Annotated in this window: 35 protein-coding genes and 1 tRNA gene; 12 read left to right on the top strand and 24 right to left on the bottom strand. The window is 66.0% G+C overall.

Annotated features, from left to right (window positions below; all coding sequences use genetic code 11):
• Positions 1-443 precede the first annotated feature (443 nt).
• On the bottom strand, positions 444-1364 hold the full coding sequence (locus FHR21_RS19410) for a nucleotidyltransferase and HEPN domain-containing protein (protein ID WP_184101365.1): 921 nt from the start codon (positions 1362-1364) through the stop codon (positions 444-446).
• A 160-nt stretch (positions 1365-1524) separates the two neighbouring features.
• Here FHR21_RS19410 and FHR21_RS19405 point away from each other — a divergent pair, with 160 nt between their 5' ends.
• Positions 1525-1752 carry a hypothetical protein gene (locus tag FHR21_RS19405; RefSeq protein ID WP_184101363.1) on the top strand — a complete coding sequence of 76 codons (228 nt, stop codon included), beginning with the start codon at positions 1525-1527 and terminating at the stop codon, positions 1750-1752.
• Positions 1718-2284 carry a hypothetical protein gene (locus FHR21_RS19400; protein ID WP_184101361.1) on the top strand — a complete coding sequence of 189 codons (567 nt, stop codon included), beginning with the start codon at positions 1718-1720 and terminating at the stop codon, positions 2282-2284. Before FHR21_RS19405 ends, FHR21_RS19400 begins: the two co-directional genes overlap by 35 nt.
• 52 nt (positions 2285-2336) lie before the next feature.
• On the opposite strand, the gene mobF is transcribed toward FHR21_RS19400, so the two are convergent.
• From mobF to FHR21_RS19365, 7 genes are all read right to left on the bottom strand, one after another.
• Positions 2337-5108, bottom strand: coding sequence for a MobF family relaxase (mobF, locus tag FHR21_RS19395; RefSeq protein WP_184101359.1), 2772 nt, complete (start codon positions 5106-5108; stop codon positions 2337-2339).
• Entirely contained in the window at positions 5108-7006 is a 1899-nt protein-coding gene (locus FHR21_RS19390; protein ID WP_184101357.1) for a type IV secretion system DNA-binding domain-containing protein, read from the bottom strand. Before FHR21_RS19390 ends, mobF begins: the two co-directional genes overlap by 1 nt.
• A complete protein-coding gene (locus FHR21_RS19385) occupies positions 7003-7371 on the bottom strand; it encodes a hypothetical protein (protein WP_184101355.1) in 369 nt (122 codons plus the stop codon). Before FHR21_RS19385 ends, FHR21_RS19390 begins: the two co-directional genes overlap by 4 nt.
• 207 nt (positions 7372-7578) lie before the next feature.
• Positions 7579-8106: a hypothetical protein gene (locus tag FHR21_RS19380; RefSeq protein WP_184101353.1), complete on the bottom strand. Its 528-nt coding sequence runs from the start codon at positions 8104-8106 to the stop codon at positions 7579-7581.
• 61 nt (positions 8107-8167) lie between these two features.
• Positions 8168-8341: a helix-turn-helix domain-containing protein gene (locus FHR21_RS19375; protein WP_184101351.1), complete on the bottom strand. Its 174-nt coding sequence runs from the start codon at positions 8339-8341 to the stop codon at positions 8168-8170.
• 178 nt (positions 8342-8519) lie between these two features.
• The gene (locus tag FHR21_RS19370) at positions 8520-9371 is read right to left on the bottom strand and encodes a hypothetical protein (RefSeq protein ID WP_184101348.1); all 852 of its coding nucleotides are present in this window, start codon (positions 9369-9371) and stop codon (positions 8520-8522) included.
• A 210-nt stretch (positions 9372-9581) separates the two neighbouring features.
• Positions 9582-9656, bottom strand: a tRNA-Gly gene (locus FHR21_RS19365).
• A 173-nt stretch (positions 9657-9829) separates the two neighbouring features.
• Here FHR21_RS19365 and FHR21_RS19360 point away from each other — a divergent pair.
• Both FHR21_RS19360 and FHR21_RS19355 read left to right on the top strand, forming a co-directional pair.
• A complete protein-coding gene (locus tag FHR21_RS19360; RefSeq protein WP_184101347.1) occupies positions 9830-10741 on the top strand; it encodes a tetratricopeptide repeat protein in 912 nt (303 codons plus the stop codon).
• The gene (locus FHR21_RS19355) at positions 10741-11391 is read left to right on the top strand and encodes an LON peptidase substrate-binding domain-containing protein (protein ID WP_184101345.1); all 651 of its coding nucleotides are present in this window, start codon (positions 10741-10743) and stop codon (positions 11389-11391) included. The genes FHR21_RS19360 and FHR21_RS19355 overlap by 1 nt, the downstream gene beginning before the upstream one ends.
• An 81-nt stretch (positions 11392-11472) precedes the next feature.
• Here FHR21_RS19355 and FHR21_RS19350 read toward each other — a convergent pair whose 3' ends face one another.
• Together FHR21_RS19350 and FHR21_RS19345 are read right to left on the bottom strand one after the other, a co-directional pair.
• Complete coding sequence (locus tag FHR21_RS19350) at positions 11473-12153, bottom strand: sigma factor (RefSeq protein ID WP_184101343.1); 681 nt, start codon at positions 12151-12153, stop codon at positions 11473-11475.
• Positions 12154-12332: 179 nt separating this feature from the next.
• Positions 12333-13577, bottom strand: coding sequence for an FAD-dependent monooxygenase (locus FHR21_RS19345; protein WP_184101341.1), 1245 nt, complete (start codon positions 13575-13577; stop codon positions 12333-12335).
• Between the two features lie 126 nt (positions 13578-13703).
• Between FHR21_RS19345 and FHR21_RS19340 the strand changes: the two genes are divergently transcribed.
• The 4 genes from FHR21_RS19340 (at position 13704) to ribA (ending at position 19058) form a co-directional block, all read left to right on the top strand.
• Complete coding sequence (locus tag FHR21_RS19340) at positions 13704-16016, top strand: FtsK/SpoIIIE family DNA translocase (protein WP_184101339.1); 2313 nt, start codon at positions 13704-13706, stop codon at positions 16014-16016.
• Between the two features lie 172 nt (positions 16017-16188).
• A complete protein-coding gene (locus tag FHR21_RS19335; RefSeq protein WP_184101337.1) occupies positions 16189-16842 on the top strand; it encodes a LolA family protein in 654 nt (217 codons plus the stop codon).
• Between the two features lie 360 nt (positions 16843-17202).
• A complete protein-coding gene (locus FHR21_RS19330; RefSeq protein ID WP_184101335.1) occupies positions 17203-17988 on the top strand; it encodes an exodeoxyribonuclease III in 786 nt (261 codons plus the stop codon).
• Positions 17985-19058, top strand: a complete 1074-nt coding sequence (gene ribA, locus FHR21_RS19325; RefSeq protein ID WP_184101333.1) for a GTP cyclohydrolase II — start codon at positions 17985-17987, stop codon at positions 19056-19058. Before FHR21_RS19330 ends, ribA begins: the two co-directional genes overlap by 4 nt.
• 174 nt (positions 19059-19232) lie before the next feature.
• On the opposite strand, the gene FHR21_RS19320 is transcribed toward ribA, so the two are convergent.
• From FHR21_RS19320 to FHR21_RS19305, 4 genes are all read right to left on the bottom strand, one after another.
• Positions 19233-20039: a LytR/AlgR family response regulator transcription factor gene (locus tag FHR21_RS19320; RefSeq protein ID WP_184101332.1), complete on the bottom strand. Its 807-nt coding sequence runs from the start codon at positions 20037-20039 to the stop codon at positions 19233-19235.
• Positions 20036-21160: a sensor histidine kinase gene (locus FHR21_RS19315; protein ID WP_184101330.1), complete on the bottom strand. Its 1125-nt coding sequence runs from the start codon at positions 21158-21160 to the stop codon at positions 20036-20038. The genes FHR21_RS19320 and FHR21_RS19315 overlap by 4 nt, the downstream gene beginning before the upstream one ends.
• A 61-nt stretch (positions 21161-21221) precedes the next feature.
• On the bottom strand, positions 21222-21734 hold the full coding sequence (locus FHR21_RS19310) for a winged helix-turn-helix transcriptional regulator (RefSeq protein WP_184101328.1): 513 nt from the start codon (positions 21732-21734) through the stop codon (positions 21222-21224).
• Between the two features lie 61 nt (positions 21735-21795).
• Positions 21796-23067: a glycosyltransferase gene (locus FHR21_RS19305; RefSeq protein WP_184101326.1), complete on the bottom strand. Its 1272-nt coding sequence runs from the start codon at positions 23065-23067 to the stop codon at positions 21796-21798.
• Between the two features lie 122 nt (positions 23068-23189).
• On the opposite strand from FHR21_RS19305, the gene FHR21_RS19300 reads away from it, so the two are divergent.
• On the top strand, positions 23190-25283 hold the full coding sequence (locus FHR21_RS19300; protein ID WP_184101324.1) for a RelA/SpoT family protein: 2094 nt from the start codon (positions 23190-23192) through the stop codon (positions 25281-25283).
• Positions 25284-25318: 35 nt separating this feature from the next.
• On the opposite strand, the gene FHR21_RS19295 is transcribed toward FHR21_RS19300, so the two are convergent.
• The 5 genes from FHR21_RS19295 to gdhA form a co-directional block, all read right to left on the bottom strand.
• Positions 25319-29539: a hypothetical protein gene (locus tag FHR21_RS19295; RefSeq protein WP_184101322.1), complete on the bottom strand. Its 4221-nt coding sequence runs from the start codon at positions 29537-29539 to the stop codon at positions 25319-25321.
• Between the two features lie 2 nt (positions 29540-29541).
• Positions 29542-31353: a hypothetical protein gene (locus FHR21_RS19290; protein WP_420825299.1), complete on the bottom strand. Its 1812-nt coding sequence runs from the start codon at positions 31351-31353 to the stop codon at positions 29542-29544.
• A gap of 111 nt (positions 31354-31464) precedes the next feature.
• On the bottom strand, positions 31465-33444 hold the full coding sequence (locus FHR21_RS19285; protein WP_184101367.1) for a heme-binding protein: 1980 nt from the start codon (positions 33442-33444) through the stop codon (positions 31465-31467).
• Between the two features lie 5 nt (positions 33445-33449).
• Positions 33450-34889 (bottom strand): multiheme c-type cytochrome, encoded by a 1440-nt coding sequence (locus tag FHR21_RS19280; protein WP_184101318.1) that lies wholly within the window; start codon positions 34887-34889, stop codon positions 33450-33452.
• 37 nt (positions 34890-34926) lie between these two features.
• Positions 34927-36282 (bottom strand): NADP-specific glutamate dehydrogenase, encoded by a 1356-nt coding sequence (gene gdhA, locus FHR21_RS19275; protein ID WP_184101316.1) that lies wholly within the window; start codon positions 36280-36282, stop codon positions 34927-34929.
• Positions 36283-36458: 176 nt separating this feature from the next.
• Here gdhA and FHR21_RS19270 point away from each other — a divergent pair, with 176 nt between their 5' ends.
• Positions 36459-37376, top strand: a complete 918-nt coding sequence (locus FHR21_RS19270) for a tetratricopeptide repeat protein (protein WP_184101314.1) — start codon at positions 36459-36461, stop codon at positions 37374-37376.
• Positions 37377-37397: 21 nt separating this feature from the next.
• Here FHR21_RS19270 and putA read toward each other — a convergent pair whose 3' ends face one another.
• Positions 37398-40538: a bifunctional proline dehydrogenase/L-glutamate gamma-semialdehyde dehydrogenase PutA gene (gene putA, locus FHR21_RS19265; RefSeq protein WP_184101312.1), complete on the bottom strand. Its 3141-nt coding sequence runs from the start codon at positions 40536-40538 to the stop codon at positions 37398-37400.
• A 97-nt stretch (positions 40539-40635) separates the two neighbouring features.
• On the opposite strand from putA, the gene FHR21_RS19260 reads away from it, so the two are divergent.
• The gene (locus FHR21_RS19260; RefSeq protein WP_184101310.1) at positions 40636-41106 is read left to right on the top strand and encodes an Lrp/AsnC family transcriptional regulator; all 471 of its coding nucleotides are present in this window, start codon (positions 40636-40638) and stop codon (positions 41104-41106) included.
• Here FHR21_RS19260 and FHR21_RS19255 read toward each other — a convergent pair.
• Both FHR21_RS19255 and FHR21_RS19250 read right to left on the bottom strand, forming a co-directional pair.
• Positions 41103-41531 (bottom strand): DUF2147 domain-containing protein, encoded by a 429-nt coding sequence (locus tag FHR21_RS19255; RefSeq protein WP_184101308.1) that lies wholly within the window; start codon positions 41529-41531, stop codon positions 41103-41105. The genes FHR21_RS19260 and FHR21_RS19255 overlap by 4 nt on opposite strands.
• Positions 41528-42385, bottom strand: coding sequence for a metal-dependent hydrolase (locus FHR21_RS19250; RefSeq protein ID WP_184101306.1), 858 nt, complete (start codon positions 42383-42385; stop codon positions 41528-41530). Before FHR21_RS19250 ends, FHR21_RS19255 begins: the two co-directional genes overlap by 4 nt.
• A 386-nt stretch (positions 42386-42771) precedes the next feature.
• Here FHR21_RS19250 and FHR21_RS19245 point away from each other — a divergent pair, with 386 nt between their 5' ends.
• On the top strand, positions 42772-43374 hold the full coding sequence (locus FHR21_RS19245) for a TetR/AcrR family transcriptional regulator (RefSeq protein ID WP_184101304.1): 603 nt from the start codon (positions 42772-42774) through the stop codon (positions 43372-43374).
• A gap of 120 nt (positions 43375-43494) precedes the next feature.
• Here FHR21_RS19245 and FHR21_RS19240 read toward each other — a convergent pair whose 3' ends face one another.
• Both FHR21_RS19240 and FHR21_RS19235 read right to left on the bottom strand, forming a co-directional pair.
• A complete protein-coding gene (locus FHR21_RS19240) occupies positions 43495-46608 on the bottom strand; it encodes a TonB-dependent receptor (protein ID WP_184101302.1) in 3114 nt (1037 codons plus the stop codon).
• Between the two features lie 475 nt (positions 46609-47083).
• On the bottom strand, positions 47084-48193 hold the full coding sequence (locus tag FHR21_RS19235; RefSeq protein WP_184101300.1) for a Fic family protein: 1110 nt from the start codon (positions 48191-48193) through the stop codon (positions 47084-47086).
• Positions 48194-48526: the final 333 nt, after the last annotated feature.

Here is a 48526-nt window from a genome sequence, read left to right as displayed (position 1 = left end):
GCAAGGCCATCTTCAACAAACCAGCATCATATTATCCGAAAAGGGGGTCCCTCTTCGACGCCGATCGGGGGTCCCTTTTGAACGCCGTTTGACAGCGTCGGGTCGAAGAGGCCACGCAATATGCGGGTGATGCGCTCGATTTCGCGCTGCTTGCGCCGGATGAGGTGACCGACGCGCGCCATTACGACCTCGCGCGCGTAAACGTCGATGGTTGGGGGTGTCATTTGTAGCTCGCACCGCGGCGGTCCGCGCGAGTGCGCGCGGATGGGCAAGCGGTGTTCGCTGTGGTGCCGCTGGTGCGGCTATCAGCAACCGTCCGACACGCGGCCGGACCTAAATGATGCCTGGCAGGATTATCCCCGGAATGGCCGCCAGTCGTTCCATCCCGTGAGACGGATTATGTCAGAATCCGGGAGTCCCGGCAAGCGGGTCCGGCCCCGCGCCTATCGGCGCGCCGCCACCTCAAGCTCGGCGATCTTATCCGAACAGACTTGGTGGACCGCGCGACCAAGTTCCTCCACGCGCTCGCCGAGCCACGCGAGTTCCTCTTCGCTGATCCGATAGTGCTTTGAGTACCTTGCCTTCGTGTACGCTTCTTTCAGCTTCTGGAACATCGCTCGTTCGCGATGCGTCGCCTCGGGCCAGATGCCGTAAAGGCGACGGTCGAGTCCTTCAGCGAGCGAACGCAGGAAGGCGATATTGTGATTGTAAGGGGTATAGAAGGTCAGGGTGAGCAGCAGTCCTTGGTACATCCGCTCCACCGCTTGATGTAAATCGAAAGCCGCCTTCTTCCAATCGCCGTGCCGTCGTGCATCCTCGAACCCGCGAAAGAAGCTCGCCGCTCCCGAGCAGTTTTCCTCAAAATACTCCCGTGCGGCATCAAGCGCTTGTGGAGGCGTTTTGGGCTTCGGCGTGGCGAGTTCGCTATCGTCCGCTTCGTAAAGCGCGATCCCGTCCTTCACGACCTCCATGAAGAAAACGCGGCCATGCGAGAGTCCGTCATTCACCTCGTGCAGGCTGTGGATGATGAAGTTGACCGGCGTATGGAGGGTCTTTTCGATCGTGTAGGCGCGAATGAGACGTTCCTCGGCGGTCCCCCAATAGGCGGCGCGGTCGGTCATCTCTTTCTGGCTGACGATGACGAGGATGTCATAGTCGGATTTATATTGGTTCGCCGAGAGCGGCGCATCGACCCAGTCGCCCCGCGCGTGGCTGCCAAACAGGATGATCTTGAGAATACGCGCACCCTTGCGCGGGCCGGTCGCATTTTCGGTCGCGCCCCGAAACTCCTCGAAGATCGTCTCGACGACGCGTTCAAGTTCGCGCTGCTTGGCGGCAGGTAGGTGATCGACGTCTGTTCGCATGCTCATAGAATCTTCGAGAAACTGTAGTGGTTTGGCAAGGACAATCGGGTAGCCGGTAGATCGATCTGCCGACCACCGATTTTCGGAGAGGCAATTGGCAACACTCTAGAACCCGGGCGGGCTCAGCAAACTGACCTCTAAGAATGGGCGAGGAAAATACATGGGCAGACCACCGAAGCATGACCTCTCAACGTGGGATGTGGTCGACGATTGGCCCGATCCGCTTCCCGTCACAGAAGTGGAGATTGCCGTGTTCGAACGCTGGTTCGGCGACTTTTTCGACGAACTATTTGACCCGCCCGCTCCGCCTTCGATCGCTCCAGAAACAAGCGCGCACGTAGAAGTGATGGACGATGAGCCTCTATGGTCTTGGCCCGACCTGCCATGAATTCTCTAAGAGAGATGAAATGCCATTGGATGTGACATTCCATCAGATGAGCGGCGCCATAGGATCGCTAATTCTGCTGTGGTCCAGGATTGAACGGTCTGCTCGCGATGACGTCGTCCGTCTCTTGGGATTTCTCCCGGGCAAGGCACACGGCATCAAAGCCGTTATAGGAACTTGGGAAGGCGCGGTCGTCGAGACCCAGCCACCCGACACGCTGTGCTCCCTGCTAGCGGCTACTCTCAGATCGCAGCTTCAGGGGCAGTTGGATATCCGCAACGGGATTTGTCACGGCCTAATCGGAATTATGGGGTCGGTCGGCGACGTCCCTGCCGCGTTGAGCTGGGAGTTGAACGGCTTGAAGCACTCGATCTCCTGGGAAGAGTTACAATCGTCACTTGGCTGGCTTTCCAAGATTCCCTCTGCGTTCCCGATGATCTCGGACCCGGCGTTGGACCGCCTCGACTGCAGGGTGGTCGACACAATAGAGAACCGAGAATGGTGGCGGGCAGAGTGGGGGCTCCTCCTGCCGTAACTGCGCCCGCACGTGGAAATGCTCTCTGTCAGCGCAATCTCGGTTGAAGAGGTCAAAGTCCGAATGCCGCAAGGTTTTTAGATAATGCCGAGCCCGCTGCTTTGTGAGCTTCGGCCGCCGGCATTGCAGCCTGTGCGATGGCCGTCTGCACGGCGCCAGCGCGTTCATTAATCGCCGAAACCAGCTTCGCGCGATTATCGGTGACGATCGTCGCCGACTCCTTCGCGCGCGAAATGCCGACGTAGAAGCTTTTCTGGTCGACGAGATTGGTCGCCTTGCTGTCGGCGTGGATGATGACATGATCGGCGGTGCGTCCCTGCGCGACGAAGGCTGTATTGACATAGGCATGGGCGATATGCCGGTCCCGCCCCGCATCGAGGTCGAGGGTCTGCACTTTCCCGCGAGCGCCAAGCACCGTCGCCGTTCGCGCCTGCTCGTCGATCGCTATGACTTCGCCGCGCGCACCGTTGATCCGCCCGGCGTCACGATCGTTGCGGGTGAAGCGGATGCTGTCGCCAGTCCTGAGGTCCATATTCTGAAGCGCGAACACCTGCACCGTGCCGGCGCCCCATTGGCGAAGCCGCCAATCGACCTCGCGTCCATCCTCGGTCCTCAGCGCAATGGCGGCTTTCGCCGGATCGACCGCTTCGACACGATAGGCTTCGCCCCGAGCGACTCCCTTGTCGGCATAGTCGCGCGTGAAGCGCACGACATCGCCCCGGTCATAGCTTAGCGGATCGCGCGCCTCGGCGCGGGTGAGCCCCTTGTTGACGAGACTGTCCACGGCGACGGCGGGACCGGAAAGCGCGCCCGACTTCACCAGCGCCGCGCGTATATCCGCCGTCAGCGCATCGCGCCCTTCGCGCGACGGTTCGATCACAAGCGTTCGCGACCGCGCCGCCTTGTCGAGCCCGGCATAGCTGGAGGCGATCGCGGCGAAACGGCCCGCGCGATCGGCATGTTCGACGACCTGGCCGCCGCCGCGATCGAGCGCGGCGAGCGCCTTCCTCGCATCGCCTTCGATGGAGGCCAGCACCGCCTCCTTGGTTGCTGTGTTGCTCTGCCGAACAATCTCGCCCAGCGTGGCGGTTTCCATGCCGGCGTTCTGAAGCTGCGCGAATGCCGCACCAGCTTCGACCGAGCCGAGCTGCTTCACGTCGCCAACAAGAATGATCCGCGCATCCTGCTGCTCGGCAAGGTCGAACAGCCGGGCGGTATCGCGCGCCGACAAAAGCGAAGCTTCGTCGACGATCCAAGCGATCGGCTGGCCGGGGGCCGAACCTTCCGGCATGAGCAAATGCCTCGCGACAGTATCGCCGCGCGTGCCGAGCGCCTCGCCGAGTGTCATTGCCGCCGATGCCGTCGGCGCCAGCGCGACCACGGACACGCCGCGCGCCTCGGCCTCGCGCGCGAAGGTCGCAAGCACCGTCGTGGTCTTGGCGGTGCCAGCATAGCCCTGCACCGCAGTGATCCGATTGCGGGTGGTAAGGAGCTCTGCGGTCGCGACCCTCTGGTCAGCGTTCCAACCACAGCCAGACCGCTCCGCCTGCGCCGCCGCTGCCGCAACCGCCTTGGCGGCGGCAAGCGGCGAGGCGATCGGCGCTAGCGCACCGCGCCCGTGCGCTTCGATCCGAAGCAGTGTCTTCTCGGCCGCGATATTCTGGCAGGTCGTGAATCCTGTAAACGCGGCACCGCGCCGATCGATGAAGGTGCGGTCGATCAGCTCCCCCTCATTTGTCACCCGGCCGATCGCCTCGCCGATCTCGGCATAGCCGATTTTCCCAAGGCCAACCCGACCCGCTTCCTCATGAAGCGCCGCGACCGAGAACACCGACTGCCGCTCGCCAAGTTTGTCGGCGGCATGGGCGACGGCGCGATCGGCGATTGATGGATCGGGAAGGTGAATAGCGCCCTCCGCCCTGGCCTCGGCCTCGCGCACCAGCGATAGCCGCGCATCGGCATCGAACCCTGCCCGATCGGCCGTCGCACGCCAGTCCGCGACCAACGAAACCTGATCGGCCGCGACCTTCGCCTGCCGCGTGTCGAGCGTGGCCACCTGCTTTTCCGCGGCGCTGGCCTCCTTGCGCGTCGTTCCGCGCTCGCCGAGCGCCGCTTCGATCTCAGCACTGCGCGTGCTGAATGCCGCCATCACGTCTGCCGAGACGCCTTTGATCTCGAACATCGACTCCTTGCCCGATGCAATCTCATAGCCGAGTTCGCGGACCTTCAACGCCAGCTCTTGCCGGTAGATGGCGCCGATCTGCTTCTGAAGTTGATAGATCGCGCGCGGTTCCAGGCTGCGCCAGCTTCCATCGTCCCGCCGCGTCGCGTTCAAGATGACATTATGAGTATGGAGTTGCGGGTCCTGTGCCCGGCTCGTCCCATGCTGAAAGCTCGCGACGACGAGATTGCCGGTGGCCTCGCGCATCACGCTTCCGCCATTCCGGACGCGGGTCGCGGCCATATGCGCCTCGACATGCGCGAGCGCGGTCTTCACCGCCTGCCCATGTGCTTCGATCAACCGCCGGTCGCCCGCGACCTCGGCCATGATCGACACCGACTTGGGCGCACTCAACGTCACATCCCAGCCGGGCCGATGTTCGAGCTGGCCGTCCCGAACCGTGCCGAGTTGCTGGCCCGCGACCTTGCCGTCGAGCAATTCCCGAAATCGGTCACGATTGACATCGCCCGACAGCCCAAGCTCCTCGGCGCCCTTGCCTTGCCATTCGGATGGCGACAGCCCGCCCTCGGCGTAATAATCGTCAGCCTCATAATAGCTGCTCGCCTGCGCCGAGCTGGTCAGCGCCGATACCGACGCGACCATCAGATCGGCCCACCATCGTCAGCCGGCGGTGGCGCTGGTGGCTTTTTCCTTGGTTTCGGCTTTTCGACCGCCTGCTTCTCGGCCGGGGGCGGGACAGCGCTGTCGGCCTCTTCTTTGGGCGCCGCCTCCAACGGCCGGTGCCAGAGGGTCGCCTCCGGATTCGCCGCGACGAAAGCCGGCTGGCGCGGCTCGCCCCGCTTCTCGATATGATCGGCGGTGAGCGCGATGCGCGCGACGGGCAGTCCATCGGGGAACAGCAAATAGCCCTCATAGCGGGCGAGGCGGAGTTCGCTTTCGAACACGGCGGGACGGGTCTTGCGCTGGCGGCCGAGCGTCATCCGCGGCTTGTCGTCGCCATCGCCGAGCGCGCCGGTCATGGTCTGGACCTCGACCTCGCAGGTACCGATCGTGTCGCTCGCCCAGTGCCGGGACTCGGCGTCGCCCATCTGGAGGAAGAGCTTGGTGTTGCAGCAGCCGAGCATGGATTCGGCGAGGTCGTCGCCGTAGCGATGCCGCATCTGCCCGACGCCCTGAAAGGTCAGCACGACCGCCGCCCCGAACTTGCGGCCCTCGGGCAGCAGACGCGTCAGATTGTCGACACGCGGCAGGTCGGCAAGCTCGTCGAGCAGGAACCAGACGCGCCGGTCGGATGACGGAGCAAGGCCGAGCATGGCGCTTGCAGCGCATTCGAGCCAGCAGGCGAGCAGCGGCTTCAGCGCCGCAAATTGTTCTTCCTTTCGCGGCACGAAGATCCACGGCTTGGCGCCCTTCGTCTCGTCGAGGCCGGAGATGAAGTACCGGAACGAAAAGACCTTCTCGCCTTCCTCTGGCATCCGAAGGAACTGGATCAGGTTCGCGGCCTTCGCGAGCATGAAGAGCACGCTGCCGGTGGCGCGGTCGGCGTCGTCCGAGAAGGTGCGCGCCGACGACGTGTCCTTAAGCCAGGTTTTGAGCTTGTCCTTGTCCATCTTCTGCAGCGCTTCAAGGAGATCGGGGAGCGTGCACTTCTTCTCCTTCCACAGTTCCCGGATCATGTTGGCGACGAGGATGCGGCTGGTCTCCAGCCAGACATCCTTGTCCTTATCACTGGTCTCCGTGACGAGTTGCTGCGCGATGCGATCGGCATCGGCAGGATGCGCGATCTCGGCGAAGGGCGACCAATAGACGCAGCGGGCGTCGAACGGATTGAGGATGATGTCGCCGCACTCGGGTCGGTAATAATGGGCGACGAACTCGCCGCTGGTGTCATAGACCAGCGCGGCTTCGCCGCGCGCGGCGATCCCGTCAAGCATCTGACGCAGCACCGTCGTCTTGCCGCTGCCGGTCGTGCCGACCATCGCCATGTGCCGGGTTTCGAGGCGGCGGGGAAAGGGGACCGGGCCGATCGCTAGCGGTTGCGCGCCGGCCTCGGCTCGCGCCAGCTTCACAAGCTCCTTCTCGCTCGTCACCTTGGTGCCGTCGATGACGCGATCGCGGAGCGCGCGTTCGCGTCGGCGCGCGGCGATATCGCGGAGCAGGAACAGGCCTGACAGCCACCCGGCAAACCCCAGCATGGCGCCGCGCATCACAAACGACTTGGCGATGCTCGCCCGGTGGACAAAATAGGGATCGGTCGCGACCGTGCGAGCGGGGTTCAGATAGTCTCTCCCCTCGTAACGGATGACGATCCCTGGATCGCCGCCGTCGCCTGCAAACCATGACAGCATCTTCGCGTGATAATGGGTGCCGGTGTCCCGAAGGATGCTCGGGTCGAGCATCAGATAGGGCGCCGCCAAACCGCCGAGCGCGATCGACGAGACCATGATCGCGAGCTGTCGTTTGAACCGCCGGGTCTGGCTGTAGCGAAGGTGACGCCGCAGCGTCTCGGCATGGAGCCGGAGATCATGGGGCTCGCTCATGGCCTTTCCCCCGCGGCCGCCCGTTGCCGGTCATAGGCCCGATTGGTCTCGGCAGTGATGACCTCGTCGGTCTTGTCGCCGCCCATCGCGCCGCTGCGCGCATAGCAGTAAGCGGCGCAGGCTGTGTGCAGGGTACGGTCGAGCAAGCGTTCGACATCGGCGAGACGCGCACTGATCGACGCCACCTCTGCGACGAGTTCGCGATCGTCTGAGCTGCTGACGGTGGGATTGGCCTGGCCGTCGATCCCTGTCTTCACACAGCGGCGGAGCATCGCGTAAACCGTCTTGCCCTGCCGGTCGGCCAGCACCCGAAGTGCCGTGTCGAGCGCCGCGGGCAGGCGGATGGAATGTTGGACGGTCTTCATCGCGCCGCCTCCCTGAGGGTGCGGATCGCACCCTCGACTTTTGGCGGAATTGCGACGCTTCGGCGAAGCGCCGACGGGGCGCACTCTGATCGCACCCTCGAAAAGTGGCGGAAAAGCTGGATGCACCCGTGCGTGAGGTGTGTATCCAAATTACGGGTCCGATGCGTAGCATCGCGGCCCCGCAACCTTGCCTCAAAGGCGATCGATTCAGACATGATCCGGACCCTCCGTGACGGGGCGTTTTGCTCCCTTGCGAGCGGCCCAATCGGCGATCATTGCCTTCGCTTCGCGATCGGCTGTTTGGCGGTCGTAAGGATTTTTGGCCGGTGGAGATTCGCGGCGACCATTGTCCGCAAGCCAGGCGAGAATAGCGCGCTCGATGGCGGCCCGTATATGATTGCGAAGGTCGTTCGCCTCGAAGGGGTCGAGGGCAATCGTGACGCCGCGGCTGAAGATTTCACCGCCCAAGGGAAGTGCAAAGTCGCCAGCCAGTTGAAGCGGACCATCGATGTGGCAGTGGCTCACGTCGCCATCGTAGACTGCCAGCGGTGGCCGCTCGGCGTCGCGCCAGAAATTGACCGCAGCGCGGTAGGTGTCGCCATCCTCGCCGTGGGCGAGCAACTTTTCGATGATCGGCCACATGTGGATGGCGGTCTGGACATCGGCGTCGACGTGCATGTTGGGATTTCGCCCCCAAGAAAAAAATCGAGCGAGAGCGTTGCGAAGAACGGACATGTCTTGTCCTCCTGGATCGAGATGTGATCGGAATGGCGGGCGGCAATTCGCCGCGTCGAAATCAAGTCTCGGGGCGAGCCTCGGTGAGTCGCGCGATGGATGCGGTCGTGATCAGCGTTCGCGTGCCGATCTTCAGCGCATCGACCTGGCCGGTCTTGATGAGTTTGTAGATTGTGCTCCGGCCCACGCCGAGCGCCTTGGCCGTGCGGTTAATCGAGTATGCGAGTTCATCCATTGTCGCCTCCGTTGGAGTGCCGCGATGCGGCGGGCGACAGGATCATTTGCAGCCAATCGCCGACAGTTCCAACGGCATGCGGATGTGCCGGGAATCCGCCGTTCGCGACTGTTTCCCGGTAATTGCCGTCGAACAGCACGCGCGGAAATGCGTCGTTCCTCGGTAATTCAGCGTGGAATTAAGACGAACGATTTTTCGCGATCGTCTCCAAAATTTGATTTGCATACGGTGCAAGCTGCGTCTGGCTGGGGACCTTCAGGCGCCTGCCGCGATACCATTCTTCCATCAGCTCGATGACTTCCCTCTGATTGCCACGCTTCTTCGAGATATCGAGCGCGCGCACCTGAGGATGCTCAATCAGCGCGATGATTGCATTGGTATGATCGTACTGCTTCGGCGCTCCCTTGCGACTCGGTTGAGCTTTGGCGTCCGCAATGAGCTTATCGATGTCTGCTTCGAGGAAAAGCTCGCGGCCGAACCAGAAGCCGACCGGGCCGACGAGCGCGCTGCGAATCGCTCCTTCTCGCGCCACATGGGCAGCCCGAAGTTTGCCGAAGAAATAGCGGTGATCGACATACCGCCGCACCCCGCTCTTCGTCCGGTAGAACGCGCGCAGAGTCGACTCGCGTTGGAGCAAAGCAAACAATCGTTCCAAGTTCCGGGCTGCGGGCTCGTCAGGGTTGGCATAAGCGGCATCCTGCGGAGCGGACGCCTTGATCCCCCCGTATTGAAAGGCGCGCCACGACGCGACCACGGCCATTGTCAGGATGAAGCAAGCTAGCCCTACGATCAGCAAGGTATCAGCGCCGGGCGCTTCGTTGATAGTCCACACGATCCCCAAGATTAGCATCAGAGTCGCAGAGACGGCGGTCGCGACTAGCGCCAACCAAAGCGCCAAATAGCGGTTTTGGACAAGACGGGAGGAATCCGCCGCGATGCGGTCGAGTTCGGCGAGGCCAGCCTGTTCGTCATTGTCCACGAAGCGAGCCGCGACGATGCGTAGCGGAAATACTTCCTTCCGGTCCTCCACCACCTTCTCCTAGCGAGGGATGGGGGACATTGCCCTGAATGCGTCACCGATACAATTACTTGCGCAACCGTCGGTACCTTCCAGCGACTGCGAGCGACCAGCGCCTTAATTGGTGGTAGCCCCGTGGTAGCCCCGTGGTAGCCCAAAGGAAAATATGATCTAAGGCACAAAATTTGGTGCCGCACAAATCATTGAAAATGTTTGTAAAACTGGAGCGGGCGAAGGGATTCGAACCCTCGACCCCAACCTTGGCAAGGTTGTGCTCTACCCCTGAGCTACGCCCGCTCTGGCGGCTGGCGACCGGTGGGTGCCAGCGGGTGAGGCGCGCGATTAGCACCGGCTTCGGGAGTCGGCAAGCCCCCATGATGCTTTTTGCGCAGGCGCGCGCCTCGGGGTTGGCATCGGCCGTCCAAATCCCACATAAGCGGTTTCCCCCGTTGCGATCGAGGAGACATGCCGTGGCCACATTGGGCCTGAACCCGCAAGAAAAGGAAGCCGTCGAGGCGTTCCGGCGCGACGTCGTCGAGCCGTCGATGACCAGCCTCGTCATCCTGGATTTCTGGGCCGAATGGTGCGGGCCGTGCAAGCAGTTCGCCCCCGTGCTCGAAAAGATCGCCGCCGACTATGCCGACAAGGGCGTCGTGCTGGCGAAGGTCGACGTCGATGCGAATCGCTTCATCGCGAGCCAGTTCCAGGTCCAGTCGATCCCGACCGTCTATGCGATCTTTCAGGGCCAGCCGGTCGCGAACCTGACCAATGCGCGCACCGAAAGCCAGCTCAAGGCGATCCTCGACCAGTTGCTCGCGCAGCTTCCGATCGAAAGCGAGGCGAGCGCCCGCGCGGTCGAGATCGCGCCGCTGATCGAGATGGGCGAGGGCGTGCTGGCCGAGGGCGACGGGCCGCGTGCCGCGAGCCTCTTCACCCAGATCCTCGACATGGCGCCCGACAATGCGGCGGCGCACGGCGGGCTGGTCCGCGCGCTGCTGCTGGCGGGCGACCATGACGCGGCGCAGGCGGCGCTCGACGCGGTGCCGGCCGAGATCGCGGGCGACCCGGCGATCGCGCAGGCGAAGAGCGCGCTCGCGCTCGCCGCCGATGCCCCCGACGCGGGCGAGCTTGCGGCGCTGGAGGCCGCAGTCGCGGCCAAGCCCGACGACATGCAGGTGCGCTTCGACCTTGCGGTGGCCGAGATCGGCGCCGGCCGGCGCGACGCCGCCGCCGACAATCTGCTTCATATCATCGCCGCCGACCGCGAATGGAACGAAGGCGCGGCGCGCGCCAAGCTGCTCGAACTGTTCGAGGCGACCGGACTCGAAGACCCGTGGGTCGCGGCGCAGCGCCGCCGCCTGTCGCTGATCCTGTTCGGCTAATGACCGAGGCGGCGCCCCTGACCATCCAGCGGATCGCGATCTTTCCGCTGCCCGGCGCGGTGCTGTTTCCGGGGCTGCACCTGCCGCTCCACATCTTCGAGCCGCGCTATCGGGCGATGGTGCAGGAGGTGCTGGCACGCGACCGGCAGATCGGGATGATCCAGCCGCGCCAGATCGCGGGCGAGGAGGATCGCGAGCCGCCGGCGCTCTATGACATCGGCTGCGTCGGGCGGATTATCGATGTCGAGGCGCTCGACGACGGGCGCTTCAACCTGGTGCTCGAAGGCGTCGCCCGCTTTCGCGTCCGCCGCGAACTCGACGTCACCACCCCCTTTCGCCAGGTCGAGGCCGAAATCGAGAGCGAGGCCGAGGAGGAAGCCGTGCTGGCAGGTATCGAGCGCGCGAGCCTCGAACGCGAAGCAAAGCGATTCGCGGCGCGGCAGGGCTATGTCGTCGATTGGGATTCGGTCGCGCAGCTCGACGACGAGACGCTGGTCAACGGCATCGCGCAGGTCGCGCCCTTCGACGCAGCAGCCAAGCAGGCGCTGCTCGAAGCAACGCCGCTCGACATACGGGCCGAGCTGGTCGTGCAGATGATGCAGTTCTTCGGGCGCTTCGATGGCGAGGACGGGCGCGCGACGCTGCAATGACATTGCCTGAACAAGGCCATAGCCTGCGAGCCTGTCGAAGGGCGCTTCACAACGATAGGCGCCCTGCGACGGGCTCGCAGGCTATGATTCTGGACGAAATCCGGGCTTCGCCGCAACGCGCCGCGCGATATCGGCGAGCGCGCGGCGGACGATGTGGCGCTCGCTTTCGCTGAGGCGTCTCGTCTCGGTTTCGACATCGATCAGCCGGCGGCGGATCAGCGCCGCCTCGGCCGCCACCCGCGACTCGACCCGCGCCGCGCGCGGCTGGCGTGCGAGCGCGGCGCGGCGGCGCGCCGTCCAGTCATCGAGAAGCCGGTCGGCGCAGCGCCGCGCGAGCCGCTCCGACGCGTGGGACTCGGCGGCGTCCTGCGCGCCGGGCTCGGCAAGCCATGCCGCGGCGCCGGTGGCCGCGAGCGCGTCGAGCGACAGGGCCGCGCCGCCGCGTTGTCGCTGGCGCAGCGCCTGCAATTCGGCGCGAATCTGCCAGCTCACATAGGTGGTGAAACGCGCGCGGCGCGGATCATAGCGTTCGGCGGCGCGGTGTATCGCGATCGCACAGGCCTGCGCGGCATCCTCGGCGGCGTCGGTCAGGCCATAACGCCGGGTGAAATAGCGGACGCGCGGCGCCAGCAGCGCGGCGAGCCTCGCGAAGGCGCGGTCGGCGCGGATACGGGCACGCGGCCCCGCGTCGCAATCGCGCGCGGCGCGCGCCTGGATATAGTCGGTCACCGCGCGTTCGAGCGCGTCGCTGTCTTCGGACATGGTCCCATCCCCTCCTCGCGCGGCGATTGGCGCCGCGGGTCCGGGATAGGCGGATATGGTTAGCGGGAACGGGATGCGGGGCTAGGTGGAAATACTGTTCCGTCGCCCCTGCGAAGGCAGGGGCCGCTATCGATGTTGCGCGAGACCTCCTGCGGCCCCTGCCTTCGCAGGGGCGACGCTCAAATCTCCGCGCCCGCAAGCAGACGGGGCAGGTCGCCCGCTTCGCCGCGCGCCTCGTCCATGAAGAAGCGTTTGAGCGCCGGGAGGCGCTGCACGGCGCCGAGCCCGGCGCGGCGGACCGCGGCGGCGGGGCGGCCGGGAATGCCGAACAGACGGGTCAGGCCGTCGGTGGCGAGGCTGACCATCAGATTGTCGAGCCCGCGCCAGCGCTGATAGCGCGCGAGCAGCGCCGCGTCGCCGAGGTCGAGGCCCAGCCGCGCGCCCTCGACCAGCACTTCGGCGAGCGCCGCGACGTCGCGCAGCCCGAGGTTGAGCCCCTGCCCCGCGATCGGGTGGATGCCGTGCGCGGCGTCGCCGACCAGCACGATCCGCTCGCCGACGATCCGCGCGCTGTGGTGAAAGCTGAGCGGATAGGTCATGCGCGGCGCGACCAGCTCCATCGCGCCGAGGAGGCCCCCGGCGCGCTTTTCGAGTTCGGCGGTGAAGCCGCGATCGCCCAATTTGGCGAAGGCCGGACCGTCCTTCTCTGCGACCGTCCACACGAAGGCCGAGCGGTGCCGCCCCGCTTCGTCGTCGACGAGCGGCAGCAGCGCGAAGGGGCCGGAAGGAAAGAAAATCTCGTGCGCCACCCGGTCGTGCGGCTTTTCATGCGCAACCGCGCCGATCATCGCATGATGGCGATAGGACCAGTTCGCGATGCTGAAGCCCGCGGCGTCGCGCGTCGGCGAGCGGCGTCCCTCGGCGACGATCAACAGCGGCGCGGCGAGCACCGTGCCGTCGTCCAGCGTCAGCGCCGCGCCATGCGCATCGGTCGTGCGCGCGGCGACCTTCGCGGGCATGTGCAGCCGCACCAGCGGCGCATCGGCGAGCGCGGCGGCGAGCGCGAGGCGGAGCTGGCGGTTCTCGACCATCGTGCCGAGCGCGGGATCGTCGTCGCGGGTGACGAAATCGAGTTCGCCGCCCCCCCCATTTTCCTTTGGCCCGCCGTCGCTGACCCGGATCGCGCGGATCGGGCAGCCTTTGCCCGACAGGCGGCCGGCGATTCCCAGCACCTCGAACATCTGCCACGTCGCGCTCGCGATCGCCGAGGCGCGGCCGTCGAAGCCCGGCGCGATCGTCGCGACCGGATCGGCGGGGTCGACGATCTGGCTGGTCAGCCCGTGATGGGCGAGGGCGAGCGCCAGCGCCTGGCCGACCAGACCGCCGCCCGAGATCAGGACATCGCTGCGCAAGGTTTCGCTCATGGGCCCTGCCCTACTCCGCCGCACCGGTCTTGGGAAGCGGCGAACGGTCCGTCGGGCGCCGCTTGACGGCGAGTCCGGCGCATGTGCATATCGGCCGGGTCAACAAAGTTGGGGACCGATTTTCGCATGGCAAGCCGCAGGGCCGCGACGGCAAAGGCCGACTGGCGCACCCTTTTCCGCCAAAGCATCGCGCGATCGCTGGTGATCGCCGCGGCGGTCGCGCTCGGCCTGTTCACCCTGTTCCTGACCCTCGCCTTTCTGACCCACGATGGCACCGACGCGGCGATCCACACCGCCGCCGGGGGCAATCCGGCGAACTGGATGGGCAGCGCCGGCGCCTGGTTCGCCGACCTTGGCCTGTTCGTCGGCGGCGTGCCGGTCGTGCTGCTGCTGCCGCTGTTCGGGGTCATGGCGTGGCGGCTGTGGGCGGCGACGCCGCAGCCCTATTGGAAGCGGCAATTGATCGCGGTCTGCGTCGCGATCACGCTCATCGGCCTCGGCGCGCAGCTCTGGGCGCCCGACAGCGATGCGCCGTTGCCGGCCGGCTGGGGCGGCATCGTGCCGCTGATTCTGGGCAATGCCGTGGCGCCGCTATTCGACCGCGCGGGCGAGCCCGCCGCGGCGCTGCTGCGCATCGGGGCGATCCTGATCCTGATCGGGTCGGGCCTGTGGCTCGCTTGGCGGGCGCTGCGGCTCGAGCCCGGCTGGCACAAGCGGTTCCGGCTGCCCGCCGCCGAGGGAAGCCGCGTGCTGGCGCCGGCCGCCGCGGCCCCGGCCGGCGCGAAGGCGCCGACGCTGATCGACCGCGTCGTCCGCCCGCGCCCGCGCGCCGAGCCGAGCGACCGCGCGCCGCCCGAGATCGCCGAGCCGGTCCAGCGCTCGCTGCCGTCGAAGCCGAAGCCCAAGCCGCAGACCGAATTGTTCGCCCATTATCAGCTTCCCTCGCTCGACCTGCTCGCGGCGCCCCCCGAGCGACCGGCGGGGCAGATCGACAAGGCGGGGCTGGAACGCAACGCGCGGCTGCTCGAATCGGTGCTCGAGGATTTTCAGGTCAAGGGCGTCATCACCGCCGTGCGCCCCGGCCCGGTCGTCACCATGTACGAGCTGGAGCCGGCGCCGGGGACGAAGGCGAGCCGCGTCTCCAACCTCGCCGACGACATCGCGCGCAACATGTCGGCGCTGTCGGCTCGTATCGCGCCGATCCCGGGACGCACCGTCATCGGCATCGAGCTGCCCAATGCGCAGCGCGAGCCGGTCGTGCTGCACGAGATGATCGGCAGCGCGCTGTTCCAGGAACAGACCGGAGCGCTGCCGATCATCCTGGGCAAGAACATCAGCGGCGACCCGGTCATCGCCGACCTGGCGCCGATGCCGCACCTGCTGATCGCGGGCACCACCGGATCGGGCAAGTCGGTGGGGCTGAACGCGATGATCCTGTCGCTGCTCTATCGGCTCGGGCCCGATCAGGTGAAGCTGATCATGATCGACCCCAAGATGCTGGAGCTCAGCGTCTATGACGGCATCCCGCACCTGCTCGCACCGGTGGTCACCGAGCCCAAGAAAGCGATCCGCGCGCTGAAATGGGCGGTCGAGCAGATGGAGGACCGTTATCGGATGATGTCGTCGCTGTCGGTGCGCAACCTCGCGGGCTACAACGACAAGGTCCGCGGCGCGCTCGCCAAGGGCAAGTCGCTCGGGCGCCGCGTCCAGACCGGCTACGATCCCGACACCGGCCAGCCGGTCTATGAGGAGGAGACGCTCGACTATCAGCCGCTGCCGCAGATCGTCGTCGTCGTCGACGAGCTGGCCGACCTGATGATGACCGCGGGCAAGGAGGTCGAGTTCCTGATCCAGCGCCTCGCGCAGAAGGCGCGCGCCGCGGGCATCCACCTGATCCTCGCGACCCAGCGGCCGTCGGTCGACGTCATCACCGGCGTCATCAAGGCGAACCTGCCGACGCGGATCAGCTTTCACGTCACCTCGAAGATCGACAGCCGCACCATCCTGGGCGAAGGCGGCGCCGAGCAATTGCTGGGCAAGGGCGACATGCTGTACGTCCCCGGCGGCAAGCAGATCACCCGCATCCACGGCCCCTTCGTTTCCGACGACGAGGTGCGCGCGGTCGCCGACCATTGGCGCGGCCAGGGCGCGCCCGACTATATCGAAAGCGTCACCGAGGAACCCGAGGACGGCGGCTTCGCGATGGAGGGCGCCCCGGCGGGCGGCGACAGCGCCGAGGATCGCATGTATGCGAAGGCGTGCCAGATCGTCGCCGAAAGCCAGAAGGCCTCGACGAGCTGGCTGCAACGGCAATTGCGCATCGGATATAACAGCGCCGCCCGCCTGATCGAGCGGATGGAGGAGGAGGGGCTGGTGAGCCCGCCCAATCATGTCGGCCGCCGCGACGTGCTGACCGACCAATATGGCCAGCCGCGCTAGGGATGATCGCCATTCCGCCCATGCCGGCCTGCGAATGACGATCATCCCTGTCTGTGCAGATGGGAACCAATTCCGGCGATCAGGACTTGAACGGCATCTAACCGCCGGGTTCAGCGCCTATTCAACGCCCGAATGCGATGGCCCCACCATCATGACCAGGAACGAGAGCAAAATGACCCTGACGATTCCCCGCCGCGCGCTGACCCGCGCCGCCGCCTGGATGCTGGCGCCGGTTGCGGCAGCGAGCCTCGCCGTGGGCGTGCCCGCGGCCGCGCAGACCTCGAACACGCTCGCCGCGGTGCAGGAGCATCTGAAGTCGACCGCCTCGATGGTCGCCGATTTCGTCCAGACCGACCGCAACGGCCAGCGGCTGAAGGGCACGCTGACGCTGAAGCGCCCCGGCAAGATCCGCTTTCAGTATCAGAAGGGCGTGCCGCTGCTGATCGTCGGCGACGGCAGCCGGCTGACGATGATCGATTATGAGGTCAATCAGGTGCAGAGCTGGCCGGTCAAGAATTCGCCGCTTGGCGCCTTGCTCGACCCCGACCGCGACATTTCGCGCTATGCGAAGCTGATCCCGACCGACAGCAGGGATGTGCTGAGCGTCGAGGTCAAGGACCCCAAGCGTCCCGAATATGGCACGATCACGATGGTCTTCGTCCGCGATGCGGCGTCGCCGGCGGGGCTGCGCCTGCGCGGCTGGGTGGCGCTCGATTCGCAGAACAACCGCACCCGCATCGACCTGTCGAACCAGAAGTTCAACGTGCCGGTCGCCGATTCGACCTTCCGCTGGACCGACCCGCGGCCCAAACGCCGGGGGCGCTGACCGGAGGGTTCCTTCGCCTGGTCGGCGGCCCGGGCCCGCTGTTCGACGAGCGGCCTTCTATCGCCGACGAACGACAATCGCACGGCCGGATGGCCCCTCCCGTTCAGCTTGGCGACAGGGAAATGCCGCTATTCCGGCACTCGAAGGCGCCGACACGGCCTCCGGATTTGGGTTTCCCCCTGTTGCCCCTCCCGGATTGCCAGGCACCTTCTTTCAAGAGCGTGACGAACGCTGACCTTGAGCCCCCGTTCCACCGCCCCTGGAACGGGGGTTTATGTTTTCTCGGGCCGGGAACCTTTCCGATTCCGTCGGAGCTGCCGGCATTGCGCCGCGCGCCACGCGCCGATAGAGCCTTGCGCCATGACAAGCATCGCTTCCTGGAACATCAACAGCGTCCGCGCCCGCATCGGCATCGTCGAGAAATTCCTGCGCGAGGAAGCGCCCGACGTCCTGTGCCTTCAGGAAACCAAGGTCGAATGCGGCCTGTTTCCCAAGACCATGTTCGAGGCGCTCGGCTATCAGCACATCGTCACCAACGGCCAGCGCATGCACCATGGCGTCGCCATCGTCAGCCGGCTGCCGCTGAGCGACGTACGCCGCTATGACTGGCAGGCGAACGGCGAGGCGCGGCATATCGGCGTGACGCTGCCGTCCGGGGTGCGGCTCGACAATGTCTATGTCCCCGCGGGCGGCGACATTCCCGACCGGACGCTCAACCCCAAATTCGGGCAGAAGCTCGATTTCCTTGGCCGCATGACCGACTGGGCGGGCGTGCTCGACCAGCCGACGGTGCTGACCGGCGATTTCAACATCGCGCCGCTGGAAAGCGACGTGTGGAACCACAAGGCGCTGCTCGACGTTGTCAGCCACACGCCGCTGGAGGTCGAGACGCTGGCGAAGCTGCAGGCGGCGTCGGACTGGGTCGATCTCGGCCGCCATTTCATCGCCGCGCCCGAGCCGCTCTATACCTGGTGGAGCTATCGCGCGAAGGACTGGCTGGCGTCGAACCGCGGCCGCCGGCTCGACCATATGTGGGCGACCCCCGATCTTCGCGCACGCGCCGGCGCGCACCGCGTCGTCCAGCCGGCGCGCGGCTGGGAACGGCCGTCGGATCATATCCCGCTGGTCACGGAGTTCGCTTTTTGAGCGACGGCGCGAGCGACCGGGGCGCCCGCCGCGCGGCGCGCGCGATCGACGCGCTGCGCCGCGGGTGGCCGGTGCGCGTGACCGGCCCGGACGGCGCGCTCGACCTGATCGCGATCGAGAGCGCGGGCGACGCGGCGCTGTCCGCCTTCGCGCCCGGTGCCGCCGACGTGCTGCTGTCGGGCGAGCGCGCCGTGACACTGAAGCTCACGAACCAGCGCCCCGCCGCAACGCCGGGCCCGGTACGGCTGGCGGCCGCGGCCGACCGGATCGCCGCGGCGCTGGCGATCGCCGACCCGGCGCTCGACCTTGCCAATCCGCTGAAAGGTCCGTTCCGCACCGTTCCGACCGGCGGCGACGCAGCGGCCGCGGCGGCGATGACGATGGCGCGCCACGCCGGCCTGCTCCCCGCCTTCTTCGTACGCGCCGTGGCGGGTGCGGCCGAGACCGAGTGCGAGGCCGACGACGTCGCGCGGCTGCTCGACCCGGCGCGGCTCGCGATCGCGGCGCGGGCGCGGCTGCCCGTCGCGGCGAGCGAAACGGCCGAGATCGTCGCTTTCCGCTCGCCGGAGGAGGCGTCGGACCATATCGCGCTCGTCATCGGCAAGCGCGACGGCAGCCCGCCGGTGGTGCGGCTGCACAGCGAATGCCTGACCGGCGACGTGCTCGGCAGCCTCAAATGCGATTGCGGGCCGCAGCTTCACGCCGCGCTCCACGCGATGGCCGACGCGCCATGGGGCGTGCTGCTCTATCTGCGGCAGGAGGGGCGCGGGATCGGCCTCGTCAACAAGCTGCGCGCCTATGCGCTGCAGGATCAGGGCTATGACACGGTCGACGCCAACCTGCGGCTGGGCTTTCCGGTCGAGGCACGCGACTTCGCGATCGCGGCGCGGATGCTCGCCCTGCTCGGTGTGTCGCGCATCCGGTTGATGACCAACAATCCCGAAAAGGTCGCGCGGCTGGAGAAGGAGGGCGTCGAGGTCGTCGAGCGCATCCCGCTCGCGCTGCCGACGAACAAGTATAACGCGCAATATCTCGCGACGAAGCGCGACCGGACCGGGCATCAACTCTGACCCGCTGCGGGCCGTTACCCGGCTTGCGCGAAAACAGGAAAGCTTCTTGTCCCCGTTCGTGCTGGGCTTGTCGAAGCACCGCTCTTCTTTTGGACGTCGAAAAGAAGGAACGGCCCTTCGACAAGCTCAGGGCGAACGGGGTTTGGGAAAGACTCGTGTTTTCGTGCGAACCTATCAGTGCACGAACCGCGCCACCACGTCGCGATAGCTGCGGCTGACCTTCACCTGCGCGCCCGAGCCGAGGACGAGGAAGCATTCGCCGTTGGTGTGCGGCTTGACCTGCTTGACCTGATTGAGGTTGACGATGGTCGAACGGTGGACGCGCTGGAAGTTGCGCGGGTCGAGCCGCTTTTCCAGATCCTTCATCGTCTCGCGCAGGATCAGGCTGTTGTCGGCGGTATAGATGCACATATAGTCGCCGGCGGCGTCGATGCGTTCGATGCTGTCGACGTCGACGCGGAAGATCTGGCCGCGATCCTTGATGTTGATCATCTTCTCATAGCGGTCGGCGGCATGCGCGTCGGGGGCGGCTTCGCCCTCGAACTCCTCGGCCGCTTCGGGCGCCACCTCGGCCAGCACGCTCTTGAGCCGTTCGACCTCGGCCACGCCGCGTTTCTCGGCAAGGCGCTGGCGCACCCGGTCGAGCGCGTCGGCGAGCCGCTCGGGCTCGACCGGCTTGACCAGATAGTCGACCGCCTGCGCCTCGAAGGCGCGGATCGCATGATCCGAATAGGCGGTGACGAAGACGACGAGCGGCGGCTCGACCTCCATCAGTCCCTGGATCACGGAAAATCCGTCGAACCCCGGCATCTGGATGTCGAGGAAGACGAGGTCGGGTTTGTGCGTCTTGATCTTTCGGATGGCCTCGCGGCCGTTCTGGGCGGTGTCGACCACCTCGACATCGTTATGCGCTTCGAGCCGCAGTTGCAGGCCCTGGGTCGCCAATTTCTCATCATCCACCAGGATGGTTCTGATCGTCATGTGCGTTCGGTTCCAATCGTCACTTGCCCATCGGGCTGAAACGGAAACTCGATAATGACCGTGAACCCGCCCTCAACGCCCGATCGGGCTTCGAACCGGTGCTGCTCGCCAAAAGCCTGGGCGAGCCGGTCCCGGATGTTGGCTAAACCCACACCGGTCGATTCCGTTGCATGGCCCGTCGTGGGGTCCGCGCCGTCGGCTGACAATCCCAGACCGGTGTCGGACACGGTAATCCGGACGTTTTCACCGGCAAGCTGCGCCGAAAGCGTGATATCGGCGCCCTCTTCCTGCGGCGTCACCGCATATTTGATCGCATTTTCGACCAGCGGCTGGAGCAGCAGCGACGGCAGGCGCGCGCGCGCCACCGCGGGATCGATGTGGAAATGCGGACGCAATCGGTCCTCGAAACGCATCTTCTCGATATCGAGATAGAGTTTCAGCGTCTCGATCTCCTGCGCCAGCGTCACCTGCGCGGTCGGCTCGTTGGCGAGCGTGTAGCGCAGGAAAGCCGACAGGCGCGACAGCATCGCATTGGCGGGCTCCGACTGCTTGAGCAGCACCAGCGTCGAAATGCTGTTCAGCGTGTTGAACAGGAAATGGGGGTTGAGCTGATAGCGCAGCATCGCAAGCTGCGCCGACGCCGCCTGCGCCTCGAGCCGGAGCAGGCGGTCGGTCTGTTCCTCGAGCTGGAGGAAATAGTTGATCGCGAAATAGAGCGCCGACCAGGCGGCGAGCGTGGTCGCATCGACATAGACGAGCGCGAGCAGCAGGCCGGTGAAGCCCGATTCGCTGTTCGGATTGACGATCTGGATCACCCAGGCGTCGATGAAGGCCCACAGGCTGGTCGCGACGATCAGCAGGCCGAAACTGGCCCCCCACATCAGGATCGGCCGCTTGCTGAACAGCGCGCGATAGCAGACCGACAGGATCAGGGTGACCGAAAAGCCGGTGATCGCCGACACGACGACGGGAATCAGGAAGCCGAAGCTCTGGCCGCCGGCGAGGCCCGAGACGCCGCGCAGTCCGAGCCACCCCAGCCATCCCAGAATCTGGAGATTCCAGAAGGCGCGGACCTTGTTGCCGAAAAAGGGACCCGGCGAAGAAAGACCGAACAGCGGCATGGAGGCGGGTTCGCTCGCTATATTCTAGGGTCAGGCGCAGCGGGCCGCGCCGCGACGGGGATCATTCGGCGGCGATCGGCTCGTCGGCGCGCACGCGCGCCTGGCCGAGCGGCTGCAGCTCGGAGCGGTGCTTCCACACCAGCTCACGATAGTCGAGCGCACGGCCGTCGTGCGCGGTGATCGTCACCGGGCCGATCGGCTGTTCGTCGCGGGTATCGACGAGTACCGGGGTCGAGGGGACGCCGGCGCCCCATTTTTCTCCCCATTGCCGGAGCGCGATCATCGCCGGCAGCAGTTCGATACCCTTTTGCGTCAGTTGATAGCGCACCTTGCGCCGATCCTCGGCCATCACCTCGCGCGCCATGATGCCATGATCGACGAGCCGCGACAGCCGGTTCGACAGAATGTTGCGCGCGATGCTGAGCTCCTGCTGGAACTCCTCGAAATGATGGACGCCGTTGAAAGCGGCGCGCAGGATCATGAACGACCATCGCTCGCCCATCGCTTCGAGCGCGAGCGGCAGGGCGCAATGGCCTCCAAGCATGTCGTTGAGCGGTTCGCGAAGCTTTTCCATCGTGCCGCACTATCGCATTATCGGTACCAACGCCAAAATTTTTCTATGCGGCGCGCGTCCGTCAAGGGGCCAGCATGTCGGCCAGCCGCGCGTCGAGCAGGTCGAGCTGGTGCGCGCGGGTCAGTTCGGCCGGAACCGCGGCCCGGCTTTTCATGCCCTCCGCCGCGAGCCGGGCGAGGAAAGCGGCGATCTCGCTTTCGTCGGTCGCCGCGAGGCCGAGCCCATGGCGGGCGATCAGGCGGCCCGAGTCGGACGCCTTGTTGGCGAGTGCGACGATCGGGCGGCCGGCGCCCGCATATTCGAACAGCTTGCCGGGAAGCAGCGTGTCCTCCCAGGGATCGGTGCCGACGACGAGGATCAGCGCGTCGGCCGCCGCCTGCGCGGCGAGCGCGGCGGCGCGCGGCACCTTGCCGCGGTTCGCGATGGCAAGGCCGGGGAACCCGGCCGCGAGCCGGCCCACGATCTCCGGCTCGGAACCATAGAAATCGATGCTTACCGGCACGCCCAGCCCCTGCGCCGCGCGGAGCAGCGGCGTCACGTCGCGCCGGTCGCCATAGAGAATGCCGGTATAGGCAAGCCGCAGTCCGTCGGGATCGCGCCGATAGGCGGCGGCCTCCGTTTGCGCATCGACGCCGTTCATCACGGTCAGGACCCGGTCGGCAAGAGCGGGATAGGCCGCCCGGTAATAGGCGCTCATCCCCTCGCTCACCGCGACGACCAGGTCGGCGGCGGCAAGCGACCGCCTTTCATATCCGCGCTCGAGGCTCTTGTAGAAGGGGGCGGTCGATTTGTAGGGATTGCCGGCCCAGATGTCGCGATTGTCGGCGACGAACAGCGCCCCCGCCGCCCGCGCAACGTCGCGCGCCGCACCATGGACCGAAAAGGGCAGCGCGGTCGACAGCACCACGTCGGGACGCGGAAGCTCTCGCAACAGTGCCAGCGCCCGGCGCCGCATCGCGCGCGCGACCGGCCGGACATGGTCGGGCCAGGCGAGCAGCCGCAGCGCGGTCGTCAGCCGCTGCGCGGCGACTCCGCGCTCGGCGCGGAAGCTCGACCAGCGCGTCAGCCAGGTGTCGGGGACATAATGGACGTCGAAGCCGGCAAGGTCGGCCGCGAAGCTGGGAGGAACCGCCTGCGCGGCGCCCGCTATCACCGTGACCCGCCAGCCACGCGCCGCGAAATGGCGCGCCATGGCGAGCGGCCGTGACGATCCGACCGCATTGGCGGGCGGAAACCAATAGCTGAAGAGCATCAGATGCCGGGGCGCGTCGCCGCGCGCCGCAGGAGACGACCGCGCGCTCGGCAAAGGCGAATCGGAAGCGTCGGTCCCCATGGCCCCGCTCTAGAACGCGCGACGCGCCCTTCCAATCGGCTTTACCAAAGTTGCTAACCCTTCGGTCTCGCCGTACAATTTTCGCGTTGCAATATCCGCGCCAGCGACGACATTAGGAGGCAATGCTCAGGCAATATGAACTGGTCGAGCGCGTGCGCGCTTATGATCCCGGCGTCGACGAGGCGCTGCTCAACCGCGCCTATGTCTTTACCGTCCAGAAGCATGGCAGCCAGAAGCGCGCCTCGGGCGATCCCTATTTCAGCCACCCGGTCGAGGTGGCGGGCATTTTGACCGACCTCCACCTCGACAGCGAGACGATCGTCACCGCACTGCTCCACGACACGCTGGAAGACACGCTGACGACGCCCGAGGAGATCGAGCGGCTGTTCGGCAGCGATGTCGGCCGCCTCGTCGACGGGGTCACCAAGCTGTCGAAGATCGAGGCGCAGACAGAGAATGAGCGGGCGGCCGAGAATCTGCGCAAGTTCCTGCTCGCCATGTCGGACGACATCCGGGTGCTGCTGGTCAAGCTCGCCGACCGGCTGCACAATATGCGCACGCTGCATTTCATCCAGAATCCCGACAAGAGGCGCCGGATCGCCAAGGAGACGATGGATATCTATGCCCCGCTCGCCGAGCGGATCGGCATGTACGAATATATGCGCGAGATGCAGCTTCTCGCCTTTCGCGAACTCGAGCCGGAGGCCTATGCGACGATCACCGGCCGCCTCGCCAAGCTGACCGCGGGCGGCAAGGACAAGGTCGCGGCGATCAGCCGCGAGTTCAAGGAGCTGCTGGCCGAGGCGGGGATCGAGGCCGAGGTGTCGGGGCGCGAGAAGCATCCCTATTCGATCTGGCGCAAGATGCAGGAGCGCCACGTCAGCTTCGAGCAGGTCACCGACATCATCGCCTTTCGCATCGTCACCCCGACCGATGCCGATTGCTATGCCGCGCTCGGCCTGATCCACCGCAAGTGGAAGATGGTCCCCGGCCGCTTCAAGGACTATATCTCGACCCCGAAGCGCAACGGCTACAAGTCGCTGCACACGACGATCATGCACCAGCAGAATATGCGGATCGAGATCCAGATTCGCAGCCGGCCGATGCACGAGCAGTCCGAATATGGGCTGGCCGCGCACTGGGCGTACAAGCAGGGCGGCAGCGGTCCCGACGGGCAGGCGGGGTGGATTCGCGACCTGATCGAAATCCTCGAGCAGACGCACGATCCCGACGAATTGCTCGAGAACACGCGCATCGCCATGTATCAGGACCGCATCTTCGCCTTCACGCCGAAGGGGGTGCTGCACCAGTTGCCCAAGGGGGCGACGCCGGTCGACTTCGCCTATGCCGTCCACACCGGGCTCGGCGACCGCACGGTGGGGGCGAAAGTCAACGGCCGGCTGGTGCCGCTGCGTACCCAGCTCGCCAACGGCGACACGGTCGAAATCCTGTCGTCCGACAAGCAGACGCCGCAGCCCCCCTGGCTGGGCTTCGCGGTGACCGGCAAGGCGCGCGCCGCGATCCGCCGCCACGTCCGCTCGAAGGAGAAGGTCGAACTCGCCGCGCTGGGGCGCAAGATGTACGACGAGATCGCGCGCCGCCTGCCCAACAGGGTCGGCGACAAGGCGCGCGGCGCGGCGCGCGAGCGGTTGAAGCTGGAGGACGATACCGCCCTCTATGTCGCGATCGGCAAGCGGCAGATTTCCGATGACGCGCTGCTCGAAGCGCTAGTGCCCGGCATCACCGCCGAGATGAAGGCAAAGCCGGGCAAGCTGAAGCCGGGCGCGGCGGTGTCGATCGAGGGGCTGACCCCCGGCGTCGCCTACAAGCTCGCCGATTGCTGCCACCCGGTGCCGGGTGACCGCATCGTCGGCCTCGCGCGGCCGGGCGAAGGGATCGAGGTGCATGTCATCGACTGCCCGAGCCTGGCCGACGGCATCGACGCGGACTGGATCGACCTGCGCTGGCAGGAGGACAGCGAGGGGGGCAATGCGCGATTGTGCGTCGTCATCCTCAACGAGCCCGGCACGCTCGCCGAGATGTCGGGCATCCTCGCGGCCAATTCGGCCAATATCACCAACCTGCGCCTGTCGAACCGCGAGGGCGATTTCCACACCTATGACATCGTCGTCGAGGTGCGCGACGTCCATCATGTGATGCGGATCTTGTCGGCGCTACGCGCGTCGGATTCGGTGGTGCAGGCAGAGCGGCTTTAGAGAGACGCCCTCTCCCCTGAAGGGGAGAGGGCTAATCAACCCGGATATTTCAGCGGCGGCCGCCACCCGGTCTGGTCCACCGCGTCGCTGACCTTGTAGACCAGCCCCTTGCCGTTCAGGAACAGCTTCTCCATCTCGGGCCGGGTGAAGGGGCGCGAGCCGATGCGGCCGAAGATCGCGATCTGCCCGCCCGTCTCGTCGACCGCGCGGTCGCGGTCGAGACCCTTCGACAGCGACAGTGCCGGCGCCGGGGTCTTCGCCCAGGCGATCAGTTCGGGCGCCGGTTTCGGCGAGAACCCATAGAGGCCCGGATTGTCGGGGCTGGTGAGCTGGAGCACCTTGATGCCCTGTCGTCCGTCGGCGACATAAGCGAAGAGCGAGGCGTTGGTCGTGCCGACGATCACGTCCTCGGCATCGGTCATCGCGCCGCCGAAGGTGAGCGGCGGCCCCGCGACCGGCGCCGCCGGCCGCGTCACGTCGACGATGACCAGTCCGTCCGCCTTCGCCGCGACATACATATAGGTGCGCGCGACATAGAGCTTGCGCGCGTCGGCGAGCCGCACCGTGCCCGAGGGCACCGGCACCGGCCGATCCATGTGGGTGACGTCGAACAGTTTCACCCCCTCGGCATCGGTGACCCACAGATAGCGGAACTGTACCGCGCTCGCCCGCGCATCGGTCAGCGGCAGCCGCGCCGTCACCTTGGGTTCGAGCGGGGTCGACAGGTCGACGACGACGAGCCCGCTGTCGGCGGCGATATAGGCGTAATCGCCCGCCAGCGTGATATGCCGCGCGCCCGCGAGGACATTGTCGGGATTCCAGGTCAGCGCGCGGGTCAGCTTGTTGTTGCGCAGCTCGCCGTCGGCCATCGTGTCGATGTCGACGAGAATCAGCCCCTCGACGCTGTCGGTGATGACCGCATAGCGATAGAGAGGATGGAGCGCCTGCTCGTGGTTTTCGGGGAAATTCTGGCGGATCATGTCGTTGCGCGCCATGCTGATCGGCTGGGTGGTGCCGATCGCCATGCAGGTCGCATTGGTCGTCCTGACATGCGTGTCGTGGCCGAGCGGCGAGAAGGGTGCGCGGACGATGCGTTCGGAGAAGCCCTTGTTGCCGATCGCCGCGATGTCATAGACGCGGAAACCACCCCTGCCCTCGGCGACGAACATATATTCGCCGCGCTGCTGCAGGCAGTTCACTCGCCCGCTCGTGTCCTGGACGATGTTGCGGAATTCCTCGAGCGCGCGGCTCTCGCCCGAGCCCTTCTTGTCGAAAATCCTGCCGCGCACCCAATTCTTCAACTCGCGGTGATTCTGCTCGACATGCAATTTCCAGTAATCGGGATAGGCATAGCGTTGCAGATAGCTGCCGATCACCGCCTGCGGCTCGTCCCATTCGGTCACCCGCGTCGCCTGGAATCCGTCCTCGAGCCCCGACCAGACGTTGAGGCCGACGAAATTGACGAAATTGGTGCCCATCAGCAGGAGCTGCGACATGATCGCATTATTGTCGTCGGCCTGCGACAGGTGGCAGTCGGTGCATTGCTTGGTTTCCTGGAGGCGCACCGTGTGCGGGAAATGCGGCGCGAAGGCCTGGCTCGAAAAGCCCGCGGCGCTGATCGGCGGCTGCTGCACATAGATGCGCTCGCGGTTGATGTTGGTCGACGACAGGATCAGCGCCGACGAGGATCGGATCGGCGCGATGATGCCGCGCGGGTTGCCGTCTTCGTCGGGCTCGCCGCGCTTGGTGAGTTGATGCCGGCCGAGCTGGAACATGCCGTCGCGCGCGACCTGCGGGTTATAGGTCGCGAAATTGCGCGATTCTTCGCCCTCGAAATGGTGTGAGCTGGTCTTCCAGTTCGCCTCGATCGGCAGGTGGCAGCCGCCGCAGCTCGTCGTCCACGACAGGTGGCAGGTGAAACAGGCCATGCGGTCGTCGCCGTGGGCGCGGTCGGCCTTCGCCACCCCCGGCCCCCAGGCGAAGCTGCCGTCGTCGGCGCCCGAGCGCGACATCAGCTTGGCGCGCGCCGCTTTGGCATTGAAATGCGGCCCCGGCGTCACCGCCTGCTTGACGAGGCTGACCTGCCATTCGAGCTTGGGGTCGACGATCGAGCGCTGGATCAGTCCGGTCACCTCGCCGTCGTCGCCATATTGGAATTCGAAGCGCCGGCGCCCGTCGGAATTGCGCAGCAGCGCGAGGTTCGTCCCTTGCGGCCGCGCCGCGACGTTCGAGGTCAGCAGGTTGGGGAAGGCGTCGGCGGTGCCGTGGCAATCCTTGCAGCTTATCTCGACCGCATTGGCGACCTCGCCCTGGATATAGCCGTTGCCGTGCGCGTCCTGCGCGAAATGACAGTCGGCGCACTGCATCCCCTTTTCGGCGTGGATGTCCATCATATGGACCGTCTTGCCGGGATTCAGGCCGGGCGGCACGAACTTGCCTTCGACGCCGGGCTTGCCGGGATCGGCGCTGGCGAGGCAGAGGTCGCGCTGCTTCGCGTCGCTGTAATGATCGCAGCTCTTGCGCCATTTCTCGGGATCCTTGGGGTCGACGATGTGTGCGGTATCGGTGCCATAGGTCGCCATGTTTCCGCCGGCGTCGAGCAGATTGCCGCTGCGGTCGCGCTTGAAGATGCCGCGGAAGTTCCAGCCGTGGCCGTGATAGTCGGCGAACTGCGTGTCCTTGTTCGTGTCGTTGACGTCATAGACGTCGCGCAGGAATTCGACGTCGGACCACAGGCCGCGCGGGCTGGCGCCCTCCGGGTTGCGTTCGAGCGTACGGTGGACCTCGGCCGCGGTCGGATAATGCTGTTGCTTGTAGATGCGCTGATAGTCCGCGTCGCTCATCCCCGGCGGGCGCGGCGCCGTATTTTCGGGGCCGGGCCACATCTGCGGCGCGTCCGATTCATAATCCCACATCGTGTAGCCGAGGTAGGAATTCAGGAAGATGTTGGGCTGGTGCATGTGGCAGGTCATGCACTGCGCGGTCGGGATGGCGCGGGTGAAGGCGTGGGTGATCGGATGGCCCGACTCGCCGCGCGCCGGATCGTCGGCGTGCGCCGGGTCGATCAGCGCACCATGACCCTCGCTCGCGAGGCGGCGCTTGCCCGCGATCGTCGGGTCGACGGTCGCGGTCTGGCCGTCGCGGCCGTGGCGGGCATAGGTCAGGCTGTGCCGGGGCTCGCGGTCGTTGGCATAGACGACATGGCAGCCCGCGCAGCCCGACTGGCGATAGTCGCCGGGCTGGTCGTTGGTCCCCATGAACCACATATAGGGGTCGTTGAGGCGCGTCTTGTGAAGGTTGAGGATCGCGATGGCGACGCGCAGCCCGGTGCCGGGACCGCGGTTCGACTGCTTGAGGTCGGGGCGGCCGGGCTCTTCGAGTCGCTGGATGCTTCCCGTGGGGTTGGGCAGGCCGATTTCGGAGAATTGCGTGTTGATGGTGCGCCCGCCGCGCTCGAAGACGCGGAAGACGTCGCTGGGCGGCACGACGTTCCAGCGCGGCAGCGGATAGAGCCGTGCAAGCGCGCCGCGCTTCGCCTCGCTGTCGGTCAATATCTTGTCCGAAGGGAAAGCGGGCTTGCACGCCTCCTTATACTCCTCGGCGGCCAGCCGCGACGAGGGCGACAACAGGCAGGCGGCCTCGCCGGTGCGCGTATAGGCTTCGCCGAAGATCGAAGCCTTGAAGGGCACGACACCGTTGTTATAGGCGCCGCCGGCCCAGAACATCGCCGCGGTCGACATCAGCGAACGCTCGGTCGCCTCGATGATTTCCAGATGGCAGGCACCGCACGCCTCGCGCGCGACGCGATAGTCGCTGGGGTTGACGAAGCGGATATATTCGGGCGCCTCCTTGTTGAGCAAAGTATAGCTGCGCTGCGGATTGGCCGAGCTGTCGTGCCACGCGCCGGGCAGCGTCGGCTGCGGGTGCGCGCGCTTCATCGCTGCGAGGTTGCGCGGGTCGTCATAACCGAGTGTCGCGTCGCCGACCTGCGTCGCGTCGCCGCCGTGGCAGTCGGTGCAGCCGAGACGCACCGCCGGCGTCGCATGCATCGTCGGCCGGTCGGTGCGGACGTGGCAGCTATAGCAGCCCTCCGACTTCGCCATCATCGCCGCCTCGCTCTGCTCGCGGGGCGCGGGCGGGGTGAAGCGATAGTCGACCTTGACCGGCTTCTCCTCCTCCGACGCGCGGCCCATCTGCGCGCCGACGGCCAGCGACATCAGCAGGAAGGCGAAGAGGGCGAGGAGTGTGCGCTGCATGGTCAGAAACTGAGGATCATGTTGGCGAGGACCGACAGATAGACGTCGTCGCGCTCTTTATTGTCGAACAGGTCCTTGAAGCCGCGTCCGGGCACGAGGACCGCGGCGCTCAGGCGGCCGACGATATTCTGTGTCGCCTTGGGCCGCCAGATGCCCGCGAGCGACACGTCCCAGCCGATATCCTTCGGGATCGAGCCTTCGCTGCGCAGCACCTGGAGCGTGGCGGTGTTCTGGAACCACAGATGGTTGAGGTTGGTGCTGACCCGCACCTCGGGCGACAGGTCGAAGTCGGCGCCCGCGCCGACGAAGACGGTGCCCGGATTGTTGAAATTCGACTGCCCCTCCTCCTTCGACGAGCGCAGCGAATTGAGGATGCCGTTGCGGCCGTTGATCGCCACCGCGCGACCACCGCCCGCGAAGGGGATGGTCTGGCGAATCCAGTAGCTGGTGTCGGCGCCGCCGAAGATCGGATTTTCGAAGATCGCGTCGAAGCCGCCCTCGGTGTTGTTGTAGGGATCGCCGTCGCCGGTCGCGTAGAGGCCCGACAGGCGAAAGCGCATCCAGTCGTGATCGTAGCTGAGCTCGGCCGCGGCGAAGCCGGCGCGGATCTTCGCCGGCCGGCCGGTGAAGATGTTGTTCCGGTCCTCGCCCAGCGCGGCATAGAGGCTGGCGGTCAGGTTGATCCGCCCGATCCGCCCGTCGGCGCTGTAGCCGAGATAGACGACGTCATAATCGCGGCCGCGCAGGTCGCCGAGCAGGGCGGGGCGGACGGGGAAGCCGTTGTGGTCGATCTGGATATCGCCTTTTTCGCGGTTGATGTTCCACGTCGCGCTGATCTGGCTGGTCAGCCCGACGAAGGGGAAATCCTGCCGATAAAGGTTGGCGGTCAGGATGAAATCGTCGCGCGGAGTCTGGGCGATGTCGTTGAGGCCGCTGTTGGTGTCTTTCTCCAGCCGCCAGAAGGCCGCGAGATTATATTGGAAGCGGTTGTTGTCGCGATTGCCGAACAGGCGGATGCCGAGCTGGCTGTCGTTGAACAGGAAGCCGCGGAAATCGCTCTGGAACGGCTGGATGCCGATGCGGATCGAGTGGAAGTCGTAGCGGTCGCTGTCGTTGCCGAGATGCTTGTCGATGAAGGCTTCCTGCACCCCGACGAAATGGTCGAAGCGATGGCTCTTCTTCGAGGGACGCACGTCGAGCACGCGCCGTTCGGGCACGTCGACATAGTTGATGTTATAGGCGAGGGTCAGTCGATATTCGACGTCGGGCGGCTTGAAGGCGGTATTGCCCTTGATCAGTGCGACGCCGCCGATGAAGGTCTGCGACGCAACGAAGCTGCGGTTCTTGCCGAACACGTCGAGGCTGCCGGGGCGCGCCGTCGTCTGGACCCCGTTCGGGATCGGGAAGGTGCGCGGCTCGAAGACCGTGTCCGATACCGCGTTCAGCACGAAGAACCAGTCGTCGCCCCGGATCGGCAGCCACGGCACCTTGGCGCGGTCGATCGGCCGGTCGCCCTTCAGCGTGTTCTGGTGATAGGGGTCGAACCAGCGCTCCCTGACCACGCCCAGGCTTTCGATCAGCCGCCAGCGGTCGGGAATCGGAAGCTGATCCTCCATCCCCGGAAAGGCTTCGGGAGGCGGCGGGCGCAGCGCGCCTTCATTGTCCTGGGTCAGCGGATCGGGAAGGTCGGGATTATAGCCCGGACGGCGGCGGCCCTCGATCAACTGAGTGACGAGATCGTCGCCGACCATTTCCTGCCATTCGACCGGCGGCGGGGGTGGGATCAACTCGTCGAGCGCGGGTTCGGCGGGCATGGGCTGTCCGGCGGGCGGCGGATCGGCAGGCTGCGACGCCCCGTCCCCCGGCGCGCCCTGCACCGCGAGGCTGGCGACGATCGGCCACAGGCTGCCCCCCATCATCATCGCCTAAAGCCCGTCGCAGACATTCTGCTGCGCCGTGTCGAGGAAGGGAGCGAAGGGGCAGTTCACATAGCGCAGCCGCACCGTGGCGCCGTCGGGCAGGCGCACGACGATGCGGTCGGCACGGATGTCGGGGGACGCATTGCCGATGCCGCCGACGCGCGCGCCGCCATTATGCGCGCCGAGGAAGCTGATCATGTCGTCCTGGTCGATGCCGTCGCCCGACACGCCGATGCCGCCGACGAGCCGCCCGCCGCGATAGATGGGCACCGATCCGGGAAAGATCTGGATGCCGTTCTGCAGCCGGTTCCGCCCCGCCGCGACGTCGGGCAGCGTCGTGCAGCGCTGCGGCGTGTCGGTCGCGCTGGCGCCCGACACATAGGCGAGATGCGCGCCGATATTGCCGATGATCAGCGCCGATTGCAGCCCGGTCGAAAAGGGATTGAACTGCGCGATCGGGCGCGACAGTGGCCCGTTCGGCCGCCCGACCTCGCCATCGGGGAAATAGGGCCGCGACAGATTGCCGCCCGAGCGGTCGGCGAAGGCATGATTCCCGGTCAGCGCCGAGGGATCGTTCAGGAAACCGCGCATCGCGGGCACGAAATGGCGCACGTCGGCGCTGGCGTTCGCCGACAGTTCGGCGCCCGCCGCGCTGCCAGAAAAGAAGGTCGCGGTGCGCGCCTTCTGCAGGCTGACGTCGGTGCCGAAGATCGGCGCGTCGGGCGCGCGCACCAGGCCGAGCACCGCGCCGTTGGTGTCGACGATGCTGATCGACACCTGCGCGCGGCTGTCGAGCGGGCGGCGAATCTGCGCGCGCGCGCGGCTCATCACCGCGAACGCTTCCTCGAGCAGCGCGCGCACCTCGGCGGCGGTCAGCGGCGCGCTGTTCGACGCGCCGTCGGTGCCGGCGCGGATCGGAAAGCGGTTGGCGCCGCCGCCGTCGGTCAGGACGAAGGCGTCGGGATTGGAAAATTCACCCGCTGTTGCGGGCCGGATGCCCGATGCCTCGCTGCCATAGGCGGTGCCCGCGACGACGGCGGCGTTCGCGTAGCCGGTGACCGCGATCAGCCCGCCCGCGCTGGCGCCCAGGCTCGCGAAGCTGGCACCGCCGCTTGTCTTCAATCCGCCATAGGCGGCATCGGAGAAGCGCAGGCTGGTCCCGTCGATGGTGATCCTGTCGGCGGTGATGCCCGCAGGCGCCTCGAAACCGCGCGTGCCGGCAAGCGCGATATATTCCTCCGCGTCGCTGTCGGTATCGAGGATATTGGGGTCGCTGCCGTAATCGCCGTCGCCCATCACCCCGATGCCGCCGACGAGCACGCCCTTCTTGTAGAGCGGCAGTCCGCCCGGATCGGCGGCGAGACCGAGCGGCGAGCGTTTGGGACCGATCAGCGCCGCGGCGCCCGCCGCGCCGAAACGTGCCGACAGGTCGCTGCACGGCAACTGGCTGAACTGCACCCCGAACAGCGGGCCGCTTTCGAGACCGGCGGTCGTGGGCGCGGGCGGGAAATGCTCCTGCACGATCTGACTCGCGGTACGGGTCGAAAAGGCGTTGCCGCCGCTCGACAGATAGGCGCCGGTCAGCGCCTTGGCGATCGCCCCCGCCTCGGCCGGGAAGGTCACATTCTGCGCGTCGATACTGTCGCCGTTCGGCGCCGCGGAGGTCGTCGCGGTCGCGCGCGCGCCGGTCATGCGATAGACGGCGAGGACGTTGCCGACGCGGTCGGTCACGGCGATCATCGACGGCAGGCCGCGCGCCTGCGCCTCGGCGATCGCATTCGCCAATATCTGCTGCACCTCGGCGACGCTGAGCGCCTCGGCGGCGGGCGGCGTGTAGACGCCGGTCGGCGTGGGGGTCGGGGTCGGCGTGGGAGTCGGGCCGGGCGTCGGCGTGCCGCCACCGCCCCCGCCGCCGCACGAGGCGAGAAGCAGCGCGCCGAGCGCGGTGAAGGCGGCCGAACGGAACAGGGCGGGGCGGCCGTGCATCGCGCTCACCGCAGCGCCTGGATCGCGCGCACCGCGCGGCCGAGCGCGGCCTGGAAATCGGCCGGCTTGTAGCTGTTGGGGTCGTTGACCGCCGCATAGGCGCGGTCGATGTCGGCGCGGATGCCCGCCGCCGCGCCGACGGTCACCCGCCCCGACGACAGCATCGCGCCGAGCAAGGTGTCGATTCCCATCACCGCCTGCGACGATCCGGCATAGTCGGTGAAGCGGGCGTTCACCGCCTTCGCCGCGATGGCGTCGACGAGCGCGAAGGCGTCGGTGCCCGCGAAGCTGCGCGACGCGAAGGCCGCCTTCAGCGCCGCGACGGTGCGTTCCAGATCGGCCGCGGCGGCGACCGCGCTCGGCCGGTCGGTGGCGATGGCGCGGTGAAAGGCCGCGCTGCGCGCCGCGAGCTGATCGGCGAGCGGCGGCGAGGCGAGGCGCGCCGCCGCCGACAGCATGATCAGATTCTCGTCATTATAGGGCGGCATGCCTTCGGGGATGCCGGGGCGGCCCGGATTGTCGAGGCTGGTCTTCACCGGCTTCGCCTGGTCGGTGATGCGGCGGTGGCAGCTATGGCAGTCGAGGAAGAAGAATTCGGGGAACATACCCTCGGTCCCGCGCTTCGAGCGGAACAGCGCGAGGCTGCGTTCGAGCGCGGTCGCCTGCCCGACCGCCCACATTCGGACATGATCGGTGCGCGCGCCCGCCGCGCCGAACTTGCGCCAGCCGTAATCGGCGTCCTCCTGATGATGCGCCTGAAGCGCCGAGAAGAGGTCGAGTTCGAAGGCGATGCGCGGATGCCCCGCCGCCATGATGCGGTGGGTGACGAACTGCCCCTCGCCCGCCGATCCGAAATGGCAGTCGACGCACACCCCCGCGCGCACCACCGGGTCTTCCAGCTTGCGAAGGCCCGCGCGCAGATTGGCGAGATGCTTCTCGCGCATCTCGGCATCGGGGTTGGCGGTGGTGCCGACCCCGGCATAATGGCTGGCGATCCAGCCGCCGGCGGGGCCGTGACACGATTCGCACGTCACCCCATCCTCGACTGGGCTTGCCCCGCGGCTCGTCGCCGCATCGCTGTGGCAGCCGAGGCACATAGCGGCGCGGCTCGGATCGCCGATGCCGAGATTCTGGGCGATGAAGCGACTGCGGCTGTTCGTCAGCACCGACCAGGCGCGGCTGTGGGCGCCGCCGGGGGTCGAGGGCTCCTGCCACATCCTGAGTTCGTCCTGTCGGACGACGGTGCCGTCGCCTTCCATCCGGCCGTGGCAGGTCGATCCGGCGCAGGAGGCGACGCCGAGGAAGCGACCGCCGCCTTCGCCCTGCGAACGCGCGGGCGAAGCGCCGAGGAGCAGCGCGAGCAGGAGCATGACGAGCACCACGGCGAAGGCGGCGGGCGCCGCCCACGACGTCTCGCCGCGCCCCTGTCCTGCATGCGTCCCCATATCCGCGATCCCCTTCGCCCGTCCTGCCTTCTGGCGCCTAAACCACCCCGAAGGCAAGCATCGCGTCGGCAACCTTCTTGAATCCCGCGATATTGGCGCCCTTCACATAATCGACATAGCCGCCCGGCTGTTCGCCATGGGTCAGGCAGCGCGCGTGGATGCCCGACATGATGTCCTGCAGCATCTGTTGCAGCTCGCCCTCGCTCCAGCTTCGCCGCGCGCTGTTCTGGCTCATCTCCAGACCCGACACCGCGACGCCGCCGGCATTGGCCGCCTTGCCCGGCGCATACATCAGCTTCGCGGCGCGGAAGACGTGGACGCCGGCGAGATCGGTCGGCATGTTCGCGCCCTCGCTGACCGCGATGCAGCCATTCGCCACCAGCGTCTTCGCATCCTCGCCGGTCAGCTCGTTCTGCGTCGCGCAGGGCAGGGCGACGTCGCACGCGACCCCCCATGGCGTCTTGCCGGGAACGAAGGTCGTCGCCTTATACTCGCCGACATAATCCTCGATCCGCCCGCGGCGATGCGTCTTGTGCGCCTTGACCCAATCGATCTTTTGCTGCGTGATTCCGTCGGGATCGTGGATGAAGCCGCCCGAATCGGACAGAGTCAGCACCTTGCCGCCCAGTTGGACGATCTTCTCCGCGGCGTGGGTCGCGACATTGCCGGAGCCCGAAATGACCGCCGTCTTGCCGACCAGATCCCGATCCTTGGCCGCGAGCATGTTGGCGAGGAAATAGACCGCGCCATAGCCGGTCGCCTCGGTCCGGATCAGCGAGCCGCCCCATTCGAGTCCCTTGCCGGTCAGCACCCCGGTAAATTCGCCGGTGATCCGCTTGTACTGGCCGAACATATAGCCGATCTCGCGCCCGCCGACACCAATGTCGCCCGCGGGGACATCGACGTCGGCGCCGATGTGGCGATAGAGTTCGGTCATGAAGCTCTGGCAAAAGCGCATGATCTCGCGCACGCTCTTGCCCTTGGGGTTGAAGTTCGACCCGCCCTTGCCGCCGCCCATCGGCAGGCCGGTCAATGCATTCTTGAACGTCTGCTCGAACGCCAGGAATTTCAGCACGCTTTCGGTGACGCTCGGGTGAAAGCGGATGCCGCCCTTATAGGGGCCGATGGCGTTGTTGTTCTGTACCCGCCAGCCGCGCTGGACGCGGATATTGCCCGCGTCGTCCTCCCAGCACACACGGAAGGACACGACCCGGTCGGGCTCGGCGATGCGCCGCAGGATCTGCTGCGCATGATAATCTTCCTTGTCGGCGATGAAGTCGAAGATGTCCTCGGCGACTTCCTGCACCGCCTGCACGAACTCGTTCTGCCCCGGATTGCGCTTTTTCACGCCCTCCATGAACGTCGGAAAATCGACGTGATCCGAAACCGCCATAGCACCCCTCCCCCTTGCCCAGAACGGGAAAACCGGTGCGACCCCATGTTTTCGAATATTTTTGACGATTTTGTCGTTGACCGACCTCGCTCTTGCAAGGCTACACCATCGCGGGGCAAAGGCAAGATGCGACCGCGGGGCGGCCGTGCCTTTTCGCGGGGCGAAAGAGGGGAAAGATGAGCGAGAGCAAGAGCCTATCGAGCGCCAATCGCGCGATCCTGGCCGCCGCCTTCCTGCTGCTGCTCGCCGCGGTCGGCCATGCGCTGTGGCGCGATTCGCCCGCCGAGGCGCCGGCGCCATCCGCCGCGCCCTCCGCCGATCCGATCGCCGCGCTCGAGGCGCGCACGCGCACGGCGCCCGACAGCGCCGCCGCGTGGCAGGCGCTGGGCGAGGCGCGCTTCGACCTCGCTGATTATCGGGACGCGGTCGCCGCCTATGAAAAGGCGACCGCGCTGGCGCCGCAAAACGCCGGCCTGTGGTCGGCGCTGGGCGAGGTTCGCACCTATGTCGACCAACGCGACCCGATGCCCCCCGCCGCGCTCGAGGCGTTCGAAAAAGCGATCGCGCTCGACCCCAGGGAACCGCGCGCGCGCTATTTCCTGGCGGTGAAGAAGGATCTGGCGGGCGACCACAAGGGCGCGATCGACGACTGGTTCGCGCTGCTCGCCGACACGCCGCAGGGGGCGCCGTGGGAGCCCGACCTGCGCCGCACGATCGAGCAGGTCGGCGCGATCCACAAGATCGCGGTCGCAGACCGGCTGGCCCGGACGCGGCCACGCGCGCTGACCGCCGATGAAATGCCCATCGCCGCGCGCGCCATCCCGGGCCCCTCGCGCGCCGAGATGGAGGCCGCGTCGCAGCTTCCGAAGGGGCAGCAGGATGCGATGATCGCGGGCATGGTCGACGGGCTGGAGGCGAAGCTGAAGGCCGATCCCGCCGACGTCGACCGCTGGATCATGCTGATGCGCAGCCGCATGACGCTGGGCGAGACGGCAAAGGCGACGCAGGCACTGAAAGATGGCATCGCGGCGAACCCCGAAGCGGCGGCGCGGCTGAAGGCGCAGGCGCGAATGCTGGGGGTGCCGGGGGCCTAGCCGCCGCTCGGGTCGACGCGATCACCCCGCCATCAGCGCCGCATTGCCGCCCGCCGCGGTGATGTCGGTCGAGATCGACTTTTCCTCGGCGAAGCGGTGCAGATAATGCGGGCCGCCGGCCTTTGGCCCGGTCCCCGACAGGCCGCGCCCGCCGAAGGGTTGCGAGCCGACGATGGCGCCGATCTGGTTGCGGTTGACATAGACGTTGCCGACCTGCGCGCGCGCCGCGACATGCGCCGCGACGCTGTCGATGCGCGTGTGGACGCCGAGCGTCAGCCCATAGCCCGAGGCGTTGATCGCGTCGATCAGCGCGTCGAGTTCGCCGCCCTTCCACATCGCGACGTGCAGGACGGGGCCGAAAATCTCACGCTTCAGATCGGTGACATGATCGAGGCGGATCATGACCGGGGGCACGAAGGTTCCGCCCGCGGGCAGGGTCGTCCGCTGCGCCTCGGCGATCACCCGGCCCGCCGCGCGCGCCTCTGCGACATAGGCGGCGATATTCGCCCGCGCCTCCTCGTCGATGATCGGGCCGACGTCGGTCGACAGGATCGCGGGATCGCCGACGCTCAGTTCCGCCATCGCGCCCGCGACCATTTCGATCATGCCCTCGGCGACATCCTCCTGCACGCAGAGCAGGCGCAGCGCCGAGCAGCGCTGCCCCGCCGACTGGAAGGCCGACGCCACCGCGTCGCGCGCGACCTGTTCGGGCAACGCGGTCGAATCGACGATCATCGCATTGGCGCCGCCGGTCTCGGCGATCAGCGTCGCGATCGGGCCGTCGCGCCCCGCAAGGCCGCGGTTGATCGCGCGCGCGACCTCGGTCGAGCCGGTGAAGGCGACGCCGATGATATCGTCGTGGCCGGTCAGCGCCGCCCCGACCGTCTCGCCGCGGCCGGGAAGAAGCGCAAGCACATCGCCCGGCACGCCGGCTTCGAGCAGCACCTGCACCGCGGCATGCGCGATCAGCGGCGTCTGCTCGGCGGGCTTGGCGAGCACGGCATTGCCCGCCGCGAGCGCCGCCGACACCTGCCCCAGGAAGATGGCGAGCGGGAAGTTCCACGGGCTGATGCACACGAACAGCCCCTTGCCTTCGAGGATCAGCTCGTTGCGCTCGCCGGTCGGGCCGGGGAGGGTGATCGGGTGGGTGAAATCGGCGCGCGCCTGCGCCGCATAATAGCGCAGAAAATCAACCGCCTCGCGTACCTCGGCCACCGCGTCGGCGAGCGTTTTGCCCGCCTCGTCCATCGCGAGGCCCAGAAACAGCGCGTCACGGTCCTCGATCAGGTCGGCGGCGCGTTCGAGCCGCTCGGCGCGGAAGGCGCCGCCGGCGAGGCTCCAATCGTCCTGCGCGGCGCGCGCCACGGCAATCGCATCTTCGACCGTTCCGGCATCCGCCTCGATCACCTGTCCGATGACGGCTCCGGTCGCCGGATTATGCACCGGCTCGGCCTGGCCCGCCCGTTCGGCGCCGCCGACGATCGGCGCCGCGACACGATCGGCGCGCCGCGCCCCGGCGATCGCCGCCATCAGCGCCTCGGGCACGCCCGGATCGCCGAGATCATAGCCGCGCGAGTTGCGCCGCGCGACTCCATATAGCTCCAGGCCGGTCGGAATCGTCGCCGGCGCGCTCGCGACGCTGCGCGGATCGACCGCCAGTTCCTCGGCGGTGACGTCGGGATCGGAGAATTGATGCACGAAGCTGCTGTTCGCGCCATTTTCGAGCAGACGGCGAACGAGATAGGCGAGCAGGTCGCGGTGCGTCCCCACCGGCGCATAGACGCGCACCGGACGCGGCGGCGGGGCGTTTGAAGGCGCCGCTGACGCGGCGGCGGCACCGGCCGGTTGCTTCGCAACCGCAAACAACGCGTCGTGCGCGCCCTCGCCCATGCCGTGGAGCCGCTGCAGTTCGTAATCGGCACCCGCGAACAGCTCGGTCACGAAGGCGAGCGTCATCGCATTGTGACTGGCGAAGGCGGGAAAGAGACAATCCTGGCATTCGCGCAGGATCTGCGCGCAGTGGAGATAGTTGAGGTCGGTGTGCAGCTTCGCCGTGAAGACCGGAAAATCAGCGAGGCCCAGCGTCTGCGCGCGCTTGATCTCGGTATCCCAATAGGCGCCCTTGACCAGCCGCATCGACAGCATGACGCCACGACGCCGCGCGCGCGCCGCGACCCAGCGGATCACCTCGGGCGCGCGCTTCTGATAGGCCTGGATGACGATGCCGAGCCCGGGCCAGCCGTCGGCGATACCGGCGTCGATCAGCGCGCCATAGACGTCGAGATGCGGCTCGAGCCGGTCGCTTTCCTCGGCGTCGATCATCAGCGGGATGTTCACGTCGCGCGCCGCCTGCGCCAGTTCGACCACGCGCGGGATCAACTCGTCGCGGACGCGCTGCCTCTGCAGATATTCGTAGCGCGGATGGAGCGCCGACAGCTTGATCGAGATGCCGTGATTGGCGAAGGGGTCGCCCGGCGTCGCGTCGCGCCCGATCCGCGCGATCGCTGCGGCATAGCTGCCCAAATAGCGCCGCGCATCCTCCGCGGTGCGCGCCGCCTCGCCGAGCATGTCGAAGCTCGCGAGCTCGCTTTTCTCCTTGTCGGCGCGCTTGACCGCGGCGTCTATGCTCTCGCCCATTACGAATTGCTGGCCGAGCAGCTTCATCGCCGCGAGCGCGGCCTGGCGGATCACGGGTTCGCCCGAACGGCGGATCATCGCCTTGAGCAGGGTCAGCGGCTTCGCCTTGCTGCCCATCGCGTCGAGCATCAGCGTCGCCGACCCCAGCGACAGGCCGCGCGCCGACAAGGCGACGACCAGCGGGCTGTCCTCGTCGTCGCCCTCCGCCCAGTGACGCCCGGCGATCTTGTCGCGGATCAGCGCATTGGCGGTCGCGCTGTCGGGAACGCGCAGCAGCGCCTCGGCGAGGCACATCAGCACCACCCCCTCCTCGGTCGACAGGCGGTAGCGGTTCATGAGCTGCGCGACGAGCGTCTCGCGCTCTCCCTCCGCCTTGGCCTTGCGAATCAGCGTCAGGCCGCGCTGCGTGACCGCCTCGACGGTCGCGGGCGAGCGGGAGAGGTCGGTGCGCAGCGCGGCGACGATGTCGGCTTCGCTGCGGCGGGCGAGGGCGCGGATGGCAGCGCGGTCGGTCGGGTCGGTCATGCCCCGTCATAGCGTATTGCGATGTGGCAATCTGCCTTCAAATCAGCACTGATATTTATGTTTTGACCTATTTTTGTCCTGATCGTAGGAAAAATATATGAAAGACCGTTCTTCCATAGTCGATCTGGACGAGTTCGACCGCAAGATTCTCGCCATTCTCGGGCAGAATGGCCGCATCACCTTCACCGAACTCGCGCAGCAGGTCGGCCTGTCGAAAACGCCGTGCCAGCAGCGGGTGAAGCGGATGCAGGAAAGCGGGCTGATCGTCGGCTTCCGTGCGATCGTCGACCCGGCCAAGGTCGGCCTCGACCATGTCGCCTTCACCGAGGTCAAGCTGTCGGACACGCGCGAGGAGGCGCTGCGCCAGTTCAACGCCGCGGTCCGCCGCCTGCCCGAGGTCGAGGAATGCCACATGATCGCGAGCAGCTTCGACTATCTGCTCAAGGTCCGCACCCCCGACATCCGGCGCTATCGCATCGTGCTCGGCGAGAAGATATCGAGCCTGCCGCACGTTGCCAGCACCTCGACCTTCGTCGCGATGGAGACGATCTGCGAATCGGCGCGCTAGCGCACCCGCGTCCAGAGCTTGGTGCGGCAGAAGATCGCCACGCAGCCCTTGACCTCGAGCTTGCCGTCCTCCCGCAGCGTCAGAGAACCGCTGTTCGCGCCGTCGCCCGTTTCGGGGTCGTAAACCGGGCCGCCGGTCCATTTCGCCGGGCCGCCGGTGAAACCGCGCAGCACGACGAGGCCCATCAGCTTGCGGTCGCGCAGCGCGCGGTCCTTGTTGCGCAGGTCGGTCAGATTCGGGTTGGCGCGCAGGCGGGTCGCGTCGACGATCCTGCCGCACAGCGCCGCGCCGCAGCGATAGATGCGCACGCGCCCGCCCTCGCTGCCCGTCGACCACAGGCCGGTCAGGTTGCCGCCGCCGGGGGCAGCAGCCGCGGCGGGGGTTGCGGCGAGCGCCAGGGCGAGCATCGCGGCGGCCGCCTTCATGCCGCCACCTCGCTGCCCGCCGGGGGCGTCAGCGTCGCCAGCGTGCGCGCGACCAGCGCCCGGTCGTCGTGCTGCCACGGGTGAAAGCCGGGGCGCATATAGCCGAAGGTGCAGCCGATCAGCAGCCGCATCGCGCCGGGGCCGCCATAGAGATAGGCGAGCAACCCGCGCCAGCTTCGCCAGTCGTTGCGGCCGTCCTGCGCGAGCAGGTCCGCGGTGTTGCGAAACACGACGCCATGAAAGCGTAGCGACGCCGCCGCCATCGCCAGCGAGCGCATCGCCCAGCGCCGCCAGCGCGGCAGCGCGCGCGTCGCATGGACCCATGTGTCGTAGGCGACCGCCTTGTGCTCGATCTCCTCGATCGCGTGCCAGCGCCACATGCGCTGCGCCTCGGCATCGGCGCCGGCGAGATGCGCGGGGTCGGCGAGCACGGCGTGGGCGAGCGTCGCGGTGAAATGCTCGAGCGCGCAGGTCGCCGCGAGCTGCATCAACGGCGAGCGTCCGCGCGCCCAGGCGATGGTGCGCGCGGCGCGATCCTCGCACGGCGCGATGTCGTAACCTGCGTCGCGCGCCTGGCGGTTGAAGAAGACATGCTCGCGCGTGTGCATCGATTCCTGATAGACGAAATCGTCGATCTGTTCGCGCAGCGGCGCGGGCGCCCCGTTCCGATAATGGCGCACCGCGGTCATGAAGAATTTCTCGCCGACCGGGAAGGTCGACGACAGCGCGTTGAAAAAGGCGGTACGGCCGGGATCGCCGCCATGCCACCAGCGCCGCGCCGCGGCGCCGCGCCCGAATTTCCAGTCCCGCTTATGGATCGCCAGATCGGCGGGAGTCGAGGTCGAGAATGCCATCGCATGGCTCCTTTCCCGGCGATCCTTATTTTACATTGATGTTAATGTAAATATCTTTCTGATGCAGTTGGGTAGAGCGCGCACCCTCTCCCTCCAAAAACCGTTCGCCCTGAGCTTGTCGAAGGGCCGTTCTTCCTTTTCCGGCATCAAAGAAAAGAACGGTGCTTCGACAGGCTCAGCACGAACGGATTTGGGGCAGGCTATCGCTTGACCGCACACGACCCCATCCCCTGCAAGGACAGAAATGAGACAGCAGCCATGACGAAAGAGGTTTGAGGCCGCCGGATTCGCGGGCACCCTGCCTTAAAGGGGTGACGCGCCGCCCTTTATCTGTATGACCGGACGGGCATTGCGGGCGGTGGGGCCGTCCAGGGGTGAAGGCGAGTATGAGCAGCAGCAGGCCCGAGCGGGTGCGCCGGCGCAAGAGGATGGGCGAGGAGGTCCGCGACGAGGCACTCGCCGCCGCGCGCAAGCTGCTGCTCGAAGGCGGGCCGTCGGCGGTGACGCTGGCCAATGTCGGGCGCGCGATCGGCATGACCCACGCCAATGTCCTCTATCATTTCGAATCGGCCGCGGGGCTTCAGTCGGCGCTGATGGCGTCGATGATCGACGACCTCGTCACCGCGCTCGGCGATGCGGTCGCGCAGATCAAGAGCGACGATGGCGCGCCCTTCACCATCGTCAACCGCGTGTTTGACGCCTTCGACGGCGGCGGCGCCGGGCCGCTCGCGGCGTGGATCGTCCTGTCGCGCGGCTTCAGCCATCTCGAGCCGGTGCGCGACGCGGTGCAGGCGCTCGTCATCGCCTTCCGCGACAAGTTCGCCGACGAGGACGCCGACGAACGGGTGCGCTCGGCGGTCATGCTGGTCGCCATCTGCGCCTTCGGCGACGCGGTGATCGGTCCCCATCTGCGCGACATGCTGGGACAGGACGACGACGCGATGCGCAACCTGGCCGCCAAGCTGCTGCCCCTGTTCGTCGCGCCTTAGGCGCGGCGGCGCTCCCACAAAAAACGAGCCGATACCTGCTGCCGGGAGGAAGCGAGGCATCGGCCCGAGTGTCGGAGTGCCCGAGCGTCGAAGTGGATGAGTCCCGCCCCTCCCTCCGGTTCAGAACTTCTTGGCGATGCTGAATCCGATGATCCGCGGGTCGAGCGTGAACACGTTGGTGGTCAACGCGGCATCGTCGCTGTTGAGGAAGGAGTCGGTGATCGGCGTCGAATTGAAGACATTCTTCACATAGGCCTCCATGTGCAGGCCCTCCGGCCCGTCGACGGCGAGCGTAAGATTAAAATTAGTCCAACTCCTCAGCCGGTCATAGGGATTCAGGTTGTAGACGCGCGCCCAGGATTTAGCTTGCCAATAGCCATCTCCGCGGATCGTGGTGCTCCAGTTGTCCCCGAAGTGCATCGTATATTCGGCGCCCAGATTGACCGTCCAGCGCGGCGAGTTGGGCATTTCGTTGCCCGAAAGATCGGTTTTCAGGCCGGCACCGCCGTTGAGTTCGGGATAGTTGGCAGGATCATAGGGCTGTCCGGTCGCGGGATCCATGATCGGTGGATAGATCAGCATGCCAAGCAGGCCGCCGACCCCTCCGCAGACCCCCCAATAATTGCCCAGAGCCTGGTTATCCTGGAGCCACCTTTCCGCGACGGCGGTGGGAACGACACAATTTGATGGCAGCTGGAACCAAGGCTTGAAGACCGTATAGTCGGGATCCCCGAGGTTCCTGTTCATGATGTCGATCGAAGACTCCCCATCCGCAATACGGGTTTTGAGATAACCGATGTTCGCGATCAGCCGGAAATCCTGTGCCGGCGAAAAGACCGCCTGAAGTTCGGCGCCGTAAATGGTCGAATCGAAATTTTCGTTGACCGCGGTGCGGTCGCGGATTTGCGAAACCTGATAATCCTTGTAATCATAGTAGAACGCGCTCGCATTCAGGATAAGCGTTCCTCCGAGAAGGCTGTTCTTTGCACCGATTTCGAAGGCGTTCACATACTCCGGCTTAAAAGTCGGTCCATATTCCTTTCCGGGGAATGTAAGAACATTCAGCAAGTCGGGATTCGTTGAGACGAGGAAATCATAGAATCCCTCGCCGGGCTTGAATATCCCCGCCTTGACCATCTGTTCGCCGGTTGCGAACCCGGGGCTCGGAGGATTCATGCCGCCGCCCTTATAACCGCGAGAGAAGAATGCATACAGCATCGTCTCGTCGGTGAAGCTGAGAACCGGCTTCCAGTCCAAACCAATTCGCCCGGTGAAGTTGCCCCATTTCAGGTTGATGTCCGGTTCGGCGGGATAGCCGATTCCCGACAGCCCGCCGCCGATGATGGTCGGCGCCATAAGCAGCTGACTCGGGATGGGGGTGAACCGCTTCCTGTCATGGTTGTATCGCAAGCCCATCGTCAATTTGAGGTCGGGATTGATGTTCCAATAGGCCTCTCCAAACAAACCATAGGACGTCAACCAATAGGGGTTCGAGCTTCGAAAATAATTGTGCCCCAGACCATTGATGGATTCGACGGGATTGGGGTCGATATAGGGGCAGAAGGAATCCTCGATGGGTGTCGGCGGATCGGCCCTGTCGAGCCAGGCGCTTCCGATGCCGCAAGTGGTCTGGTTGCCGCTGCCGTTTACCGGATAAATCATCGACAGGGCTGTCGTGATGTTGCTCATCACGATATATTCCTCGCGCGCCTTGAACTTGGTATAGTTTGCGCCCAGGCTGAAGTTGAAGGCCCCATCGAAATCCGATTGGATGCGGAGTTCCTGAGAGAATTGTTTCGAATCCGATGAGGCGACGTCAAACGTCCCGATTGTGTTCGAGCAGCCGATCTGCGGATCGCAAAAGATTCCGCCCGGCGCCATCTGGCGAAAATCCCCACCGTTACCGCCGCTATTGGGCAGAAGCAGGCTGGTATCGTTGAATACCGGCACCGTGTTGAATCGGTTGAAGTCCTGGAAGGAGTAGACTTTGTCCCAGTTGAATGCGGTCTGGGATGACAGGGTCAGCGCGTCCGTGACGTCGATATCGAGGTTGAACTGCAGAATGTCGGCACCAGCGCGGTAGCGGGGATCGTTGAACGAAGCAATTTCACGCAGATTGCGCGATTGCATCATCCCGCCGTAGGGATCGCTTAGATTCAGGAAATATTGCGCCTGACCGGTCTCGGCATTGGTGCCGAACCCGAAGCTTTGGTTGAGAACCAGAAGCGCAGTGATCGGTGATAGCGCCAAGCCGTTCGGCGTCCCGAAAGCCGCGTCGTCATATATGCTTCCGGCCTTGCATCCCGTGCTGAAAAGCGCTCGCCGAAATGGGTTGGAAGCGGGGTCGAATGGGTTGGCTTCCTCGGTGGGGGTCGACCCAACCATCTCCGGCCCTGCATCGCGGTGACAAACCTGCTTGCCGGTGCGCGAGCGATCATCCTTTTCGTGGAAGCGCTCCCAGATCAGGCTGCCCCGCACGCTCGGCACGGGCTCGAAGCCCAGCGTCACGCGTCCCGACCACAGGTCGCGTCCGTTGATACGATGCTTGGTGACGCTGTTATAATCGTATCCCTCGCGCTGGGTCATCGACCCGGCGAGGCGCAGGCCGAGCTTGTCGGTTACGATCGGGATATTGAGCATCCCGACGAGCCGGCGGCTGTTGTAATTGCCCACCTCGCCCTTGATGCTGCCTTCGAACCTATTGAGCTTGGGCTTGGCCGAGATGAGGTTGATGACGCCCGCGGTGGCGTTGCGGCCATAGAGTGTGCCCTGCGGCCCGCGCAGCACTTCGAGCCGCTCGACGTCGAAATATTCCTGTTCAAACAGGCGATTGCGGAGCAGCGTCGTATTGTTGAAACTGACCGCGGCGCCCGCGTCGGATGTCGTCGAGATCGACTTGGTGCCGATGCCACGGATCGAGATATTATAGCCCGAGAAATTATTCTTGCTGAAGGTCAGGTTGGGCACCGCCTTCATCAGGTCGAACCCGCCTTCGACCTTCTGCGCGTTGAGATCCTCGCCGCTGAACGCCGAAATGGCGATCGGCACGTCCTGCACCTTCTCGATACGCTTCTGTGCCGTGACGACGATATCCGTGGGCCGGCGTGCCTCCGACTCCGCGTTTCCTTGCCGTGCTGCGGCGTCCGAAGCGTCCTGTGCAAAAGCCGGCGATGCCGTTCCGACGATCAACGATAAAGTGCTGCACGCGCAAAGGCAGGCACGGATACCCCGCATAGTCTCTCTCCCCTGAAGTTCGCGAATCTCTCTCGATCCGTCGCTCGTTGCCGCCCTATCGCATAAGAACACTGACATTGATGTCAATGTAAAATTGACACTGATGTTGAATTGCCTGCGTGCAAAGCGGCGCCATCGGCAACCGCAGAGGATTGACCGGCGCCGCCGAAGGCGGCAAAGGCCGTGCTGTCGCGGGTGTAGCTCAATGGCAGAGCAGAAGCTTCCCAAGCTTACGACAATCGCAGATTTTCGGGCTTTTTCGTGTAAACTTTCTGCAATTTCGGGTATTTAATTTCAAACACTTAGCGATGGTCTGTAAACCTTCGACGACGCTCGATGCAGGGCAACGGCGCCGCGCCTGTCCCACGTTAGGGACGGCAACTCGTATGGGCGGAAGCCACGGCCCGTTCCATTACGCCAGCGATACGGCCTTGCCCGAGGGGTGCCCAAAAGCCGCCGAACAGGGCGCCGAAGCTCAAGCTGTAGTTTCCGGTGCCAGCGAATAGCTGGTGCTGCGCCCGCCAGCGGGGTCTTTCACAAGAATGCCTCGCTGGACCAAATCGTTGATGTCGCGCAAGGCAGTATCGGACGAAGCCTTGGTGATGACGGCCCATTTGGCATTGGTCAGCTTGCCCTCGAACCCGTCCAGCAGCCGGTTCATGACCTTGCGCTGGCGCTCGTTCAGAGACTGCCCCGCGACTGATTCCCAGAACCGCGCCTTGCGCATGACGCTGGCGAGGATGGTTTCGGCCCCGTCGAATGCGCGATCGAGGCAACCGATGAACCACAATAGCCAGGGCGTAATGTCCAAACCACCCCTCTGCGTCGCTTCCAGCATATCGTAGTAGGCTTTGCGCTCGGAGCGGATTTGCGCGGACATGCTGTAGAAGCGCTGCGCGGTTCCTTCCGCGCGCGCCAGGGCAAGATCGGCGATCGCGCGGGCGATGCGCCCATTGCCATCATCGAACGGGTGGATGGTAACAAACCACAAATGCGCGATTCCGGCCTTCAGAACGGGGTCAAGCGCAGCTGTTTCGAACCAATCGAGAAAGCGCGCCATTTCGGCGTCCAACTGCTCCGATGCCGGGGCTTCGTAGTGGACACGCTCGCGGCCAATCGGTCCCGAGACGACCTGCATCGGCCCGCCTTCGGCGGTGCGCCATGCGCCCACGGTGATCCGGCTCATACCGCTGCGGCCCGTCGGGAACAGTGCTGCGTGCCAGCCGAACAACCGTTCAGCAGTCAGCAGCTGGACATAGTTCTGCGTGGCGTCCAGCATCATTTCCACGACGCCTTCGACGTTGCGATCCGCTTCGATCAGGCCGCCGATGTCCATCCCGAGACGGCGGGCGATCGAGGAGCGCACCTGCTCCCGATCCAGCACTTCGCCTTCGATTTCGCTTGATTTCAGAACATCTTCGGTCAGAGCATGAAGCACGGCCTCCGCGCGCAACGGGAAGCCAAGCGCCTCCATATGGCCGATCAATCGCCCCTGTCTGTGGCGCACAGCGGCAAGCGGCTGTGCAAGCTGCGCATCGCTCCAGCGTAGATTAGGCCAGTCCGTCAGTTCATGAATATATGTCATTATCACCGCATCTTTTGCGGTGATAATAGGGGCTAATCCCCGCAAGGGCAAGCGCATTCGCCGTATGAAATGCGGCGAATAGGGTGGCTATTCGCCGCATTCGGCACGGCCGATGGGTCGAGGACTGTCAAACGGCGTTCAAAAGGGACCCCCGATCGGCGTCGAAGAGGGACCCCCTTTTTGGATATGATGTTGGTTTGTTGAAGATGGCCTTGCGCTGCGCGCGGCGGAGGGCGGGTGCTGCGCGACAATCAGGGTGAGAATTGCCGACAATCAGGATGAGAATGGCGGCGGTGTGTCTGTCGGGACGAGGGGCGAAGCCCCGAGGAGCGA

The organism is Sphingopyxis panaciterrulae, from assembly GCF_014199295.1.
Classification (GTDB): Bacteria; Pseudomonadota; Alphaproteobacteria; order Sphingomonadales; family Sphingomonadaceae; genus Sphingopyxis; species Sphingopyxis panaciterrulae.
This window is presented reverse-complemented; position numbering and strand designations above follow the sequence as displayed.

Excerpts from the sequence above, each read along its gene's own strand:
- FHR21_RS19250 (WP_184101306.1), bottom strand. The coding sequence starts at position 42,385 with ATGGCATTCTCGACCTCGACTCCCGCCGATCTGGCGATCCATAAGCGG.
- FHR21_RS19350 (WP_184101343.1), bottom strand. The coding sequence starts at position 12,153 with ATGTCCGAAGACAGCGACGCGCTCGAACGCGCGGTGACCGACTATATC.
- FHR21_RS19280 (WP_184101318.1), bottom strand. The coding sequence starts at position 34,889 with ATGGGGACGCATGCAGGACAGGGGCGCGGCGAGACGTCGTGGGCGGCG.
- FHR21_RS19260 (WP_184101310.1), top strand. The coding sequence starts at position 40,636 with ATGAAAGACCGTTCTTCCATAGTCGATCTGGACGAGTTCGACCGCAAG.
- mobF (WP_184101359.1), bottom strand. The coding sequence starts at position 5,108 with ATGGTCGCGTCGGTATCGGCGCTGACCAGCTCGGCGCAGGCGAGCAGC.
- gdhA (WP_184101316.1), bottom strand. The coding sequence starts at position 36,282 with ATGGCGGTTTCGGATCACGTCGATTTTCCGACGTTCATGGAGGGCGTG.
- FHR21_RS19375 (WP_184101351.1), bottom strand. The coding sequence starts at position 8,341 with ATGGATGAACTCGCATACTCGATTAACCGCACGGCCAAGGCGCTCGGC.
- FHR21_RS19380 (WP_184101353.1), bottom strand. The coding sequence starts at position 8,106 with ATGTCCGTTCTTCGCAACGCTCTCGCTCGATTTTTTTCTTGGGGGCGA.
- FHR21_RS19390 (WP_184101357.1), bottom strand. The coding sequence starts at position 7,006 with ATGAGCGAGCCCCATGATCTCCGGCTCCATGCCGAGACGCTGCGGCGT.
- FHR21_RS19285 (WP_184101367.1), bottom strand. The coding sequence starts at position 33,444 with ATGCACGGCCGCCCCGCCCTGTTCCGTTCGGCCGCCTTCACCGCGCTC.
- FHR21_RS19240 (WP_184101302.1), bottom strand. The coding sequence starts at position 46,608 with ATGCGGGGTATCCGTGCCTGCCTTTGCGCGTGCAGCACTTTATCGTTG.
- FHR21_RS19300 (WP_184101324.1), top strand. The coding sequence starts at position 23,190 with ATGCTCAGGCAATATGAACTGGTCGAGCGCGTGCGCGCTTATGATCCC.
- FHR21_RS19270 (WP_184101314.1), top strand. The coding sequence starts at position 36,459 with ATGAGCGAGAGCAAGAGCCTATCGAGCGCCAATCGCGCGATCCTGGCC.
- FHR21_RS19385 (WP_184101355.1), bottom strand. The coding sequence starts at position 7,371 with ATGAAGACCGTCCAACATTCCATCCGCCTGCCCGCGGCGCTCGACACG.
- FHR21_RS19245 (WP_184101304.1), top strand. The coding sequence starts at position 42,772 with ATGAGCAGCAGCAGGCCCGAGCGGGTGCGCCGGCGCAAGAGGATGGGC.
- FHR21_RS19410 (WP_184101365.1), bottom strand. The coding sequence starts at position 1,364 with ATGCGAACAGACGTCGATCACCTACCTGCCGCCAAGCAGCGCGAACTT.
- FHR21_RS19310 (WP_184101328.1), bottom strand. The coding sequence starts at position 21,734 with ATGGAAAAGCTTCGCGAACCGCTCAACGACATGCTTGGAGGCCATTGC.
- FHR21_RS19335 (WP_184101337.1), top strand. The coding sequence starts at position 16,189 with ATGACCCTGACGATTCCCCGCCGCGCGCTGACCCGCGCCGCCGCCTGG.
- FHR21_RS19405 (WP_184101363.1), top strand. The coding sequence starts at position 1,525 with ATGGGCAGACCACCGAAGCATGACCTCTCAACGTGGGATGTGGTCGAC.
- FHR21_RS19315 (WP_184101330.1), bottom strand. The coding sequence starts at position 21,160 with ATGCCGCTGTTCGGTCTTTCTTCGCCGGGTCCCTTTTTCGGCAACAAG.
- FHR21_RS19255 (WP_184101308.1), bottom strand. The coding sequence starts at position 41,531 with ATGAAGGCGGCCGCCGCGATGCTCGCCCTGGCGCTCGCCGCAACCCCC.
- FHR21_RS19320 (WP_184101332.1), bottom strand. The coding sequence starts at position 20,039 with ATGACGATCAGAACCATCCTGGTGGATGATGAGAAATTGGCGACCCAG.
- FHR21_RS19290 (WP_420825299.1), bottom strand. The coding sequence starts at position 31,353 with ATGCCCGCCGAACCCGCGCTCGACGAGTTGATCCCACCCCCGCCGCCG.
- FHR21_RS19340 (WP_184101339.1), top strand. The coding sequence starts at position 13,704 with ATGGCAAGCCGCAGGGCCGCGACGGCAAAGGCCGACTGGCGCACCCTT.
- putA (WP_184101312.1), bottom strand. The coding sequence starts at position 40,538 with ATGACCGACCCGACCGACCGCGCTGCCATCCGCGCCCTCGCCCGCCGC.
- FHR21_RS19400 (WP_184101361.1), top strand. The coding sequence starts at position 1,718 with ATGAGCCTCTATGGTCTTGGCCCGACCTGCCATGAATTCTCTAAGAGA.
- FHR21_RS19295 (WP_184101322.1), bottom strand. The coding sequence starts at position 29,539 with ATGCAGCGCACACTCCTCGCCCTCTTCGCCTTCCTGCTGATGTCGCTG.
- FHR21_RS19355 (WP_184101345.1), top strand. The coding sequence starts at position 10,741 with ATGACCGAGGCGGCGCCCCTGACCATCCAGCGGATCGCGATCTTTCCG.
- FHR21_RS19305 (WP_184101326.1), bottom strand. The coding sequence starts at position 23,067 with ATGGGGACCGACGCTTCCGATTCGCCTTTGCCGAGCGCGCGGTCGTCT.
- FHR21_RS19235 (WP_184101300.1), bottom strand. The coding sequence starts at position 48,193 with ATGACATATATTCATGAACTGACGGACTGGCCTAATCTACGCTGGAGC.
- FHR21_RS19330 (WP_184101335.1), top strand. The coding sequence starts at position 17,203 with ATGACAAGCATCGCTTCCTGGAACATCAACAGCGTCCGCGCCCGCATC.
- FHR21_RS19345 (WP_184101341.1), bottom strand. The coding sequence starts at position 13,577 with ATGAGCGAAACCTTGCGCAGCGATGTCCTGATCTCGGGCGGCGGTCTG.